Origin of the sequence: Polaribacter sp. IC066, assembly GCF_007997085.1 — a bacterium.
Lineage (GTDB): Bacteria > Bacteroidota > Bacteroidia > Flavobacteriales > Flavobacteriaceae > Polaribacter.
The window spans coordinates 1-47,659 of the sequence record NZ_VORR01000034.1 but is presented as its reverse complement, the minus strand read 5'-3'; the positions used below and the strand labels follow the sequence as shown (position 1 = coordinate 47,659).

Annotated in this window: 43 protein-coding genes, 1 tRNA gene and 2 pseudogenes; 20 read left to right on the top strand and 26 right to left on the bottom strand. The window is 31.2% G+C overall.

Annotation, left to right across the window (positions count from 1 at the left end; translation table 11 throughout):
- Window positions 1–156: 156 nt before the first annotated feature.
- Window positions 157–1,995 (top strand): tetratricopeptide repeat-containing sensor histidine kinase, encoded by a 1,839-nt coding sequence (locus ES044_RS12200; protein WP_147117750.1) that lies wholly within the window; start codon window positions 157–159, stop codon window positions 1,993–1,995.
- Here the strand turns inward: ES044_RS12200 and ES044_RS12195 are convergent.
- The gene (locus tag ES044_RS12195; protein ID WP_147117751.1) at window positions 1,970–2,467 is read right to left on the bottom strand and encodes a metallophosphoesterase family protein; all 498 of its coding nucleotides are present in this window, start codon (window positions 2,465–2,467) and stop codon (window positions 1,970–1,972) included. The two genes, ES044_RS12200 and ES044_RS12195, sit on opposite strands and share 26 nt — an antisense overlap.
- 97 nt (window positions 2,468–2,564) lie before the next feature.
- On the opposite strand from ES044_RS12195, the gene truA reads away from it, so the two are divergent.
- On the top strand, window positions 2,565–3,290 hold the full coding sequence (gene truA, locus ES044_RS12190; RefSeq protein WP_147117752.1) for a tRNA pseudouridine(38-40) synthase TruA: 726 nt from the start codon (window positions 2,565–2,567) through the stop codon (window positions 3,288–3,290).
- Window positions 3,291–3,293: 3 nt separating this feature from the next.
- Entirely contained in the window at window positions 3,294–5,060 is a 1,767-nt protein-coding gene (locus ES044_RS12185) for an ABC transporter ATP-binding protein (protein ID WP_147117753.1), read from the top strand.
- Window positions 5,061–5,070: 10 nt separating this feature from the next.
- On the opposite strand, the gene cdaA is transcribed toward ES044_RS12185, so the two are convergent.
- Window positions 5,071–5,847, bottom strand: coding sequence for a diadenylate cyclase CdaA (cdaA, locus tag ES044_RS12180; RefSeq protein ID WP_147117754.1), 777 nt, complete (start codon window positions 5,845–5,847; stop codon window positions 5,071–5,073).
- Between the two features lie 402 nt (window positions 5,848–6,249).
- Here cdaA and ES044_RS12175 point away from each other — a divergent pair, with 402 nt between their 5' ends.
- The 10 genes and pseudogenes from ES044_RS12175 (at window position 6,250) to ES044_RS12135 (ending at window position 17,982) form a co-directional block, all read left to right on the top strand.
- Window positions 6,250–8,172, top strand: coding sequence for a CocE/NonD family hydrolase (locus ES044_RS12175; protein WP_147117755.1), 1,923 nt, complete (start codon window positions 6,250–6,252; stop codon window positions 8,170–8,172).
- Window position 8,173: 1 nt separating this feature from the next.
- Window positions 8,174–8,596 (top strand): DUF4174 domain-containing protein, encoded by a 423-nt coding sequence (locus ES044_RS12170; RefSeq protein WP_147117756.1) that lies wholly within the window; start codon window positions 8,174–8,176, stop codon window positions 8,594–8,596.
- A 59-nt stretch (window positions 8,597–8,655) separates the two neighbouring features.
- Window positions 8,656–8,805: a DUF5522 domain-containing protein gene (locus ES044_RS18570; RefSeq protein WP_189663159.1), complete on the top strand. Its 150-nt coding sequence runs from the start codon at window positions 8,656–8,658 to the stop codon at window positions 8,803–8,805.
- 51 nt (window positions 8,806–8,856) lie between these two features.
- Window positions 8,857–9,561: a DUF4197 domain-containing protein gene (locus ES044_RS12165; protein ID WP_147117757.1), complete on the top strand. Its 705-nt coding sequence runs from the start codon at window positions 8,857–8,859 to the stop codon at window positions 9,559–9,561.
- A 628-nt stretch (window positions 9,562–10,189) separates the two neighbouring features.
- The gene (locus tag ES044_RS12160; RefSeq protein WP_147117758.1) at window positions 10,190–13,315 is read left to right on the top strand and encodes a SusC/RagA family TonB-linked outer membrane protein; all 3,126 of its coding nucleotides are present in this window, start codon (window positions 10,190–10,192) and stop codon (window positions 13,313–13,315) included.
- A gap of 30 nt (window positions 13,316–13,345) precedes the next feature.
- Window positions 13,346–14,995, top strand: coding sequence for a RagB/SusD family nutrient uptake outer membrane protein (locus tag ES044_RS12155; RefSeq protein WP_147117759.1), 1,650 nt, complete (start codon window positions 13,346–13,348; stop codon window positions 14,993–14,995).
- A gap of 359 nt (window positions 14,996–15,354) precedes the next feature.
- A pseudogene (locus tag ES044_RS12150) lies at window positions 15,355–15,498 on the top strand (DUF4197 family protein); the annotation flags it as partial.
- A gap of 101 nt (window positions 15,499–15,599) precedes the next feature.
- Entirely contained in the window at window positions 15,600–17,231 is a 1,632-nt protein-coding gene (locus ES044_RS12145; protein ID WP_147117760.1) for a family 16 glycosylhydrolase, read from the top strand.
- A gap of 107 nt (window positions 17,232–17,338) precedes the next feature.
- On the top strand, window positions 17,339–17,527 hold the full coding sequence (locus ES044_RS12140; protein WP_147117761.1) for a hypothetical protein: 189 nt from the start codon (window positions 17,339–17,341) through the stop codon (window positions 17,525–17,527).
- Window positions 17,528–17,559: 32 nt separating this feature from the next.
- Window positions 17,560–17,982, top strand: coding sequence for a hypothetical protein (locus ES044_RS12135; RefSeq protein WP_147117762.1), 423 nt, complete (start codon window positions 17,560–17,562; stop codon window positions 17,980–17,982).
- Window positions 17,983–18,107: 125 nt separating this feature from the next.
- Here the strand turns inward: ES044_RS12135 and ES044_RS12130 are convergent, their stop codons facing one another.
- Window positions 18,108–18,908 carry an ABC transporter substrate-binding protein gene (locus ES044_RS12130; protein WP_147117763.1) on the bottom strand — a complete coding sequence of 267 codons (801 nt, stop codon included), beginning with the start codon at window positions 18,906–18,908 and terminating at the stop codon, window positions 18,108–18,110.
- Entirely contained in the window at window positions 18,905–19,726 is an 822-nt protein-coding gene (gene pyrF / locus ES044_RS12125; protein ID WP_147117764.1) for an orotidine-5'-phosphate decarboxylase, read from the bottom strand. The genes ES044_RS12130 and pyrF overlap by 4 nt, the downstream gene beginning before the upstream one ends.
- Before the next feature lie 83 nt (window positions 19,727–19,809).
- Between pyrF and ES044_RS12120 the strand changes: the two genes are divergently transcribed.
- The 5 genes from ES044_RS12120 to ES044_RS12100 all read left to right on the top strand — a co-directional run bounded on the left by ES044_RS12120 (window position 19,810) and on the right by ES044_RS12100 (window position 22,623).
- Window positions 19,810–20,304 (top strand): TlpA family protein disulfide reductase, encoded by a 495-nt coding sequence (locus tag ES044_RS12120; protein ID WP_147117765.1) that lies wholly within the window; start codon window positions 19,810–19,812, stop codon window positions 20,302–20,304.
- Window positions 20,305–20,388: 84 nt separating this feature from the next.
- Entirely contained in the window at window positions 20,389–21,147 is a 759-nt protein-coding gene (gene tpiA / locus ES044_RS12115; RefSeq protein ID WP_147117766.1) for a triose-phosphate isomerase, read from the top strand.
- A gap of 77 nt (window positions 21,148–21,224) precedes the next feature.
- Window positions 21,225–22,061 (top strand): 50S ribosomal protein L11 methyltransferase, encoded by an 837-nt coding sequence (gene prmA / locus ES044_RS12110; protein ID WP_147117767.1) that lies wholly within the window; start codon window positions 21,225–21,227, stop codon window positions 22,059–22,061.
- Window positions 22,062–22,071: 10 nt separating this feature from the next.
- Entirely contained in the window at window positions 22,072–22,347 is a 276-nt protein-coding gene (locus tag ES044_RS12105; protein ID WP_147117768.1) for an ATP-dependent Clp protease adaptor ClpS, read from the top strand.
- A 3-nt stretch (window positions 22,348–22,350) separates the two neighbouring features.
- Entirely contained in the window at window positions 22,351–22,623 is a 273-nt protein-coding gene (locus ES044_RS12100) for a hypothetical protein (protein WP_147117769.1), read from the top strand.
- Between the two features lie 626 nt (window positions 22,624–23,249).
- Here the strand turns inward: ES044_RS12100 and ES044_RS12095 are convergent.
- The 19 genes from ES044_RS12095 to ES044_RS12010 all read right to left on the bottom strand — a co-directional run bounded on the left by ES044_RS12095 (window position 23,250) and on the right by ES044_RS12010 (window position 42,263).
- Window positions 23,250–24,449 carry a serine hydrolase domain-containing protein gene (locus ES044_RS12095; protein WP_189663160.1) on the bottom strand — a complete coding sequence of 400 codons (1,200 nt, stop codon included), beginning with the start codon at window positions 24,447–24,449 and terminating at the stop codon, window positions 23,250–23,252.
- Window positions 24,450–25,516: 1,067 nt separating this feature from the next.
- Window positions 25,517–26,134, bottom strand: coding sequence for a hypothetical protein (locus ES044_RS12090; RefSeq protein WP_147117770.1), 618 nt, complete (start codon window positions 26,132–26,134; stop codon window positions 25,517–25,519).
- Between the two features lie 912 nt (window positions 26,135–27,046).
- On the bottom strand, window positions 27,047–27,526 hold the full coding sequence (locus tag ES044_RS12085; RefSeq protein ID WP_147117771.1) for a Dps family protein: 480 nt from the start codon (window positions 27,524–27,526) through the stop codon (window positions 27,047–27,049).
- A gap of 137 nt (window positions 27,527–27,663) precedes the next feature.
- Complete coding sequence (locus tag ES044_RS12080; protein WP_189663161.1) at window positions 27,664–29,076, bottom strand: efflux transporter outer membrane subunit; 1,413 nt, start codon at window positions 29,074–29,076, stop codon at window positions 27,664–27,666.
- Between the two features lie 26 nt (window positions 29,077–29,102).
- Window positions 29,103–32,237 (bottom strand): efflux RND transporter permease subunit, encoded by a 3,135-nt coding sequence (locus ES044_RS12075; RefSeq protein WP_147117772.1) that lies wholly within the window; start codon window positions 32,235–32,237, stop codon window positions 29,103–29,105.
- A 164-nt stretch (window positions 32,238–32,401) separates the two neighbouring features.
- A complete protein-coding gene (locus ES044_RS12070; protein WP_147117773.1) occupies window positions 32,402–33,544 on the bottom strand; it encodes an efflux RND transporter periplasmic adaptor subunit in 1,143 nt (380 codons plus the stop codon).
- A 12-nt stretch (window positions 33,545–33,556) separates the two neighbouring features.
- Complete coding sequence (locus tag ES044_RS12065) at window positions 33,557–34,039, bottom strand: GbsR/MarR family transcriptional regulator (protein ID WP_147117774.1); 483 nt, start codon at window positions 34,037–34,039, stop codon at window positions 33,557–33,559.
- A 144-nt stretch (window positions 34,040–34,183) separates the two neighbouring features.
- The gene (gene nhaA, locus ES044_RS12060) at window positions 34,184–35,521 is read right to left on the bottom strand and encodes a Na+/H+ antiporter NhaA (RefSeq protein ID WP_147117775.1); all 1,338 of its coding nucleotides are present in this window, start codon (window positions 35,519–35,521) and stop codon (window positions 34,184–34,186) included.
- Between the two features lie 441 nt (window positions 35,522–35,962).
- The gene (locus ES044_RS12055; protein WP_223269091.1) at window positions 35,963–36,769 is read right to left on the bottom strand and encodes an META domain-containing protein; all 807 of its coding nucleotides are present in this window, start codon (window positions 36,767–36,769) and stop codon (window positions 35,963–35,965) included.
- A gap of 286 nt (window positions 36,770–37,055) precedes the next feature.
- A complete protein-coding gene (locus ES044_RS12050) occupies window positions 37,056–37,547 on the bottom strand; it encodes a GbsR/MarR family transcriptional regulator (protein ID WP_147117777.1) in 492 nt (163 codons plus the stop codon).
- A gap of 443 nt (window positions 37,548–37,990) precedes the next feature.
- Window positions 37,991–38,368 (bottom strand): DoxX family membrane protein, encoded by a 378-nt coding sequence (locus ES044_RS12045; RefSeq protein ID WP_147117778.1) that lies wholly within the window; start codon window positions 38,366–38,368, stop codon window positions 37,991–37,993.
- A 68-nt stretch (window positions 38,369–38,436) separates the two neighbouring features.
- Window positions 38,437–38,934: a GlcG/HbpS family heme-binding protein gene (locus tag ES044_RS12040; protein WP_147117779.1), complete on the bottom strand. Its 498-nt coding sequence runs from the start codon at window positions 38,932–38,934 to the stop codon at window positions 38,437–38,439.
- 65 nt (window positions 38,935–38,999) lie between these two features.
- Window positions 39,000–39,812, bottom strand: coding sequence for an MFS transporter (locus ES044_RS12035; protein ID WP_262712386.1), 813 nt, complete (start codon window positions 39,810–39,812; stop codon window positions 39,000–39,002).
- Window positions 39,797–40,165: a hypothetical protein gene (locus tag ES044_RS18940; RefSeq protein ID WP_223813555.1), complete on the bottom strand. Its 369-nt coding sequence runs from the start codon at window positions 40,163–40,165 to the stop codon at window positions 39,797–39,799. The genes ES044_RS12035 and ES044_RS18940 overlap by 16 nt, the downstream gene beginning before the upstream one ends.
- Before the next feature lie 2 nt (window positions 40,166–40,167).
- Window positions 40,168–40,575, bottom strand: a complete 408-nt coding sequence (gene uraH / locus ES044_RS12030; RefSeq protein ID WP_147117780.1) for a hydroxyisourate hydrolase — start codon at window positions 40,573–40,575, stop codon at window positions 40,168–40,170.
- A gap of 79 nt (window positions 40,576–40,654) precedes the next feature.
- On the bottom strand, window positions 40,655–41,224 hold the full coding sequence (locus tag ES044_RS12025) for a Crp/Fnr family transcriptional regulator (protein WP_147117781.1): 570 nt from the start codon (window positions 41,222–41,224) through the stop codon (window positions 40,655–40,657).
- Window positions 41,225–41,733: 509 nt separating this feature from the next.
- Window positions 41,734–41,810: transfer RNA gene (locus tag ES044_RS12020), tRNA-Arg, on the bottom strand.
- Between the two features lie 57 nt (window positions 41,811–41,867).
- Complete coding sequence (locus ES044_RS12015; protein ID WP_147117804.1) at window positions 41,868–42,098, bottom strand: putative signal transducing protein; 231 nt, start codon at window positions 42,096–42,098, stop codon at window positions 41,868–41,870.
- Window positions 42,099–42,110: 12 nt separating this feature from the next.
- A complete protein-coding gene (locus tag ES044_RS12010) occupies window positions 42,111–42,263 on the bottom strand; it encodes an SsrA-binding protein (RefSeq protein WP_147117805.1) in 153 nt (50 codons plus the stop codon).
- A 494-nt stretch (window positions 42,264–42,757) separates the two neighbouring features.
- On the opposite strand from ES044_RS12010, the gene ES044_RS12005 reads away from it, so the two are divergent.
- Window positions 42,758–43,693, top strand: a complete 936-nt coding sequence (locus tag ES044_RS12005) for a calcium/sodium antiporter (RefSeq protein WP_147117806.1) — start codon at window positions 42,758–42,760, stop codon at window positions 43,691–43,693.
- A 23-nt stretch (window positions 43,694–43,716) separates the two neighbouring features.
- Here ES044_RS12005 and ES044_RS12000 read toward each other — a convergent pair.
- Window positions 43,717–44,925, bottom strand: a pseudogene (locus ES044_RS12000) (MDR family MFS transporter).
- A gap of 273 nt (window positions 44,926–45,198) precedes the next feature.
- Here ES044_RS12000 and ES044_RS11995 point away from each other — a divergent pair.
- Window positions 45,199–45,813: a DUF1684 domain-containing protein gene (locus tag ES044_RS11995; RefSeq protein ID WP_147117807.1), complete on the top strand. Its 615-nt coding sequence runs from the start codon at window positions 45,199–45,201 to the stop codon at window positions 45,811–45,813.
- Between the two features lie 705 nt (window positions 45,814–46,518).
- Here the strand turns inward: ES044_RS11995 and ES044_RS11990 are convergent.
- Both ES044_RS11990 and ES044_RS11985 read right to left on the bottom strand, forming a co-directional pair.
- Window positions 46,519–47,220, bottom strand: coding sequence for a crotonase/enoyl-CoA hydratase family protein (locus ES044_RS11990; protein ID WP_147117808.1), 702 nt, complete (start codon window positions 47,218–47,220; stop codon window positions 46,519–46,521).
- A gap of 29 nt (window positions 47,221–47,249) precedes the next feature.
- A complete protein-coding gene (locus ES044_RS11985; RefSeq protein WP_147187195.1) occupies window positions 47,250–47,468 on the bottom strand; it encodes a hypothetical protein in 219 nt (72 codons plus the stop codon).
- Between the last annotated feature and the right edge of the window lie 191 nt (window positions 47,469–47,659).

The window sequence follows — 47,659 nt, the reverse complement described above, 5'->3', positions numbered from 1 at the left end:
AAACAGGATTAACCTTACTTGAAAGAGATAAGACAAATAAATTATCCATAAAAAGAAAAAAACTAAAAGCTAGCTACAACCTAAATTACAGAGAATCGCTAATGAAAGTTTAAAGGCGATTGCCCTGGTATTGACGCTTAATAATCCAAATATTTTTTGAAAAATATTATATCTATTTTTTTCTTCATTTGTTTAGGTTTATACCAGGTAAATGCTATTGAAAACAATTTAAGTACTGAAGAGGTCTTTTCTTTAAAGACCTCTTCAGTTTTTTCGGTTAAAAATGATTCATTGATTGAATTGAGGTACAATGAAATTTTTGAGATCTATAGCAAAGAGAAATACGTTGAAGCTTTAAAGCAATCTTTAGCGCTCCTTGATAAGGCTAAAAATATAAAAAATTATTACTGGATTTACAAGTGTAATTCACTAATAGCAGACATCTATGATAGAACAAACAAATTTGATGAATCCTTAAAATATTATAAACAATCTTTTAATCAACTAAATAGGTCTTTAGTTGAAGGTCAAAACACTAGTTTTAAGGATATTGATTTAGCAAGTACATTGTTGAGAATAGGAGGTACCTATCACAGGCTATCAGTATCACAGGAAGAGAAAAATAAAACGTACTATTTAGATAGTGCAAAAATATATTACGAAAAGTTAGAGAGATTACCTACGCTAAACGCAGATATTGAAAGCTTAATAGCAAAAGCTTACACTAATCTTTCTGCTATTTATGAAAAAGATTCCATGTATGTTAAGGCAGAATGGTATGTAAGAAAATCTATAATAATACATGAAAAGCATAACAATAATGTAAGTACAGCTGTAGCCTTAAATAATTTAGGAAACATTTTTTTATCCCAAAAAGAATATAAAAAGTCTAAAGAATTATATTTAGATGCCATAGAACTAATTAAAAATAACGAGGATTCAAAAGCAATTAGAATCAAATCAAGTTTGTATTTTAATTTGGCTTGGGCAATGCGTAACTTAAAAGATTACAAAGCATACGATATTCAAGAGTTGTCTTATGAAATTGAAGGCGATATTAGAGAAGAAGAATTTAGCGGAATTATAGAACAAGTTAAACAAAAATATGATTTTGACGCACAAAAAGAGCAATTTCAAGAACAAGAAGAAGTAAAGTGGTTAAGAGACCAAAGAATTTTCTGGAGTATTGGCATCTTGGCGGTGCTAATTATAGTTACGTTGGTTTATTGGTTGACGCTGTATAAATTAAAACAAAATAATTTAGCACTACAATTAAATCAAGTAGAATTAATTCAAAATCAAAATTTAGATAAATTAAAGTCTGAAACGCAAGTAAGAATCTTAAACGCTACCATAGACGGTAAAGAGTCAGAAAGAAAAGAGATAGCAGAAACGCTGCATGATAGCGTAAGTGCTTTATTGTCTTCTGCTAACTTGCATTTGCAAGCTACAAGAAAGCAGTTTAACGGAAATACACCCATTGAAATTGATAAAACGCAACAGATAATACAAGAGGCTTCTCATAAAATTAGAGATTTATCGCATACGTTGGTTTCTTCAGTTTTATTAAAATTTGGATTAACTTTTGCCATTAAAGACATCGCCGAAAAATATTCTAATTCTCAATTAAATATAGAAACTGATATTATTAATATTAGAAGATACCAGCAAAATTTTGAAATTAAACTATATAATATTACCCAAGAATTTATCAATAATATTTTAAAACATAGTAAAGCAGATAATGCTTTAATAGAGTTGAGAGAAGAAAATAACAGATTGTTTCTTACTATTTCTGATGACGGGATAGGTTTTGATAAGACAAAAATAAATACGAAATCTGGTGGTTTAGGGATCAATCAAATTGATGCTAGAATACAAATGATGAAGGGAGAGTTTCAAATAAAATCTTCATTAAATAATGGTACTACAATATTGGTAGAACTCCCTGTTATAGAAAAGGAAGATCCTAACCTCGTGTCGCTAACTCTATAATTTCTAAATTTTTAATGGCCGCTTTGTCTACTTCAAAGCGAAGCATGGTTCTAACCTTATGAAATCCATGATTTCCTGCAGCTCCAGGGTTTAAGTGCAATAAATTTAGTTTTTTGTCATATTGCACTTTTAAGATATGAGAATGACCCGAAATAAAAACTTTAGGAGAATTTACCGATAATTCTTCCCGAACTCTTTGATGGTATCGATTCGGATAGCCGCCAATATGAGTGATCCAAACTGAAACATCTTCAACCGTAAACTTATTATCTAACGGAAATTCTGCCCTAGCATCCTTATCATCAATATTGCCAAAAACAGCACGTAAAGGCTTTAACGCTTTAATAGCATCGGTAACTTCTAAATTCCCAATATCGCCAGCGTGCCAAACTTCATCCGCCTGTTTTACAAACTTTAAAATTTGAGCATCTATATAGCTGTGTGTATCTGATAATAACAATATTTTTTTCATGAAAAAATAGTAAGAAAAGTTTAACGCTTTAAAGAATCCAAAAATAAGGATTCCTAAATAAATTTCGTAATTTTGAGGACTTCAAAAAACAGATTTCTTGAGATACTTTATAGAGCTTTCTTATAACGGAAAAAAATACCACGGTTGGCAAATTCAGCCTGATGTTATTTCTGTACAAGAAAAATTAAACAAGGCTATTAGCACAATTCTTCAAGAGGATATTCAGGTGGTTGGCGCAGGTAGAACAGATACCGGCGTGCATGCGTCTCAAATGTTTGCGCATTTTGATACAAAAAAAGAGTTGAAAGATGAAATTGTGTTTAAGCTAAATTCAATTTTGCCAAATGATATTTCAGTATACAAAGTGTTTTTGGTTCATGATGACAAACACGTTCGCTTCGATGCAACTTCTAGAAGTTATCAATATAAAATATGGTTAGGAAGAAATCCTTTTTTATTAGATTTTTCTTGGCAAGTACATTCACAAAGACCCAATGTAACTTTAATGAATGCTGCTGCAGAGCTACTTTTAGAATATGAAGATTTTCAGTGTTTTTCTAAAGTTAAAACAGAAGTGTATACTTTTAATTGCACTATTACACAGGCTTTTTGGGAGCAAAAAGAAGATGAGTTAATTTTCTATATTTCGGCAAATCGTTTTTTACGAAATATGGTAAGAGCAATTGTTGGTACTTTAATCGATGTAGGATTGGGTAGAATAACCAAAGAAGATTTTAGAAAAATTATAGAGAGCAAGAATAGGAGTAACGCAGGATTGTCAGTCCCTGCAAAAGGTTTATTTTTAACAGCAATAAAATATTAAATTTTGGGAGTAAAATCAGGAAATGCTTTTGATATGCAAATTTTTTCGAGACTTATGTCTTTTGCAAAACGCTATCGATTGTATTTTTTCATCGCATCATCATCAACCATATTTCTGGCTTTATTTTCAGTAATATCACCCTATATTTTAATCAACACGGTAGATGATTATATTTTGTCTAAAGATAAAGTTGGGCTGCTAAATTACTCTTTGTTAATGCTGGGCATTTTAATCATAGAAGTACTTTTGCAGTTTGTTTTTATTTATTTTGCCAATTGGGTTGGGCAGCACATTATTAGAGATATTAGAGCAAAAATTTTTAGACATATTTTACAGTTTAAAATGTCTTATTTTGATACAAATTCTGTAGGAAGGTTGGTAACAAGAGTGGTTTCTGATATAGAAACTATTGCGGCTTTTTTTAGTAATGGTGTGTTTACTATTTTAAGTGATTTGCTTAAAATGTTTGCGGTTACCATTGTAATGCTTTTTTTAAATTGGAGGTTGGCATTGATTACACTAGCAATTTTACCAATTTTAGTATATGCAACAAAACTATTTCAGGTAGCTATTAAAGAAACTTTTCAGCAAGTGAGAAATCAAGTAGCTAATTTAAATGGGTTTGTACAAGAGCGTGTTACAGGAATGAAAATTGTACAACTATTTAATAGAGAGGGTATTGAATATGATAATTTTAAGGAAATTAACGACAAGCATAAAAAAGCACATGTAAAAACAATTTGGTATTATTCTCTATTTTTTCCGATTGCAGAAATTTTATCATCAATTGGCATTGGTTTAATTGTTTGGTTTGGTGGCGGACAAGTAGTTCAAAATTCGGGGATTTCGGTAGGTATGATTATGGGGTTTATTCAATATGCACAAATGTTGTTTAGACCTTTACGCCAAATTGCAGATAAATTTAATCAATTACAAATGGGCATTGTTGCTGGTGAGCGTGTTTTTAAAGTGATTGATACTGATAGCAGTATTGCTAAAAACGGAACCATTGTAGCAGAAAATTTAAAAGGCCATATTAATTTTAAAGATGTAAGGTTTAGCTACATAAAAAATGAAGAAGTTCTAAAAGGTATTTCTTTATATGTAAAAAGCGGACAAACAGTTGCCATTGTTGGTGCTACAGGTGCAGGTAAATCTACCATTATTAATTTGATAAATCGTTTTTACGAAATAGATAGCGGTACCATTTCTATTGATAACGTTTCTGTAGATGATTATACGCTAGAAAGCCTTCGAAATGAAGTAGCAATAGTTTTACAAGACGTGTTTTTATTTTCAGATTCAATTTTAAATAACATCACTTTAAAAGATGAAAATATTACGTTAAAAGAAGTTGAAAATGCGGCAAAACAAATTGGTATTCATGATTTTATTATGACCTTACCAGGTGGTTATAATTATAATGTAAAAGAAAGAGGTGCTATGTTGTCTTCTGGGCAAAGACAATTAATTGCTTTTTTACGTGCTTATGTGAGTAAACCGAGTATTTTAATTTTAGATGAAGCAACATCTTCTGTAGATAATAATGCAGAACAAATGATACAATACGCAACAGAAACGATTACAAAAGATAGAACTTCTATTATAATTGCGCACCGATTGGCAACAATAAAACAAGCGGATAAAATTATTGTGATGGATAACGGTATAATTGTAGAAGAAGGCTCTCATCAAGAATTATTAGAAAAAGAAAACGGATATTACAAAAATCTATATGACAAGCAGTTCAGTTTAGAGGTCGCATCTTAATAGATTTTTACTACATCAAATCACTTTTAAGCTTTTCGTTTAACTCATCTAAAGTTGTGTACAAAACAAATTCGCCATCTTTTATATAAGAAATTTCGCCAGTTTCTTCAGAAACTAATAAGCAAACAGCATCAGTCTTTTCACTTGCACCAATAGCAGCTCTGTGTCTTAAACCAAATCTTGCAGGTATTTTTGTGCTATCAGAAATAGGTAAAATAACACGAGTTGCAACAACATAATTATCTCGAATAATTGTTGCGCCATCGTGTAAAGGGCTGTTTTTAAAGAAGATGCTTTCTAGAATAACTTCGTTTACAAGCGCATTCATTATATCACCCGTATTTATTAAAAAGTCTAAACTGTTTGTGCGCTCAATTACAAGTAAAGCACCCGTTTTAGTTTTAGACATATTGCTACAAGCTTTTAAAATTTTATCGGTGTCTACTTCAGAGGTAATCTCTGATTGTAAAAATTTTAATTGTTTTAAAAAACTCTTTTTATTAGAAAAATTAGTAGTGCCGATCATCAATAAAAATTTTCTAATTTCTTGCTGAAAGACAATAATGAGCGCAATAACACCACCAGACAGTAAATAGCCTAAAATACCGCTTAACATTTCCATATTTAGCGCTTGTGTTATTTTCCAAATAAGGAATATTAGTGCAATTCCGATAAAAATATTGATGGCTACCGTCCCTTTTAATAATTTATAAATATAATAGAGAAGTAGGGCAACTAGCAAAATATCTAGCACATCTAAAAAAGAAAAAGGCACAAAATCTAACATATAAAAAGACTGGTTTTGGGTAAAAGTACTAATAAAATTGATCAGTACAATATCCGTTTTTTATTAGTGAAATTCAATTTTAATAAATAGTGAATTTATAAAATCAAAATTGTTAGTTGAGCCTTCTTTTGGTGCGGTAGGCTAAACTTATTTTACACGCAACATTCGTGCAAATATTTAGCGAAGTCTCGTTTTTTAATTGAAACTAATTTTCTAATATTTATTTTAGAGCTTCTGTTGGTTTTTATTTTGATGAAATAAAAAAAGCTGGAATGTTACGTTTTTAGAATAGCCATTTCTAGAACAAAAAAAAGATAAAAAAGACCAAAACCATTTTAACAGTTCATTTTCTACATAATTCTTTTTTGTTTTGTAGTTTTAGCAAAAAAAATTAATCTACCCATGAAAAAATATTTTATCCTATCGATTTTTAGTTTTTTTCTTTTTACAGCCTGTAATTCATCAGCAGAAAAAGAAGGAAAAGAAGAAAAAAAAGATACCTATGTTGTTGATAATTATAGCAAACAAGAAATAAATATTGTTATGAGAGATGGCGTTAAGTTGCACACAACAATATACGCACCAATAGATAAAAGCAAAGAATATCCTATTTTAATGCAAAGAACTCCTTATAGTTCTAGACCTTATGGAGAGGGCATGAAAACTAAAATTAGTCCGAATATTCATTTAATGAAAGAAGGTAATATTGTGGTGTATCAAGACGTTCGTGGTCGTTGGATGAGTGAAGGAGTTTATGATAATATGCGTGCTTACATTCCGAATAAAAAAGAAAATCAATCTGATGAAGTATCAGATACGTACGATACGATTGATTGGTTGGTGAAGAATGTAGAAAATAACAATGGTAATGTTGGTACTTGGGGTATTTCATATCCTGGGCATTATGCAACTATTTCTGCCATAGATGCACATCCTGCCTTAAAAGCAGCCTCTCCACAAGCGTGTATTGGTGATTTCTTTTTTGATGATTTTCATCATAATGGTGCTTTTTTATTAAGTTATTTTAGAGCAATTCCACTTTTCGGAACCTATAAAGACACCCCAACAGATTCTGCTTGGTATTCTTTGCCTAAAATGAATTCACAAGATCAATATCAGTTTTTCTTGGATAAAGGTCCTTTAAAAAATTTAAACGAATATTTTCAATATGATAAATTAGATGTAAATGCAACTGCTTCTAAAGATAAGATCAATGATTTTTTCTGGAAAGAAATTACCGAACACCCAAACTATGATTCTGTTTGGCAGAGCAAAGGTATTATTCAGCACTTGGATAAAGTACCAAGTTCTGTAGCTACCATGATTGTTGGTGGTTGGTTTGATGCAGAAGATTTATATGGCCCTCTAGAAACGTATAAAGGAATTGAAAAAAACGGAAAAGATAATAATAATACCATGGTTTTTGGTCCTTGGGATCACGGAAAATGGGCAAGTTCTGGCGTTACAAATTCGGTAGGTAATTATTATTTTGGCGATTCTATTTCCTTAAAGTTTCAAACAAATATTGAAACAAAGTTTTTTAATCATTTCTTAAAAGGAAAAGGTGATAAAAATTCTGGTTTGCCAGAGGCCTATGTCTATGATTCTGGCAGAAAAGAATGGAAAAGTTACGAGGCTTGGCCGCCAAAAAATACCGTAAAACAAGATTGGTTTTTATCAGAAAATCAAGAGTTAACTGCGGATAAAAAATCTATCCAACAAATACAATTTATTAGTGATATTAAAAGACCTGTTCCGTATTCAGAAGATATTAAAACAGTTTTTACGCCAAGAAAATACATGACAGATGATCAGCGTTTTGCGGCAAGAAGACCCGATGTGTTAGTTTTTGAAACCGATATTTTATCCGAAGATTTTACATTGGCTGGTGATATTTTGGCAAAATTAAAAGTTGCTACTACAGGAACTGCAGCAGATTGGATTGTAAAAGTGGTAGATGTACATCCTTCAGATACAGAAGAAAACAACGATAAATTACAAGATCATTTAAAAATGAGTAATTATCATTTAATGGTTAGAAGTGAAGTAATGCGAGGTCGTTTTAGAAATAGTTTTGAGTTTCCAGAACCTTTTATCGCCAATAAAAAAACCGACGTAAATATTAAGTTACAAGACGTTTTTCACACGTTTAAAAAAGGACATAAAGTACAAGTTCAAGTGCAAAGTACTTGGTTTCCTTTAATCGATTTAAATCCGCAGACCTATGTAGATAACATCTATAAGGCAGATGAAAAAGACTTTAAAACACAAACGCACACGGTTTTTACAGATTCTAGCATTGAGTTTTCTGTGTTAAAAGAATAACATGAAAGTACACCTTATTTTAGGCATTTTGTTACTGATACATTCAACGATTTTTGGTCAAGATTTAGAAAAGCATGCATGGAAAAATAGAGTGCTGCTTATTTTTTCAAAAGAAGAGAACGCAGAGGTCTTAAAAAAGCAGCTAAAAATTTTAGAAAAAGATAAAAAAGGTTTGTGCGAAAGAAAACTAGAAATTTACAGGTTTACGCCAAAATCATTCAGCCAAAATTTTGACGAAGTTTGGAGTGTATCAACGTATTTGTTTGATCGTTATGGAGATACGGCAAATGAGTATCAAGTAATTTTAATAGGTTTAGATGGTGGTGTTAAAATGAAACAAGCAGTTGTTTTAGATCTCGAAAAATTATTTGCAATTATAGACGGAATGCCAATGAGAAGAGTAGAAGTTAATACCAAAAATTAGATTGTTAGTTTTTGGGTTAAACTTTAAACCATTATTTTTGCTTTATATTTATACAAAGAATGGAATTAGAGAAAGACGATTTTTACTTAACGAAAGAAGGTTACAAGGTTTTTACTGAAAAATATCATTTAAAAAGAGGGTATTGTTGCAAAAACGGCTGTAAACATTGTGCTTACGGATATGATAAAAAGACAGATTCTTTTAAATAATATGACTTACATCTCTTTTTGGGTTCAAAGAAGAAATAGATTAGATATATCATGATAAAAAGATTTTTAATTTTAGCAGTAGCAATTCAGTTTGCAGGTTGTGCAGAATTACAAAGGGTAGTAAGCCAATTGCCTAGTAATACAGGCCTGTCTCAAGAGCAAATAGGCAATGGTTTAAGACAGGCTTTAGATAACGGAATCAAAAATCAGGTGGCCAAACTAACCTCTAAAGATGGTTTTTATAAAAATGAATTGGTTAAAATTTTAGTACCACAAGAATTGCAAGCGGTCGATAATGCCTTGCGAAAAATTGGTCTAGGTAATCTAGCCGATGAAGGAATTAAAGCCTTGAATAGAGCTGCTGAAGATGCGGTAAAAACTGCAACTCCGATTTTTGTAAATGCTGTAAAAGAAATTTCTTTTAACGATGCAAAAAACATTTTATTAGGTGATGAAAATGCGGCAACTACCTATTTAAAATCAAAAACAAACGAAAGTTTATACAACAGTTTTACGCCCGTTATTCGTAATTCGTTTTCAAAAGTTGGTGCAGATAAAGTTTGGAGTGTATTAATTACAAAGTATAACGCCATCCCTTTTGTGAAAAGTATAAATCCTGATTTAACAAAATACGTTACAGACCAAGCTTTACAAGGTGTGTTTACAATGATTGAAGTTGAAGAAAAAGGAATACGAGAAAAAGTGGGTTTAAGAAATACTTCTTTGCTAAAACAAGTTTTTGCACTGCAAGATTAAATGTAACAAATTACATATTCAAACTTAATAAGAGAGATAAAGCTGTTTTTTTAACGGTAAAACTCAATTCTAAAATTTTTAGTTAAAAACCATTGGAAAAATATATATCCCGCTTAATGTGTTGAAATTGTTTAGCATTTAGCGGGATTTAGATTCAATATTTTAATTCATAAATTTCTGAATATCAAAATGATTTCTTTTAGAGCTTTCGATAGTATTATATCAGAGTTATTTATACTTCTATCACATCTTATCAGTTAAAATATGCAGAGCAATTTACCTTAGCTTTATCTGGTGTTTTTTAAATGTTGGTTGCGTAAATAATTTGTTGATTGCTCTAAATTTGATATTGCTATTCTCAGAAAATAAGTTTTTTACAAATTATACGCTTGTTTTTAGCAAAGTTTTACACTTTAATTTTTTTACGAAATTCAAGAAATTTAAAAAAAACGTAACGAATTAACTGTTTTTTAACTCAAATTAGAGGTTTTTTTAACATTTTTTAAAGAAAAACAATAATTTAGTCTTATTTATTACCGTTAAAAATAGCAGAGTTTATGAGGGTAATGTTTTTTAGTTCAGGATTAATTGAGCATTTTTGATAAATATTAATTCAAAAAATTACACAATGAAAACAAAGTTTACTGGAATTTTAACGCTGTTACTAGCGTTTTTTGTACAAACTTCCTTCTCCCAGCAAAAAACTGTTACGGGAGTTGTTACAGACCAATCAGGGTCTTTACCTGGGGTAAGTATTGTAGTTAAAGGTACTAAAACTGGTACAGAGACTGATTTTAGCGGAAAATACGCTATCATAGCAAAAACAGGTGATATTATAGTTTTTAGATATCTTGGATATAAAATGCTAGAAAAAACTGTTGGAGATTCAAATACTATGAATGTCTCTATGAAAGAGGATGCTAATGTTTTAGATGAAGTGGTTGTGGTAGCTTTTGGTACCTCTACTCTAGAAGCATTTACTGGATCTGCAAGCGTTGTAGGTGCTAAAGATTTAGCGTTAAGAAATGTAACTTCACCAATTGCCGCAATAGAAGGTAAAGCTACTGGTGTTCAATTTACATCAGCTTCTGGGCAACCAGGTTCTTCTCCAGGTATTGTAATTCGTGGTGTAGGTACACTAAATGGTAATTCTACGCCACTTTATATTGTTGATGGTATGCAATATGAGGGTAATTTAAATACAATTAATCAAGAAGATATTGCTTCTTTCACAATTCTAAAAGATGCAGCTTCAACTTCGCTTTATGGTTCTAGAGCAGCAAATGGCGTTATTTTAATTACAACTAAAAGTGGTTCTAAAGGTGCTATAAAAGCATCATTTTCATATTCTGGCGGTGTCGTAAGTCAAGGAATTCCTTTTTATGATGAAGTTACTCCAGGTCAATATTACGAGACTATGTGGGAATCTTTAAGAAATTCAAGCGCTGGTGGTGGCGATCCTGCTTTTGCTTCAGCAAATATTTATAACAGTTTAGGGTACAATCCTTTTGATGTGCCAAACGACCAAATTGTAGGTGTAGACGGTAAATTAAATCCAAATGCAAATTTAATTTATAAAAGTTTAAGCTGGTATGACGAGTTAGATAAAGTTGGTATCAGAAATAATTATAATGTAAACGTGTCCGCCGGTGGCGACAAACATAAAGTGTTTTTCTCTGCTTCTTATTTAGAAGAAGAAGGGTATATTGTTACAACTGGTTTTGATCGTTTAACAACTCGTTTAAATGCAGATTTTGAATTAAACGATTGGGTAAGTATGGGAGGTAGTGCTAACATTACGATAGCAGAATCTACAGGACCTACATCGGCAGGTTCTGGTAGTATTGTGAATCCTTTTAGTTTTGCAAGAGGTATTGGTTCAATTTACCCTGTGTTTGTAAATGATTTACAAGGAAATTTAGTGCGAGATGCCTCTGGGAATCCTATTTTTGATAATGGAGAAGGGTATTCTGAATTCAATATTGGTTCAAGACCAATTAATCAAGGTCGTCATGCTTTACAAGAGCTTTTATTAAACGATGAGCGTACCAGAAATAATACCTACGGTTTTAGATATTATGCAGATTTTAAATTAGCAGAAGGTCTTAAGTTTAGAGTAAACTATGGTAGAGATATTAATGAACTACTTAGTAAAGAGTATGAAAATAATATTATTGGTGACGCACAACCAACTGGTAGATATAGTGAGACAAGATCTAGGAGAGAAGTAAGAAATTTTACGCAACTTTTAACATATTCTAAAAGTTTTAATGATGTACACAATCTAGATATTACCGCAGGGCATGATAGTTTTGAGAGAATTTTTTCTTCAATGAACGGCAGAGCCATTGAGCAAACCGCTGAAGGAATTTATGAATTTGACAACTTCGCAACTGTAAACGGTATTGGTGGTTCTACCACGAATAAAACAATTGAAGGTTATTTTTTAAGAGCAAATTATAACTTTGATAGTAAGTATTATATCAGTGCTTCGGTAAGAACTGATGCTTCTTCTGTTTTTAGTGCAGATGCTAGATGGGGTACTTTTTATTCTGTAGGTACATCTTGGCGTATAGATCAAGAAGATTTTATGAAAGATGTATCATTTGTCAATAAATTAAAATTAAGAGCATCTTATGGTGAAGTAGGTAACGATGATTTAGGCGATTTTTTCTTATCGCAGCCACGTTATGATTTAACTTCTAATGCAGGTAGCCCTGCAATTTTATGGACAGAAATTGGGAATGCTGGTTTGCAATGGGAAACAGTTGAAAGTTGGGATATAGCTTTAGAATTTGCTTTATTTAATAATTTTATAGATGGTTCTATTGAATACTATAAGAGAAATTCATCAGATCTTTTAAATGATTTGCCGATAGCATTGAGTAACGGATTAAATTCATTTCCTGCAAACATTGCAGATATGTATAATTCTGGATGGGAGCTTGGTTTAACTGCACATTTAATAAAAAACAATGATTTTAAATGGGATGTAACTTTACAAGCATCAACATTTAAAAATGAAATTACAAGCTTACCAGATCCTTTTATTAATGGATCTAAAAGATGGGAAGTTGGTAGATCTAGATTCGATTTCTTTTTATTACATACAGCAGGGGTAGACCCAGCAAATGGTGATCAATTATTTAAAATGTTCGAATTTGATGAGGATGGTAACAGTGTTCCTGTTTTTGATGTAAATGGTGTTCAAGAAACTACAAATGATTGGCAAGATACAGAAAGAGCGTACACAGGCGATAGTACGCTTCCAGATCTTTTAGGGTCTATTACGAACAGCTTTACCTACAAAGGTTTTGATTTAAACGTTTTGGTTACTTACGGTATTGGTGGTACTTTTTTAGACGGTGCATATTCTTCAATGATGCATAGTGGGGCTTTTGGTAGATCATATCATCCAGATATTGTAAATGCATGGCGTCAACCAGGAGACATTACAGGTGTACCAAGGTTAGAAAGTGGAAATGCAGATTTAGTAAGAGGGCAATCTACAAGGTTTTTAACAGATGCTTCTTTCTTGGCAATAAAAAATGCTAATTTAGGATACAATTTTGAGAGTTTAGTTACTGGTAAATTGGGTTTAGATAATTTAAGACTTTCTATAACTGGTGAAAACTTGTTCTTAAAGAGTAAGAGAGATGGTTTAGATCCTCAATACAATTTATCAGGAACTCCATCCGGAAACGATTTTAATCCTTCAAGAATTATTTCTGTTGGTTTAAATGTTGCATTTTAAATAATTATAACTTCATAAAACATAATAATTATGTTAAAAAAAATAAATTTATTGTTATTGGTAATAGGGTTTATTACAATAACATCCTGTTCAGATGAGTTTCTGAACCAATCGCCAACAGATGCTATTTCTTCGGCAGATGCTTTATCTACCGCAGATAATATGGCACTAATATTACAAGGCTTACATCGTATTTTGTATGCACAATCGCAGGCTATTCCTGGCGGAACTAGCACAAGAGCTGGTAATCATTATTGGATACCGTTAGGCGATAATATTGGGGGTCAAGTAATTCATTCAGCACCAGCAAACAATCTTAACTGGCAAGATGATACACGTTGGTTGGCACATACACAAGAAACTTCAACAACGGGAGAACAATTATGGTACCAACGTTACCACGTTATTGCGAGTGCAAACGCTATAATCAATAAAGCAACAGATGGGTCAATTCCTTTAGATGATAGATTAAAAGAAATTATAGGACAGGCTTATTCTTACAGAGCTTATGCTTATCTTTCGTTAGTGCAACATTACGGGAAAGGTTATTTAATAGGAAACCCTGCTACCGATGCTGGAGTGCCAATCTTATTTGCATCAGAATTTCCTTTTGAAAGTGGGCCAAGAGAAACAGTGCAAGCTGTTTATGACCAATGTATGGCAGATGTAGATGCAGCAATCGCTTCTTTTGATGGAGCTACGCAAAGACCAACAGGTCCTGCTTCTGGTAAAGCTGAATTAAACATAGATGTTGCTTACGGTCTTAAAGCTCGTATTGCCTTAAACAGTGGTCAGTGGAGAATGGCTGCGGATGCAGCAAAGGCTGCACGTGCAAACTACCCAATAATGGGCGAAGGTGATTATAAATTAGGATTTAATTCTAATACGCTTCCAGAAGTTATTTGGGGAAGTCATGTAATATCAGCTGAAACAACATTTTTCCGTTCTTATTTTTACTTAATATCAAATACTTTTAATGGTAGTCAAGTTAGAAATAATCCTAAAATTGCTGATAAAAGATTAATTGATGCTTTACCAGATACTGATTATAGAAAAGACCTCTTTTTAATAGATGCACCGAATGAAAATAATTCAGCGTCTAACGGTTTAGGTGGATGGGCTAATAATACCAATCCTCTTTACACTACAGAAGAAGAGTTTGATGCTGAAATAACAAGATTAGAAGGTGTTTATGGCTGGAGATCTAATTTTAACGCACACCCTTATATGCATGTAAAATTTAAACAAGTACAGCCAGGAGGTATCGAGCCAGATGATGTTATTATTATGCGTTCTTCTGAAATGTATCTAATTGAGGCAGAAGCAGAAGCTATGTTGAATAATATTTCTGCTGCTCAAGCTGCTTTAAAACCATTAGGTGAGGCAAGAGATAGTGCATACGATATTACTGTTTATAATTCTCAAACAGCATTAATGAACCATATTAAGTTTCAAAGAAATATCGAATTATGGGGAGAAGGATTTAGATACACAGATTTAATCCGTTGGGATGAAGGAATTGAGCATACTTCTAACGGTGGCTCTGGAGCTTCTGAAATTTTGTATCAAGATGGTTATAGTCAAGAAAAGCCTTCTATAAATAGTGAATGGGTTTTTAAAATTCCACAGAGAGAAATTGACGCAAATCCAAATATTGGACCTGGAGATCAAAATCAATAAATTTTTATTTATTTGAATTTAACCTCAAAAGAATATTCTATTCTTTTGAGGTTTTTTATGCATTTATACCAATTTGATGTTATGCTATTGAATTATTTTTTGACTACTGGACATTAATAATAAGGTGCATAACTTTGGTTATGGCAATTCTATTTGATAAAAAGTAAGCGCAAAAGCAACGATTTAGTACAACCCTAAATGGTTAAATTGGTTTTTATGGTTTCTTTTTTAATGCTATCAATTAAAAAGGAGTTCCTAAACTTTTAAAAACTAATATTTTTTTAAAGTACTTGCCGTTAAAATTGAGCGCAACTTAATGACAACGATAACGCCTTACTAATGCAAAGAGTGTAAACCAAGATTTAACAAAACACGCCACAGACCAAACTTTACAAGGTATGTTTACAATGATTGAAGTTAAAGAAAAAGGAATACGAGAAAAAGTGGGTTTAAGAAATACCTTTTTGCTAAAACAAGGTTTTGCGCTGCAAAATAAACGTTAAATAATATTTTTTTAAAGCTTTGTATAGTTTTTGTATTGGTAGATTCTCATAAATGATTGGACTTAATCATTAAATTTGAATTTTTAATTTAAAAATACACGATGCAAAAACTATACACTCTTTTTTTATGTATTGCCACTTTAACTGCGTTTTCTCAAACAACTGTTCAAGACGATTTTGAAGGAAATGGAACCATTACTTCTTGGCAACAAGATAACAGTGCTATAAACATTGCCTTTACAAATCCTGTTAAAGAGGGTATAAACACTTCTAATCGTGTTTTAAAGTATGTTGATAATGGTAGTCAATATGCAAACTTTTATTTTGATATTGCAGAAAATTACGATTTATCAGAAAATTATACTTTTTCTTTTAAAATTTATATTCCACAAAGCAGCCTAACAGGCAGTCAAACAAATCAAGTTTCATTAAAACTACAGAATAATACGATTGGTTCTCCTTGGACTTCGCAATCAGAAATTATTAAAGCAGTAAGTTTAAATCAGTGGCAAACAGTAACGTTTAATTTTAAGGATGATGATTTTTTAAATTACAATTCTAACGCCCAAAACCCTACTAATAGATCTGACTTTAATAGAGTTTTAATTCAAGTAAACGGCGAAAATAATACAGACAAAGTAACCGCTTATATAGATGATTTTTTATATGATGGCACCGTAACAGCAAATAATAATTCAAATACAGACCCAGTTTATGACAATTTAGTTTGGTCTGATGAATTTGATGGAGAAACAGGTGAGATAGTGCCAGTAGACAGTAATAAGTGGTTTCATCAAACTCAATTACCGGATGGAAACAGTTGGTTTAATAATGAATTGCAGCATTATACAGATAAAATAGAAAACACTTTTATCAATAATGGTGTTTTAAGTATTGTTGCAAAAAAAGAAAATTTTACAGATCAAAATCGTACAAAATCATATACATCGGCAAGATTAAACTCTAGATACGCGTTTACCTATGGTAAAGTAGAAGTTAGGGCAAAAATGCCTTTTGGTACTGGCACATGGCCTGCAATTTGGATGTTAAATAAGAATATTACAGAAGCTGGTGGTTTTTGGGCAAGTACTCACGGAACTACTGCTTGGCCAGCATGCGGTGAGATTGATATTATGGAACATTGGGGTAACAATCAAAATTATATCTCTAGTGCAATGCACACAACTTCAAGTCATGGCGGAACAGTTAATCATGGAGGTCAAATAATCCCTACAGCATCGACAGCATTTCATGTGTATGAATTAACTTGGACTCCCGAAAGAATGGTGTTTAGTGTGGATGGTAATGTTCATTATATCTACAATCCAGAGATTAAGAATAATGATACATGGCCTTTTTATGAAGATCAATATTTTTTATTGAATATTGCTATCGAGAAAGGCGGTACAGCTCAAAACTTTACTGAAAGTGCTATGGAAATTGATTATATTAGAGTGTTTCAAGAGTCTACAGCATCTGTTGCAGTTATTAATGCGTTAGAAAACTCAAAACTTACACCAAATCCTGTAAATGAGGAATTAACAATTCAGGTTGATGAAAATTTAAAATTTGAAAAAGCAACGCTTTACAGCATCACAGGAAAAAAAATACATACATTTTATCAGAATTCTTTTAAACAAACACATGACACATCTTTTTTAAAGTCAGGTTTGTATCTCTTAAGGATCGAAACTGCTACTGCTTCTAAAACTTTTAAGCTCTTAAAAAATTAGGTAGGTTAATGGTTGTATGAATAGTTTTTCTTGTACTTAATACTTGATTTTTTTTGATTATAATTTTTATGTATATTTACCAAGAACAACCTCCCCAAAATAGTATTATGTATTATAAGAATCAATTTATCATCTACAAAAAACACCTTCTAGACAGGTATGTATGTTTAGTAGAAAAGTCTAATAACTACAGGTTTGAAGATGAAGCAAAAAGTGATCTTGCTGCTTTTAAAGCAATGAAACTGCTTAAAAAAATAAATCAAGTTCAGTATTTAGATAGAGAATTCACTATTTAAGTATTCCTTATAAGCTGTTTCGAAAAATTAAAATGAAGTATTTAATCCCTATTTTATTTTTAATTTTTGGAATTTCTACCTTCGGACAAAATAGTAAGGTAGAAAATAAATATAAAGTAGCGTTTGAATTTATTGAAAAAGAGACTAAAGTAGTATTACCTGGCTCAATAATTGAAATATTTTCTGGAACGAAAAGAATTGATGTTGGAGTTTCAGATTTTTCAGGAACTCAATTTTTTTATCTGAAACAGAATGAAATAACAAATGATAAAATTGTTATTAAAGTTTTCGGAGTAAAATGTGAACCACACGAACAAACCCTTATTTTAAAAAATAATTTAACAAAAACTATGTATCTGAAATATGGGGAAACTGATTATGTTAATCACCGAGATGTTGGGGAATTTATTAAAAAATTGAATTTTCCTGAACCTGAACCCTTCTATGTGGAATAGTTGATAAATGAAAAGTTTTTTACAACACCGAATAAATTTAATTGCTTTTTTAACCTATTTACAGAGTTCTACGCGGACTTTCTATCGGTGATTTATTTATTAAATATAGTGTTTAAAGACTGCATCTAATCTGGTGTAATATTGTTCTGAAGCTTTTTAAAATAGTCAAAAGCAAAGAGCAACCTCGTTCCGTACCAAGAAAAGAACTCACCATTTACTAAAATTATTACTGTTTTATTGAACTTATTTTGCAGTTCTACAATATGTTTTTCTTTAAAAGGAAATGGTTCCGATGATAAAAAAATAAAGTCAAGATTATCAACTTTACTTAATTCGTCTAAATTAACTTCGGGGTAGCGTTCTTGATCTTTAAATACATTTTTTAAGTTATTTACTTCTAAAAGGTGGTTGATAAATGTTTTGTTTGCCGCAACCATCCAAGGTTTTTTCCAAATAAAATAAGCTACTTTTTTTTCTTTTTTACCTTTTATAAATTCTAAAAAATCATTGTTTTTATTTAAAATAGTGCTAATTATTTCTTTTGCTTTTTCTTCACAAGAAAATATTTGTCCGTATTGATGAATTAATTCCATTGTGTCGGCAATTGTATAAATATCAGAAACATGAGTGGTTGCAATTAGCCTACAATTTTCTACGATTTCTTTTGTGTTTTCTTCTTTATTACAAAGAATGATATCGGGCTGTAAATTTTTTATGACATCCGTTTTTATATTTTTTGTGCCACCAACAATCGTTTTGTTTTTTATCAATGAATCTGGATGAATACAAAATTTTGTGACGCCAACAATAGCGCTTTCCAAGCCTAAGTCTACCAATAATTCTGTAATACTTGGCACTAAACAAATAATCCTTTTTGGTGTATTATTGAACTTTAAAGTGGTGTTTATTTGGTCTTTTAACTTCATATAAATTCATTTAAAATTCTTTGCATTTGGCTTTGTAGTTCTTCAGCTTTTATGGCTGCAACGCTAGCAAAATCTTTTTCTTTAGATGCGTAAATAATTCCTCGAGAAGAGTTAATTAAAAGGCCAATATTTTCAGACAAACCGTATTTACATACATCTTGTAAATTTCCGCCTTGCGCCCCAACTCCCGGAACTAGCAAAAATGAACTAGGTACAATTTTTCTAATTTCTTTAAAATATTCAGCTTTTGTAGCACCCACAACATACATTAAATTTTCAGAATTTTTCCAAGATTTTGATACTTGCAAAACCTCTTTATATAGTTCTTGCTTAGGAGCGTTTAGCGTCTGAAAATCAAAAGCACCTTTGTTAGAAGTTAGCGCTAACATAATAGTGTGTTTGTCTTTAAAGGCTAAAAAAGGCTCTACAGAATCTTTCCCCATATAAGGAGCAACGGTTACAGAATCGAAGGCTAAATCATTAAAAAAGGCTTTTGCGTACATGGTAGATGTGTTGCCAATATCGCCTCGTTTGGCATCTGCAATGGTAAAAATTTCTGGATACTTTTTATTAAGATAGCCTATTGTTTTTTCAAGAGCTTGCCAGCCTTTAATTCCGTAGGCTTCATAAAAAGCAGTATTTGGTTTGTAAGCAACACACAAATGATGGGTAGCATCAATAATTGCCTTATTGAACTCGAAAATAGGATCTTCTACTGCTAATAAGTGTTTAGGAATTTTATCTAAATCTACATCTAAACCAATGCATAAAAAAGATTTTTTTTGTTTTATTTGTGATACAAGTTGCGCTGTTGTCATTACTTTTACTTAGAGTTTTTCAAAAGTACTATTTTTAACTTTTACGTTTTGCAAGTTATTTCTTTTTAATTGACCTATTTCATATGAAAAAAATAATTCTCCTATTTTTATTAACTTTTATTGGGTGCACTTCAAACGAGCCTAAAGAGTTTTCTGAAAAAGCTTTACAAGATATGCTAATTGGTTTAGACAGCTCTAAACTAACTTTTAGAGAAGTTTTAATGGATCATAAAGGCAAAAAAATACTCATAGATGTTTGGGCTTCTTGGTGTAAAGATTGCGTTACAGGAGTGTCAGAAATTAAGAAATTACAAAAAGAATTCCCAGAGGTTGCCTATGTTTTTTTATCTGTAGATTTTAGCAAACCTTCATGGAAAAGATTTATTACTAAACATAATTTGGTGGGCGATCATTATAATTTACCAAAAGGAATGAATTCTGGCGATTTTGTTGATTTCATAAATTTAGGATGGATTCCGAGATACATCGTAGTTGACGAAAAAGGAGGAATTCAACTTTTTAACGCTACAAAAGCGTCTGACAAAAGAATTGTTACAGCCTTAAAAAACAAAATATAAATCGTTATAGTAAGTATTCTTTTTTCTGAACGATATTTATAATTCATTTGTTAAATTTACAACATATAATAAAAGCATATAATTATGAGACAAAAAATAGTAGCTGGAAATTGGAAAATGAATAATGATAAGACGGAAACGAAAGCGCTTATTAAAGGAGTAATAAAATCAATTAAAGGTTTACCCTTAAAAAATACAAGAGTAATTATTGCGCCTTCTTATATTAGTTTATCCTCTGCGGTTAAGAAAACAAAAGATTCTAAAGTAGAAGTTGCTTCTCAAAATATGCACCAAGCTAAAAATGGCGCATATACAGGAGAAATTTCTGCAGACATGTTAAAGGCTGTGGGCATCAAAACTGTAATTATTGGGCATTCTGAAAGAAGAGAATACTTTAATGAAACAGATAAACTGCTTGCCGAAAAAATGGATGCTGTTTTAGCAAATGGTTTAGAAGCCATTTTTTGTTTTGGAGAAAAATTAGAGCAAAGAAAGAAAGAAGAGCACTTATCAGAAGTGGGTAGCCAATTAGAACATGCCTTGTTTCATTTAAAAGCAGCTGATTTTAAAAATATTATTTTAGCATACGAACCCGTTTGGGCAATTGGTACGGGAGAAACCGCAAGCCCTGAACAGGCGCAAGAAATGCACGCTTTTGTAAGAAGTAGCATAGCGAAAAAATTCGGAGTAGAAGTAGCTGAATCTGTTTCAATTTTATACGGAGGTAGTGTAAAACCTGCAAATGCAGAAGAGATTTTTTCTAAACCAGACGTAGATGGTGGTTTAATTGGAGGTGCTGCTTTAAAAGCCGAAGATTTTTCTGCAATTATTAAGGCGATATAATAGCTTTTAAAGTACAGATTTATAAATAAAACCAATAAATTTGCATCAAGATTTAAAATCTTGATGCATTTTTTATTATGGATAATATTTATATAGAATACAACTTTACAGTTGCGCCCAAAGAGCCAGCTACAGAAATTTTAATTGCAGAATTAGGAAACGTTGGTTTTGAAAGTTTTGTAGAAAGTGAAGAGGGTGTTACTGCGTATATTCAAAAACAAGATTGGCACGCCACTATATTAGAAGATATTTATGTTTTAAATTCTGATGAGTTTGCTATTGAATACAATCACAACGAGGTAGCGCAAACCAATTGGAATGCAGAATGGGAAAAGAACTTTGAAGCCATTCAAGTAGACAATGTAGTGAGTATAAGAGCTCCTTTTCACGAGAATCCTAACTTGAAATATGATATTGTAATTGAGCCGAAGATGAGTTTTGGCACAGGGCATCATGAAACTACACACATGATGGTGCAACATTTATTAACATTAGATTTAAAAGGTAAGAAAGTATTAGACATGGGCTGTGGTACAGGTATTTTAGCCATTTTTGCTGAAATGAAAGGTGCAAGTCCTATTGATGCTATTGATATTGATACCTGGTGCTATGAAAACTCTATAGAAAATATTCAAAGAAACAATAGCAAAAACATAAGCGTTTTTGAAGGAGATTCGGCTCTTTTAAGCGATAAAAAGTATGATGTAATTATTGCCAACATCAACAGAAATATATTGTTGATGGATATGGAAATTTACACAAACTGTTTGCATACAGATGGTATACTTTTGTTAAGTGGTTTTTATAAAGAAGATATTGCTATTATAGATGCAGAAGTTGTGAAATACAATTTAAAATTAGAAACTTTTATAGAAAGAAATAATTGGGTTGCTTTGAAATACAATAAATTGTAATTTTGCTAGTATGAGTACAAAAGAAAAAATTCAAGAAGAAGTAGATGTTCTAGAACAAGAAACGTTTCAGCATGAAATAGTTTTGCACAATGACGAAGTCAATACTTTCGATTTTGTAATTGAGTCTTTGATAAGTGTTTGTGAGCATACACTAGAGCAAGCAGAACAATGTACAATTCTAGTACATTATAAAGGAAAATGTACAGTAATGTCAGGGGAGTTTAAAGATTTAGAACCAAGATGTTCTAAATTATTACAATTAGGCTTATCTGCTGAATTAATATAACCTATGGAAAATGTCTTAAAATATTATGAGTTTTCAGCGTTTTTAAAAGATACCTCCAATTCTTTTTCAGGAAATGAAATTTCTTTTACAGCATTAAACGAGACTCATTTTTTGATTTTTGAAAAAGAAGAAGAAATTTTTAATTTGTATGTTTCAAAATATGCTGATAAAAAAGATATTGGGATAAAACCTCCTGAAATACTAGAGTTATTAGTACAAAATTACGACAAAAGTATTCCTGCACACAGAATCGCAATCAAACAATATTTAGATTAAAATAAGCGAATTTTTAGGCTTTTATTTTTAAGAAATTATTTTGAAAATATTTTTAGAGTTTGTTTTTAGTTCCTATTTGGGTAATTATACTATTAACCTCGAAGTAATTATACTTTAAAGTTGTCTTAAAATTTTATTCATTTTTCTTTTCCATTGACCTTTCGACTTCGCTCAAGATAAATTCCAAGAAACAAAAATCTAGACTCCTGATAATTTTATTGAATTCTACAAGATATTTCGCTATCGTGTCCAGACCGCAAAAGGGCTTTAGGACAGGTAACCATTTTATATCTTTTGAATTCTTACTAAAATTATCGTAGGTCGGGTTTAGATTGTGAATGCTATATTCCGAAACTTCGGGAGTAGAAATCTGTCATCTAACGCACGGAACTGATGATGTCCTTTAATAAAATAGGTTCTTTAAAAAGTAAACTTCTATTGATGCGAGTTTAATAGTTAAAATTAATTTTTGTGACCTTGGTATATTTATAGAGGTTTTTTCTTATTAGAGCGGATGCAAAATTTAGTAAGTTAAAATTTTTAATAGTGAAGATTTATTAGAGATAGATTGCTATCGTTTAGGAATCGAAATAAATAGTGTGGATGGTTTAGTTATTATTACAAATTTAAACCCCAAAATTTTCAGCAACAATTTTCTTTATTTTTTTGTTAAGTGATCTTATAGCATTATAACTCGTGTGTTCTAAAACAATAACGACCAAATCATCTTCTAAATATTCTGTAAGTCCAGTACTAAAACCATTCCATCTACCATGATGATAGATACTTTTTTGTCCTTTAGTATTAATTCTAAAACCAAAGCCATAGGGTATTTCTCTTCCATAAACTGTTTTTCCTTTGGAGTACATGAGGTCTAATGACTCTTTTTTAAGCAGTTTTCCTGAACTTAATCCAAGAGTCCATTTAAATAAATCTTCTGCAGTAGTATAAACATTTTTATCGCCAACAATTGCGTCATTTACAGTGCTGTTAATTTTTAAATGCCTCCAACCTCTATACAATCTATAGCCATCTAATTGATTTTCCTTAACACTGTCATTTTCAAAACTATATACGTATGAATTGTCCATTTGTAGCGGTTCAAAAATATTCGTTTTTAAAAAAGAACTAAAAGAAGTGCTAGAAACTTTTTCAACAATAGAGGCTAACACAAAATAGCCTGTGTTAGAATAATCAAAGTTACGGCCAGGTTTAAAGTAACGTTTCACGTCACTTGATTCTAGAAACTCCATCATTTCACTGTTCGTGGGTGCTTTTTCTTTCTGCCATTTATGCTCTGCGACCCAAAAATATTTTGGCAATCCTGCGGTATGATTTAATAGATTTTTAATAGTTACAGCTTTAAAAGGAAAGTCAGGGAAATAGGTATTTACAGTGTCTGTAAGCTTAATTTTATTCCTTTCATTCAAAAGCATAATAGCAGCTGCGGTAAACTGTTTACTTACCGAAGCTAATTGAAATACAGATTCTTTATTTAAAAGAGATTTATTTTTGAAATCTGCAATTCCTATCTGATTGCTATATAATATTTTTTTGTTTTTTGCTACTAATACTGCTCCGTTAAAATCGTGTCTTTTATTAATACGTTTTAATAGCGAGTCTAATTTGTGACGCACATTTTTTGTGTCATTTTCAGAATAATGCTCTATTAAAATAGAAGGCTCTTCTTTTATCTTAATTAGAATAGGTGTTTTAATCGGCACTACTTCATCTTTAGAGGCAGCAGTATTAGCAATGAATAAGAAAGCACACAAAAAAAGTATGAGTACAACGAATATTTCTTTACTATTTTTTTTTAAGTTCAATTATAAGATTTTAGAATGCAAGTTACCAATCATTTTTATATTAGCAAAACGCTCTTTTTAAATTATGTTCTATAAGTTCTAAAAACAGGTATGTATTCTCCTAAAAATCTGTTAAGATTCTTATTTAAGTAAGTTCTTCTTAATTAAAAATACTTTTGTAAAATTTAATAATGAGTGTTTTTGATGTGCAGTAATTATCTTTGGGCTAAAAGAATAAAAAGACTGTCAAAAATTTACTTGACTGTTTTGTAATAAAGATTGTTACTATGTTTTTTTATTAAAACTATTCTCCAAAAGTTTCAAGAGAATTAGAGTTTGCAGCTTATGTTTTTTGTGGGTTTAAAATCTTTTAAGTCTCGATAGGTACTCATCAGCTGTATTTTGCTATGTATTGCTCTATTTTAAAACCTTCTATAGAGGCTTATTGCTATTTTTTGCGTTAAAATGTCTAATCCCTATATAGCCATCTATGTGCCAAAATAGAAAGCATTTTTAAGATACAATACAAGCTTTTGATTTTTAGTAGCTCGAATAAATTAAGTGAGTTTTAAAGGAATTAGACATTGCGTGATAAAGCACTATATGGGTTAATAAGTATTAATTAAACTGAAAGTCTTAATTTGGAGTGGTAGTGTAATTTGTTTTAAAATTTTAATTTTTGTAAAACATATTACGGCAGTCAAACACTAAAAACGGCTGTTATTAACCTCGAAGGTATAGTTCGTTATTTTCTTAATTTTCAAAAACCCTTTGTTTACGACATTTTTTAGAGAGTTTTTAATCTATAAAGTAATGTTATATCGATACGATGTTAATATTTATCAATCGTAATTATCTAAAGGTTTTGCTGTGTTGCAGATTTGAAGTTTTATATTTATTTCAAAGATAGGCTGTATTCATAAGCTATTTTGCATCCAAAGTACATTAAAATATTCATCTTAAACGAATTGCAATTTTCATTAAAACTAGTTTGAAACAGAAGATTATTTGTTCCATCAATAAGAAGGAGAGGAAACTAACTTTAGATAGTTTCTTTTTTTGAAGACTCTTTTAAATAAAGCGAAATTTTATTCGTTTATTGCTGTTTTTTTTGTCTTTTTTACTCTATAAAATATAATGTATTGAAGTATTAAACCGATTAGCAGCAAAAAACCAATTTCTAAATTAGACATTAAAGTATTGGTGTCTAAAGATTTTTGTGCGATACTTGTTAAACGTCTACTTTCAGAAATCTGAATTTCAGACAGACTAATTAAGTCCTTTTTTATAATATTTAAATTTTTTATAAGTCCTTTTTCATTTAAATTATCTTTAGAAACTTTCTTCTCTGTTTCTATTAATTGCTCAAAATCATCTTTTAATCTGTTAAATAATTTAGATTCTTTAGTGGTTAGTTTCGTCTCGGAAAACTCTTCTATGAGTGTGAAAAAATTTTCGTTTAATTTTTCCTTTATGGTTTTAGGTCCAGCACTCATAATGTGCAGTTGCTTTTTATAAATGATTGTATTCATTTTATAAATAAAATCTTGGGCAACAACTCTGTCTGTGTGCAACGTAGTAACTGCATTTTGTACGGTATCAAAATGTCTTTTGTCAATTCTATTAGTTGCAAAAACTAATAAAAGAACTATGGTAAGTGCTAAACCGGTATTTATACGATTATGTAACGTAATGTTTTTTGCCATTTTAATAACTATTTTAAAAGTTTTTGAATTTACAAATAATGTGTCTAAATAAGACTAAAAATAAATATTTTAACAAGATATATTTATTTTGAATATTAAACTATAAAATTTATTAATGATACTCAATTTTGAAAAAGTGGGAAGCTATGAATTCAAAATTATAAGTTGAAACTCCTGTCCGGCAAGCAGGCTTGTTTCAGTATCTAGCGGGATTTTGGGTTTAATACCCATATGCGCTGCGTAGAAATATTAAAAGGTTATTTTTTTTGATATCCGGATAGCGCTGCTCCGAGGTTGTTTATTTTATAAAGTTCTTAATATCCTGTGGTGCAACCTAATATCTAACACATTGCCAGCACTGGTATCTGTTACCTTAATAACGTCGCCAATTTTAAAAGGTTAAAAGTAATTATAAAAAAACCATCGACTAAATTAGATTGGGTTAGTTGTGCGGCAACACTTGCAATTAAAACGATAACGCCGGGCCTAATTATAAAATTTGCGCAATTCCTTGTAAAGAAGAAAATGCTAATAAACGAAAGTGCAAGTCAATAAAACAAATAGTAAAAACGGCTACATATCTTAAAAATTAAGGATTAGTAAGGTCTTGGTTTTTTTTTAATCTTTTCAAGAACACTTTTTCGAACCAATTATTGTTTGCAACAATAGTAATAAAGGTAAGAAAATAGAGGAAACACACTAAATTAAAATAAGGGTTGCAACAGATACCTCTAGCGTTATAATACTAAATTAAGCATCAAACTACACGCTAGCATTAAATGGCTATAACAGGTGTGTTTTATAAGAAATATGATAAAGTTTTTAATCAATGCACACAATCTGGTCACAAAAAAGGGTTAAATTCAAATTGAATTTAACCCTTTAGTTATTTTTTTTTAATAAATTTTGTACTTATCCTTTCACAACAGTCGCTCTTAACATCCAAGCCATTTCTTCATGCTCTTGCATTAATCCTGTTAAGAAATCTTCTGAACCGACATCTTTATAATCTTCTCCAACTTTTGAGATGTTTGCTCGAATATATTGAATAATTGCATCATGATCTGCTAACAATGCTACGATATAATCGTTACTCGTGTTACTACCTTCGTATTTTTCTGATAGATGTGTTAAGTCTAAAAACTCTCTTAAAGTTCCTGGAGCATAATGTCCTATTTTCCGAATACGTTCTGCAACGCTATCTGTAAATGTTTTAATGGCATTGTAATGTTCTTCAAAAAATACGTGTTTTGTATGAAAATCATGCCCTTCTAAGTTCCAATGTGCTTTTAATGTTTTGGTATATAATACAAATTCATCTGCTAGTAATTTTGCCAATATTTCTGATACATTTGCTCTATTACTTTCTGAAATTCCGATATTCGTTTTCATGTGGATCTGTTTTTAATTAATAATTTACTTTTATGCTTTAGCCATTTTACTGTCAAAAGCTTTTGCAAGTTATTGTTTAAAAAGAATGTTTCTTTGTCGTATCGATTCATTTGTTAACGCTATTCAAAAACGTTTTCTTATTGCCAACCGCCGCCAAGTGCTTGGTATAAATCTACTACAGCTTGTAGTTGACTATTTTTTGCATTCACCAAATCTAAACTAGAGTTAAGAGCATTTTCTTCAGAGCGTAAAACCTCTAAATAATTTGCCAAACCGTTGTTTAATAATTCTTGAGAATATTGTGTAGCCAAATCATAGGCATGAAACTCTTTTTGTTTGATGTCTATTTTTTGCGATGCGGAATCGTAGGCAAACATGGCATCAGAAACCTCTTTAGAGGCATTTAAAACAGATTGCTGAAAACTTAATCTTGCTTGTTCTTGTTGTGCTTTTGAAACTTCTAATTGTGTTTTAATTTTTCTGCCGTTTAAAATAGGTTGGGTTAAACCACTTATAAAGTTAGCAAATATAGAGTTTGCGCTAAATAAGTTGTCAAAATCTAAACTTTGTAAACCTCCGCCAGCAGAAAGGGTAAGCGCAGGATAAAAATTACTGCTCGCAACATTGGTCATTTCAAAAGCATTTCTAAAACGTAATTCTGCAGCAATTACATCGGGTCTGTTGCTTAATAATTGCGCCGGAACTCCCAGTGTTAATTCAGTATTTATTTTTTGATTCTCTAAAGTAGAACGTTCAATATCTCTTGGCATATCACCCAAAAGAATGGCCATGGTGTTTTCTAAAATATGCGATTGATTTTTTAAATCGATCAAAATAGCCTGTGCAGTATATACTTGTGCTTCGGTTTGTTTTACACTTACTTCAGTTACATTTCCAGCCTTTTTTAGCGCCTTAGAAGTTTCTAAACTATTGCCTCTGGTGGTGATGGTTTTATTGGTGATAGCAATTTGTTGATCTACCGCCAATAATTGGTAATACACAGAGGCAATATTTGAAATCAATCTTGTTTTTACTGCTTGATGCGCTGCCACTGTTTGTAAATAACTTGCTTGAAAAGCACGTTTGTTACTTCTAATTTTCCCCCAAATATCTGCTTCCCAAGATACCGCTCCAGTTAATTCGTATTGATCTAAAGCACCATCAAAAAAAGAACCAAACTGACTGTTTCTTGCCAATTCTTGATGTGTATATTGCGCATTTACAGAAAAAGTAGGATAATTACCCGCTTTTCCTTGTTTAAAATAGGCTTCTGATGCGATAATTTGCTGCAAAGCAACGCGAATATCAATGTTACTTTGTAGGCCTTTTTCGATATACTGGGTTAAAACAGCATCTGTAAATAAGTCTCTCCAAGAAACATCTGCCATCGTAAGGCTGTCTTGAGAAATTTTATCGGATCTAAAATTACTTTCGTCGATATTTAATGCCGCGATTTCTGGTTTTACGTATTCTTTTGTTACAAAACACGATTGAAGCGTTAGCATACTAAAAATAACAATACTAAATTTTATAATTATTGAATTTTTCATTTCTTCTTTTTACGTTTCAAATTGAATTATTGTGCGTTTTCGTTTACAGGACTTGGTTTAGAACTCACTTTTTCTTGCAACCATTGAAAGAACATGAATAAAATAGGAATGATAAAAACTCCTAAAACGGTTCCTATCAACAAACCACCAACAGCACCAGTACCAATAGCTCTATTTCCTTCAGAGCCTACACCGGTTGCAATAACTAACGGCGTTAATCCGAAGATAAAAGCTAACGAAGTCATTAAAATAGGACGTAAACGTGCTTTTGCACCATTAATGGCGGCATCATAAATAGATTCCCCTTGTTTTCTTCTTTGTATGGCAAATTCAACAATTAAAATGGCGTTTTTTGCCAGCAAACCAATGAGCATTATCAGTGCAATTTGAAAATAGATGTTGTTTTCTAATCCGGCTAATTTTGTGGTGATAAAGGCACCAAAAACACCTAGTGGTAAGGATAATAATACGGCAAACGGAATTAAATAACTTTCATATTGTGCTGCTAATAAGAAATATACAAACAGAATTACCAAGACTAAAATATAGGTAGTTTGGTTTCCTGCAGCTAATTCTTCTCTTGTTAATCCTGAATAGGCAGTACTATAATTATTTGGTAATGTAGTTGCTACTTCTTCTAACGCAGCAATACCGTCACCAGTACTAAAACCAGGATTTAACGCACCTGTAATAGAGGTAGAGTTAAACAAATTAAATCGGTTTACAGATTGCGGCCCAAAAGAACGCTCTAAACTTACAAACTGTGTAATTGGTGCCATTTCACCAGAACCGGTTGGTACAAATAAATTACTTAAATCTTGTTTTTCTGCTCTATCACTTGGTAAAGCCTGAATGATTACTCTAAATTGTTTCCCGAATCGAGAAAAATCTGCGGCATAAATACTACCAATATATCCTTGTAATGTATTGAAAATAGTATTCACGTTCACACCGTATTCTTTTGCTAAAGGCATATTAATATCTAATTGATACTGCGGATATTTTGTACTAAAAGAAGATTGCGCATATTGAAATTCAGGTCTTTGACTTAATTTGTTGATAAAATCTTGATTTGTTTTATCTAAATCGGCAAAACTGCCTCCAGATTTATCAAGTAAATTTACCTCAATACCTGTCGAGTTCCCAAAACCCGGAATACTCGGTGGCGAAAAGAAAATAATATTGGCTTCGGGTATGGTTGCCGCAGCGCCAAATAATTGCCCAATAATAGCTTGAATGGAGGTAGCTGCTGTGGTACGTTCGCTCCAATTTTTCAGTTTGATAAATCCTAAACCGTAATTATTACCAGCCCCACTAATTAAACTTCTTCCGCTAATTAAAGTAACGCCTTCTACACCTTCAATTTTTAATATTTTTGCTCTTAGTGTTCTATTTACTTCGGCAGTTCTATCTACAGAAGCGCCAGGAGGTAATTCTGTATTTACAAATACCAAACCTCTATCTTCATCGGGTACAAAACCAGTTGGAGTAGTGGTAGAAGCGTAATAAATTCCGCCAACAGCCGCTATTAAAATTACCACGTTTATCCATTTATGTCTGTATAAAAAACCTAAAGATTGGCCGTATTTTCTAGTTAAAGCACTAAATCCGTTATTAAAAGCGTCGTAAAAACGTTGTAAATAGGTTTTCTTTTTTTCTTCATCAGAATGAGGTTTTAAAAGCAAGGCACACAGTGCAGGACTTAATGTTAACGCGTTTACTGCAGAAATAGCAATGGCTACAATTAAAGTAACCCCAAATTGCTCATAAAAAACACCGGTTGGGCCCGTTACAAAGGTTACAGGAATAAAAACGGCTGCCATAACCAAAGTAATCGAAACAATAGCACCAGAAATTTCGCTCATGGCAGTAATAGTTGCTTTTTGTACATCTTTTGCACCTTCATCAATCTTTGCATGTACGGCTTCTACCACAACAATGGCATCATCTACCACAATACCAATTGCTAAAATTAAAGCGAAAAGCGTTAGTAAGTTAATAGAATATCCGAATAAATTTAAAAAGAAAAATGTTCCAATAATCGAAACAGGAACCGCAATTGCAGGAATTAATGTAGATCTAAAATCTTGTAAGAATAAAAATACCACTAAAAAAACCAGTATAAATGCTTCAATTAAAGTGGTGGTCACTTTTTCTACGGATGCATTTAAAAATTCATTGGTATCATACGGAATTACATAATCTATCCCTTCCGGAAAATCTTTTTCTAAAGAAGCTAACGTTACTTTTATTTCTTCAATAATAGCTTGTGCATCAGAACCTTTCGTTTGAAAAATACCAAGAGCAACACTTGGGTTTCCGTTGGTATTTGCCGTTGATGAAAAGGATTGCGCATCTAATTCAATTTTGGCAACGTCTTTTAACTTTAAAAAATCACCGTTTCCTAAAGATTTTAGAATGATGTTTTCATATTGCTCTTGATTTTTATAACGACCCTCATAGGTAATCACATACGAGAAAGCTTCGCCGTTATTTTCGCCAATAGTTCCTGCTGCTGCTTCTTGACTTTGTTCGTTAATTGCCGCAGCAACATCTGCTGGTGTTAAACCATAAGCAGCCATTTTTTCTGGTTTTATCCAAATACGCATGGCATAATCTTTTGCACCAAAAACAGTTACATTACCTACGCCATTGACACGCTGAAATGCGGGAACTGCATTAATTTTTAAATAATTTTGTAAATAAGTGTCATTATAAGCAACATTTTCACTGTAAAAACTGATGTACATTAACGCACTCGTTTGTTGTTTTTCAGTTAAAACTCCAATTTGTCTTACCGCTTGAGGCAATAACGGATTTGCACGGGCAACTCTATTTTGAACGTTTACTGCCGCAATATCGGGATCTACTTCTTGATCAAAGAATACCGTAATACTTGCAGTACCATTATTTGTTGCTGTAGATTTTATATACGTCATTCCTTCTACACCATTAATTTGCTCTTCAATAGGAATGATGACACTTTCTAAAACAGTAGCAGCTGTTGCTCCAGGATAAGAGGCTGTTATTTGAATTGTTGGTGGCGCAATATCTGGGTATTGAGTTACAGAAAGCGATTGCAATCCTAAAATACCCAATATAACAATGATGATTGAGATGACTGTTGATAAAACAGGTCTCGTTATAAATACTTTTAACATGTTTGTTTTTTTAATTAATGCCAGCTTTTCTGCTGTTATTTTATGTTCGGAACTATATTTTGTACAACATCAAAAGAGATAGACACCGAAAAAATTCTCCAATTAATGTTGATATCTTTTTTAGTGTAATAGTACAATTCAGATGTTTATCGGCTAAAACGATATTATTGAAAGTCTTTTTTAATAGGAGCAGCAATACTATCAAAATCAGCTTTTTGAGGATTAATAGCCATGCCATCTCTTAATTTACCGAGACCTTTTGCAATAATGGTTTCACCTTCGGATAGTCCTTTTTCTACAAGATATAGATTGCCACTTTTCCCTTTAATTTCTATAGATTTAGAAATTGCTCGGTTTGTATTTGTAGAATCTTTTCTATAGGTGTAGATAAAACGTTTATTTTGATTTTCAAAAGTAGCGGCTTGAGGCACAACCAACACATTTTTAAAAACTGTTGGCACTTTTATAACTCCGCTATTTCCGTTGGTTAAAATTCCGTTTTCGTTATCAAATAAAGCTCTAAAAGAAATTGAGCCAGTCTGTTTGTTTACCTGTGAGTTGATGGTTTCAATAGTTCCTTTCTTTTCATACTCGCTTCCGTTTGCTAAAATTAAGATGACTTTTGGTAAATTATTAATTTTTTCTTCTTTGGATGCTCCTTCGGCATTCAAAATAAAGTCTAAATATTCTTTTTCATTCATAGAAAAATAAGCATATACTTTGCTAATGTCTGAAACTGTGGTTAAAGGCATTTGATCTGCAGCACTTACCAAAGAACCTTTTCTCAATCTAATTTCTCCAACATAACCATCTATAGGACTTGTAATAGTGCCATAGGCAATGCTTGCAACAATACTATTATAACTGCTTTTTGCTTGTTGTAATTTTGCATTTGCGCTTGCCAATTGAACTTTGCTGATGATATTTTTTTCTACCAAAGGCTTTAATTTATCAACCTCTACTTGTGCAGCATTGATGTTGGCTTTTGCCGCCGCTGCATCTTGCGTCATAGAAGCAGTTTCTAATTTAAATAAAATTTGACCTTTCTTTACTTTACGACCTTCATCAACCAATACATCTGTAATGTAACCCGTAATTTTAGCACGTACTTCACTGTTTATAATTCCCTGAATGCTTGTTGGGTATTCTGTATAAGTAGTAACTGTTTTAGTGGGTATTTGAATAACAGGTAAAGACATTGCGCTAGGTTTTGCAGATGCTGTATTTTGTGATTCCTGCTTATTTCCGCAAGAAATTAATATTGCGAATACTAAAAGTGAAAGTATATTTTGTGTTCTAATTTTCATGGAATTTTTTGCTTATAATTGTTTTTGAAATTGTTTAATTTCTTCTAATTTGCCGTTTATTTTATTTTTTAAATCTTCTAAATGTTCGTGAAATAGTAATCCCAAAGACTTTTCGTTTTTAAATTTTTCTGGATTGTGATTTTGGTTGAAATTGTTAATTTTTGAGACAACACTCAATTCTTTTTCTATCAAATAGATTTGTTGTTCCATGGTGTTCTTGATATAGAATTCAGATGTTCTAAAATATCTTTTTCTATTACCGGGTTTTGTATAATATTCTACATAATGTAATTGCAACAAAACATTTAGGTTGCTAGACACAGAACTTTTACTTGCTTGCATCTGATTTATAATATCATCGAAGCTTAAACCCTCATTAGAAGACAGTATTAATGTTGCGTAAATTCTGGCAGCTAATGCAGAAAGGTTTGCGCGTTCTTGCAATAAAGCGCCAACTTCTTCAATTAGTTTATTTTTTTCTTCTATGGATTCCAAACGGAGCTATTTTTAGTTTGATACAAAAGTATGGTTAGTTCGTTTTTTAACGAACTAATAAAGGTTAAGGATTTGTTAAGATTCAAAAAAAAATGATATTCTTTGTAGAATACCATTTTTTGATTGTTAATGTGAAGTGAGTTTTTAATCGTTCGCAATTATTGTTGATTCTTTCTCGTCAATTGCGGGCTCTTTATAACTTATTCTTAAAATAAAATAACCAATAATAGCCGCAATTAGTGAACCTAATAGAATGCCTATTTTTGCAGAACTTATATATTCTGGATTAGATGCGAATGCTAAACTAGCAATAAAAATTGCCATTGTAAAACCAATACCTGCAATAAAAGAAACACCAATAATTTGTGTAAAACTGACGTCTGACGGTATTTGAACTAAATTTAATTTATTTGCCACAAAAATAATTAACGGAATTCCTAAACCTTTACCCAAAACCAAACACAAAATAATATTAATAACAAGCGGAACTTCTATGGCAACAGAACTATCAATCAAAACACCTGCATTGGCAAGTGCAAAAATGGGGATGATAAAATAAGCAACCCAACCATGTAAACCATGCTCTAGATGTTGCAAAGGCGATTGAAACTTTTTACTCCAGCTTTCTAAATCGTCCATGGCTTCTATTTGTTCTTTGGATAAAATAGGTTTTCTAATAACACTTGCATTTTTAATGTCTTTAAAAATGCTATCTAATTGTTCTATAAAAGGTGTTGTGTCTAATTTTTGGCGTATTGGCACAGAAAATGCTAATAAAATTCCGGCAACTGTTGGATGAACGCCCGATTTTAAGAACAGTAACCAAACAATAATTCCCACAAAAAACAAAACAAATTTTGAGTAATAACCTCTGTAAGACAAGAAGTATAAAACACCTAATAACCCCAAAGCAACTAATAATAATGTTGTTTTAATGGCGCCACTATAAAAAACGGCAATCACTAAAACTGCCTCAATATCATCTACAATTGCAAATGCAATTAGAAATATTTTTAAACTTAAGGGTACTCGTTTTCCTAATGAATTTAACACAGCTAATGAAAAGGCAATATCTGTTGCCATAGGAATTCCCCAACCCTTAAAAGTAGCTGGATTCTGATTTAAAAGCATAAATAAAGCAACAGGAGCAATCACACCGCCTAAAGCACCAAATAATGGAAAGGCTAGTTTTTTCATGGAGTTTAACTCGCCAATTAATACTTCTCTCTTTATTTCTAAACCAATTAGAAAAAAGAAAATAGCCATTAAACCATCATTAATCCATAGTATTAGTGGTTTTTTAAGTTCAAAATTTTCGCTAGAAATTCCTATTTTGTACTCCCAAAGGGCCGCGTAAGAATCACCAAAAGCAGAATTTGCCCAGATTAAAGCAATGATTGTACTTAATAATAATAGAATTCCACTAAAACCTTCAATTTTGATGAATTTTTGAAAAGGGGTAAGCAATATTTTTTGAATCATACGTTTTAGGTAATTTGATAACTTGTAAATATAAGAATTGAAGTTTTATAAAATTAGAATATAAAATTATATTAAGAAATTTATAACACTTTTGGTTCTGTTTAATTGAGATTAATAGTCTTAATTAAACTTAAAAACACAAAATATTCATTTTAGAAACAAAAGTACAGCACACATTTTATCTTTTAGTTTTCAGAATTTAATTTAGTAAACCATCAATACTTTTTTTATTGATTTTTTGTCGATTGGGTTGCAAGACTTGGCTCTATAGCAACTGTTTTTTTGTTTTTCAATTTTTACCATCAACTTTTAAAAAAAAGAATTAGAAAATTTATTGAGCCTAGTGCAGCAATAAAAAAGTATTCTGAATGAAATTATGTTTATTTTCGGAGTAAATAAGTTCAATAAGAACTTTAATTTTGGGCTATTTTATTTTCAATATTATTTCATATAAATAGCTTCGAAAATACCCAAAGGTACTCTTTTACCATTGTTTAAAGAAAGCATATTATTTGTAACTGTATAGTTGTCTGCTAATTCAAAAACTTTTAGTAAATTAGATTCGTGTACAGCAAGATCAGGACATAGCATTAAGGTTGTTGCCATATTTTTAAAACGAATGCTATTTCCTTTTTCTAAAAGATATTTGCCAGAAATTGAATTACAACCCGTAAAACCAGTCACACGTTTCTCTCCTGTTTTTAGCATAAAATAGATTTCACGCTCCTGGTTTGCCATTGTTATCTCTGTACCTTTTAAAGTTTTTAGTTTCCAATGTTTTTCTACGATAGAAATTTGATTGTTCATGGTTGCCTTTTTAAAAGTTGTTAAAGGCGTTAACTTTGCATTATTTAAAGCTAATTCCCCATTGATAACAGCAAAGCTGTTCGCGGTATTAAAAATTTCTACAATTTTAGATTCATTAATTTTAGTAGTAGAACACATTATTTTTGTAGACGTTATTTGAGAAAAAGAAATGCTGTTTCCTTTCTCTAATATATACGTTCCCGTAAATGTATTGCAACCAGAATTTCCATGAATTCTATTCGTTTTTGAATTTAAAGTAAAATAAATTTCTTGGCTATTTACTTTGTGAACTGCTATGGCATCGCCCTCTAATTTGGTGAGAATCCATTTACTGTTCTCAATCATTGTCTCTGCAGTTGTATTGTTGGTTTCAGTTGTGCTTGTTGCGTTGTTCTTTGCTTTTTTTTCAGTGGTACAACCCAAGACTGATAAAATGATCATTGAGAATAAAAATATTTTAGTTTTCATAAATTTTTTGTTGCCCGTTCTTCGAAAACAAATATAGTGTTAGTTCGTATTTAGGCGAACTTAAATCAATAAAAGTATTGTTAAAGTTGAACTAATCTTGCTTTATGAGCAGAATCTGTTTCAGTATTTAGCAGAATCTCGGGGTTAATTCATCGATGCTATGCGTTGTAATCTGAAAAGGATATTTTTGTAATTCTCCGATAATGCTGTGCTGATGTTGTTCATTTTATGAAACTTAATGGGTTTTAAGAGTATTCTCTTAAATATCAGTATCCTGAAAATCAGACATCTTTTGAATCGTTTCTGCTACTAATTTTTCTTTTTTTAGAAGATATTCTTCATAAATAACTCCTAAATATTTTTCGTTGATAAATTTTTCTGGATGGTATTTTTTATTGAAGGCATTAATTTTTTCTAACATTAATCTTTCACTATCAATCTCATGAAGGTATATTTCTAATGCGATAATTGTTGAGTATTTGGCAATTTTAAAATATCGTTTTCTATCGCCAGATTTTGTTAAAAAAGAAATATAACCTAGTTGAAGCAATACATTAATATTTACCGAAATAGAACTTTTACTCGCTTTTACGGCTTCTCTAATGTCATCAAAAGTGATGCCTTCATAAGAAGATAAAATTAATAACGCATAAATTCTTGATGCTAGCGGAGATAAACGAAGTCTTTCTTCTAAACTTACACCAATATATTCTATCAGTATTTTTTGTTCTTTATCCTTCAATACATTCATGCCTTAAATTTAAAGTACAATAATACGTTTTAGTTCGCCTATAACCGAACTTCGAGTATTAAAATTCTCATAATTTAGAATTATTTGTGTTTTGTTTCTGACTTAAAATAGGATTTACCGTTAGATTTCGCAATAAAATTAGGCTTTAGCGTAACTTAAGATAAGAATTCTGCAAATACAACCAACAAGTGTGCTTCTGTTTTTTAAACTTCATTTGGTTGGAGATTATAAAAACCTAATTCTTAAATGTCGTTTATAAATTGAATTCAATACGTGTAATTGTCGATTTAATTTTATAATATAAAGTATCTTAACGTTTGTCTATTTTGAGCTTGTTTGGGTTTTTAAATAGGATGATCGTATTTTTCGATAAGCTCAAAAAAGACATTTTGGTTTAATTTTTTTACGCCTTTAGAAAGTTAAGGTGGTATTCTAAAAGAGTTTTATACAGCTGTGAGTAAAGTATTATATTTTTTTCTGTAAGCATATAGAAAAATGATATTTAAAACTAATAAGACCAATGCACCATAAATTTTTGCTGGGTCAAGAGACAAATGAAATAATACTGCATTTATAGAAACACTCATTAAAATTAAAGCCATTAATGCGCCGAATTTATTAAAAATAAATGCCAAGCCAGCAGTAACTTCTACAACACCAACTAATTGCATTGCATAGGTAGATAAAAGATTCTGAAAATAGGCGTTTGCTTCTGGAGCCATTTCAGGAAACGGAATGTAATTAAGGAAATGATCTAGACCAAAAAAGACTAAAAAAATGCCAAAAAAGATACGAAGAAATAAAAATAGTTTAGCGTTCATTTTAAGTTTTGTTATACGTTGTAATGATATATTATTTTTTACCAGGATTGGTTTAAAAGAGTGTAACTTTATTTGGTAATCGAATCGCTTAAACCTAGAATGGCTTGGAGTGCAATATTGTGGTCGTTTTTACTACCGTCACATCCAGAAACTCCGATGCTATCAATAAGTTGTCCGTTTTTATAGATAGGAACACCACCACCTAATAATAAAAGTTCAGGAAGTATGTTTAAGCTTTTTGCATCATTGCTATTTGCTGCTTTTTTAAATAGCTCAAAATATGCGGTTTTAGTCGATAGCGATGTATATGCTTTTTTGTGAGAAGCCTTTGTATTGTGCAAACCTACGTGATTTGCTTTTATCAATAAAAGAGCAATTTCTGAAGAATTTAGCACAGCTACAGAAATGTTTTTGTCTATTATTTGAGCTTTTAAATCGGCTTTATGTGTTAAGTTTAAAGCTTCTTTCTGATGTAAACTATACAAGTTGCTTCTATCTTGTGCATATAAGGTAAGCATGCTAATCAGACCGAATAAAAGATTTACAGGATAATTAAATATTTTCATGAATTTGATAATTATATTTAGCGATTTTACTTTTGAAATAGAACCTGCGAAAGTCCTTTCATACTTTAAGAAAAATTCTTTCTATTAAAAATAAGTTGAATACCAATAATTAAAATTGAAAACAATATTCCTAAAGAAGCAACACCAGTCCATTTAAAATGTTCCCATAGAATCGCTCCTAAACTAGTACCGAGTGCACCACCAATAAAAAAGCCAACCATATAAATGGTATTTACTCTATTTCTGGCATCTTCATTTTTAGAAAAAATAATATTTTGATTGGTGATGTGCAAAGCCTGCAAACCTAAATCGACCAGAATAACACCAATAGCAATACCTACTAAAGAGTTTGCTGAAATCAGAAATACAAACCAAGAAAATAACAACAAAAGGGCAGAAAAAATAATGATTTTGTTCTTATTCATTTTGTTGTTTAGCTTGCCAACAACCGTTGCGCCCAACGCACCAATAATTCCGAATAAACCGAAAGCGCCCGTAACACTGCTGCCGTAATTAAAGTTTTCTTCCATTAAAAAAACCAAAGTAGTCCAGAATGCACACAAACCGGCAAAAGCTAAAGCACTCTTTACAGTTGCCAATCTTAAGGAGGGTTCTTTTTTAAAATAATACCACAAAGAGCGCATTAAACTGCCATAACTTCCCTTATACTCTGGGGTTAGTTTAGGTAATTTAAACATTAATACCACAAATAAAAGAAGCATTAAACCAGTGGCTACAAAATACATGGTTCGCCAACCATAAATTTCTCCTACAAAACCACTTATAATTCTGCTTCCTAAAATTCCGATTAATAAACCACTCATAACAATACCAATAGACCGACCTCTATTTTCAGAATTACTTAATTGTGCAGCCATTGGTACAAATAATTGCGGAATTGCCGACGTAAAGCCACAAAAAAACTACTTATAATTAATAATAGTAGCGAGTTTGAGAACGCCGTTGCAAGCAAAGCCATCAGCATTAAAACAAAATCGTATTGTAAAATATTATGATTTGATATTTTATCACCCAAGGGAATAATAAATAATAAGCCGAATGCATAGCCTAATTGTGTAAAAAGGGCAACGTTGCTAACAGCAGATTCAGAAACGTTAAACTCTACCGAAATAAGGTGCAAAAGTGGCTGGCTATAGTATAAATTTGCGACAACCAAGCCAGCAGTAATGCTCATTAAATACAAGAGCGGGTTAGATAGTGTTGGTTTCATAATTAACTTCCTCTATAGGTTGAATATCCGAAGGCCGATAGTGTAATAGGAACGTGAAAATGATTTTTACCTTCTAATTTAAAAACGACTTCTATAAAAGGATAAAAAGTTTTTATCTTCTTACTTTTAAAATAATCTTCGGTATAAAATGTAAAACGATACATACCTTCATTGTTCTTTTTTGATGATAGAAAATCACCAATTCGGCCATCTTCGTTTGTTCTTTTTTCTGCAACAAAGTGCCAAACATTCTTTTTGCTATCTAATTTTTCTAACTTAATTTTCACATCTTTAGCCGGTAATCCTTCAGATACATCTAAAATATGTGTTGATAATTGATACTCTTTAAGTTGCGAAAACCCGAAACTTGTAATTAATATAAGGAGCATTGTAAAGATTCTTTTTTTCATTTTTTTTATAGGATTGTTTCTATGGATGACAAAATTAATGCTGAAAAGGAAATTGAATGTTGTTCTATGTCAACGTTTTTTATAATTTCTTTTTTACACGACTTAAGGTAGAAGGAGAGATGCCTAAATAAGAAGCCGCCATTTTATTAGAAACTCTTAAAAGGAGATTAGGTTGATTTTGAATAAGCCATTGCACTTTTTCTAAAGCATCAAAACCTTGAAAGCCATAAATCCTTTTTTGAGCTGTTATAAAACCTAATTCTAGAATTTCTCTATATATTTTATCGAATTCTGAATAGGTATTTACTAATGTATAAAAGTCATTTCTTGAAATGATAAGCAAGTCAGAGGCCTCAATAGTTTGTAAATATTCTAAAGCAGGCTGCTGATCAATAAAACTAGGAAGCGCGGTGCAAAACATATTCTCAAAAGCAAAATAACGAGAGGTTTCAAGACCTTCTTTGTTCACTGTAAATAAACGGATAGCGCCTTTGTTGATAAAATAGTAGTCTTCGCAAATATCGTAATAGTTGATTAAAATTTGATTTCGTTTGGTTTTTTGAGTTGTGAAATGACCGCAAATAAAATCGATATCTGATGCCTGTAAATTTGTTTTTTGTGTGATGTAGGTCTTTAAATCTCTAAACATTGTATAGAAAGTGAATGCGTTTTATGCAGGGGTAAAGATACCATACAATAGGACTTATTAATTTGTTAAAATAAATTTAAAGTAGCTATTTTTTGAGCTGCTAAAAATTGATTTTTAGATAGGTGTTTAGTTGATGAAAGAGCTTGGTAAAACGCTGTGTTGTCTTATAATTTTTGTTTTTAAGACGTAAGGATTTTACAACAGAAAATAAAAGTATGTGGTTAAGTGATTAAGTTTGAAGGAATATCAAAATAGCAATTTTTAGAACTTTAAAAAATTAAATAAGTAAGAACTATTATGTGTAGCACAAAATAGAAATACCATAAAAGAGGTTTTTTTATGGTTGGATGCTTTTTCTTGCGGATGTTTCTTTGATTTTTTGACCTTGATCTATAGAAAAACGTCTTGTTTTTAGCCTATAAAAGAAGTTTAAAATAAAATAATTAGGCAAATTTTAAGCAAATTAAAAAACCAGTATTTACAAAAACGTTGTAAAGTACTGGTTTTATTGGTGACCATGGCTGGATTCAAACCAGCAACCTCTTGAGCCGTAATCAAGTGCGCTATTCAGTTGCGCCACATGGCCTTTAAGCGGGTGCAAATATAGTAGCATTTTTTTAAACTAGAAAGGCTTATGTTCTTTTTATGCGTTTATTTTTTCTTTGTAGGCAATCAAAATATTTTCTGCAACTGTTGCGTCTGTTTTTAAGACATGAATTTCTACCGAAGTAGATTGCTCTCCGTAACCGCCTAACCGAGCAGATTCGAACTTGTCTTTAATAATGTAATGCACATTTTCTGCCTCAAGCATATTTTTTAAACCTGTAATAATAATATTAGATTCTGTAAATAATTTCACGTATTCATTGATCATAGTTTTCTGTTTTTAATTTAGTGAGTGCATGGTTACAAAAGCGCGCCAACCAATAATGGCTAATTGAAGTTTAGATGCTTTAGAAATATCTAATTCCTTTTTGGTAAAAGAAGGCAAAACCAACTTATTAATTTTGGCTAGTATTTTAAAAATCTGTTTCTTCATTTTAAAATGATTGATATTCAAATTTAAGAAAAAATAAACAATTTCGTCTTTTTCGGGGCTATTGTTTTTACGATACATCAAAAAACAAAAGCACACAGCATTTCTGAAATGGTTTGAATACATTTTAATGCAACAAGCATTATCATAATAGTTTTAAAGAGATTGTAACTAAAATTAATTTTGGTTTTGTTTTAAAGAGGGTATGTTTGAACTTTACGAACCAAATGCTATAGAAACTTTTTTTGAATTGATTAAATATAGAGAACCATAAAAGTAGATTCAGTTTTAAAATGTAATAAATAGAAGGGTATATCGGCTATAAATTACAACTTTAACCGATGTAATGTGCTCTAATTATTAACAGCTAAAGAGTTTGTTTTTTGATTTTAACAACAGAAATAAAAACACGTGATGGAACAAACTATATCAGTGCTTTTCATTTATAATTTTCTTCATAAAGTGATAAAAATGTATCTTTACAGAAAATAAATGGAATGAATTTTATACTGATTATAGGTGGTTTAATTTTATTGGTTTTCGGCGGAAATTGGCTGCTAAAATCGGCGGTTGCGTTATCGTTAAAATTAAATATTTCTAAAGTTGTTATCGGTATGACGGTAGTGTCTTTTGCAACGTCAGCCCCTGAACTTATTGTAAGTATAAATGCAGCTTTAAATGGCTCGTCAGATTTGGCACTTGGTAATGTAATTGGTTCTAATATTGCAAATATAGGATTGGTTTTAGGAATTACGTTACTTTTAGGCAGCATGACTGTAGAAAAATCATTCTATAAAATTGATTGGCCAGTAATGATGATTGCCTCTGTATTGGTCTTTTTCTTTTTATCAAACGATAAAATAATAGTGAGATATGAAGGGATTATTTTACTCTCTTTTTTAGTGATTTTCTTAATTTATCTTTTACGGTTTCAGAAAAACACAGATATAGAAGAACCGTTAGAAGGCGGCGAAGTACCACTAACCGTTTCTAAAACTATTTTCTTTTTTATTTTAGGCGGCGCAGGGCTTTACGGTGGTTCAGAATTATTGATAAGAGGCGCAACTTCTTTAGCAACAGAATTTGGTGTTACAGAGCGTGTTATTGGTGTTACAGTAGTTTCTATTGGTACTAGTGTGCCAGAATTGGCAGCTTCTATCATTGCAATTATTAAAAAAGAAAAAGCAATTTCGTTAGGAAATTTAATAGGCTCTAACATTTTTAATATTTTAGCAGTCATTGGTATTACTTCTATAATTACGCCAATTTCCCTTTCGGATGAAAGATTACTAACTAGCGATATTTTTTGGATGTTAGGAATTTCATTTATAATTTTACCACTCGTTTTAATGCCAAAAAAATATGTTCTTAACTGGAAAGCAGGTGGCTTCCTGTTGCTTGCATATTGCGCTTTTATATATATGACACTTTAAAGTTTTCTGAATGCTACTTTAATTTATGCAACTTTTTCTTGTTTAAGCATTCGTGTCAATAAAAATAAAATGACCACGCCAAGCAGCGCAAAAAGTGTGATGACATTCCAGGTAAATTCAAAACCAAAGGCAGCAATCATTTGCATGCCTATAGTATGACTAAAAATATGGGACAATGAAAATGCAATCGAATACAAAGCCATATATTCTCCTTGATTTCCTTTTTTTGCGCGATCTACAGCAAAGGCATTAGAAAACGGAAAAGCAATCATTTCACCAACCGTCATTAAGAAAATGCCAATCATTAAAATACCAATCTAAGAAGACATATTTAAAACAACAAAACTTATGGCCACTAAAAATAAGCCAATAGCCACTAGTTTTATTTTCGAATTCTTCGGATTTTCTAACCATTTTATCAACGGCATTTCAAAAACAAAAATAAAAAATCCGTTAAAGCCCATCAGCAAACCAATTTCTAATTCAGACAAAAACCAAACGTCTTTATAATACAAAGGCATGGTAGAAAAATATTGTAAAAACACAAAACCAAAGATAAACATTGCTATAAAAAAGATCCAAAAAGGTTTGTCTTTATAAGCAGAAATAGGGTTTGTAACTTTTACTTCATCTTGTATTTTTGCTTTCTTCGGATGTAAAACTTGCAATAATAAAACAGCCGCTAAAGCACAAGTTACGCCATCTACCCAGAATAAAGCTTGGTAGTCAATGCCCGTAATAATGAGACCACCAACTGCCGGCCCAGCAGAAAAACCTAAATTAATTGCCAAGCGAATTAAAGTTACAGATCTTGTTTTGTTTTCTGGTTTGCTATACGCACTTAAAGCTACAAACATGGCGGGTCTAAAGGCATCGGCAACGAACATTACTAAAAAAATACCTGCGCAAAATCCTTTAAAAGTGCTTACATATTGCAGCAGAACAAAGAAAATTCCTGTTAAAATTAAACTCACAAACATCACTTTGTAGTAGCCAATTTTATCAGTTAATTTTCCTCCAATCCAAGTTCCTACCACAGATCCTAATCCGAAAAAAGACATAATCCAACCAATATCCGGAATCGAAAAATCTAGGTTTTTATTTAAATATAAAGACAAAAACGGAATTACCATTGTACCTGCTCTATTGACAAGTGTAATAAGTGCTAGCCACCAAACTTCTGCAGAAAGACCTTTAAACGTGTTGATATAATTTTTAACTATTTTTTTCATTTTTGTTGATTTTAAGAAATACGAAAGCCATTTTAGTGTCACAATAGCTAGTCAATAGTTTTTAAAATTGTGTTATTTTAAAGCAAAAGTCCGACTATGAAGTCGGACTTTTTACATGATTTTAATAATATTTAGAGCGTATTAATTGATATAAGCAAATGTGACTTTGCTGAAATATGTTGAAATTATGCTCATTTTTATTTTTTCTTATGGAGGATATAAAGCTACATAAAATAGTTGAATGTTGTATTTTTGCAATATTAAATTTACGGCATGAAATTTTTAACGATACTTTCTTTTTTATTTTTATTGAGTTCTTGTAACTCCCAGTATAAAAGAGCTTTAGTGGGCGATACCGAGTATCAACGGCATTTAAATGCAAGTTTTAAAGACGCATCAAAATCACCCTTAAAAAAGAAAGATTTAAAGAATTTTAAAGGGTTAGATTTTTTCCCTGTAGATTCTACTTTTATCGCAATAGCAAAATTAATAAAAACAGAAAATGCAATTACTTTTTCAATGGCAACTAATACCGAAAGAAAAGCGTTGTACAAAGAATACGGAGTTTTAAAATTCAGTTTAAAAGAAAAAGATTTTGAGCTAACTATTTATCAAAGTCAAGAAGAGTTAGAAGACGAGAAATATAAAGATGATTTATATTTGGCTTTTACAGATAATACTTCTGGAAAGGAGTCTTATGGTGCAGGGCGTTATTTAGATATTAAGACAACTGATGAACAACCGAACGGAACAATATTGTTGAACTTTAACAATACCTTTAATCCTTATTGTGCTTATAATGAATTGTTTTCATGTCCGTTAACTCCTAGAAAAAATCATTTAGATACTAAAATTACTGCGGGAATTAAGGATTTTTTGAAGGAGTAGTTTTATAAACTATTTCGAGATTTCTAAATTGGAATTTTATAATTCATAGTAAGGTTATCACTTTGAAATTTCAAACTTTACTATTCTTAACGAACAAACTTTAGTATGGATACTTGCTATTTACTTAATTTTAATTCATTCTTGAACGATAAAAGACTCAATGCTGCTCTGCTTTTAGAACCAAGACTTAATCCTAACTATCTGACAAACAAATATAACTTGAAATAAAATTGTCTACTTTATCTTCATTGAATTATTCTCAAAAAAGCAAGGGGTCATTTAAAAAATTTGTAGAATCCTTTATTTTAGTAGGGTTTATCAAATTAAAAATATTTTTAATCGGACACTAATGTTTTCAATTAATTAATAGCTATTTTTAAATATCAAAAACGAGTTATTCAGCCAGTTCTACTTTAGGAGAAATGACAGAATGTGAACTCCAAAATTATACAACTTTATGTGATTTCTACTTCTAGTCGAAAAGACAAAACCGTTTGGAAAACAAAATCGGTGTTATAACCAAAAACTGTATGCTTAATAAAATTGCAAAAAGATATATTGAATTTTAAAAAAGTAAAACCATAAAAACCTGTCGCTTAAATCCAAAAATAATCACATAAGGATGAATACATTAAGTACTACAACTTTATGTGATTTTTCGTTTTGTATGAAAATAATAAAGGGTATTTAAAACAACATAATTGATTAAGAATCGATAGAAATTTCTCCAGCTAAATCTAACTCAATCGCTTCTGTTAATGCATCTAAATGAGGTTTTCTAACCTTTAATTTTGTTGCCGCGTGTGCTTTTTTATTCAGTTTTGTAAACATCTCTGCAACTTTAATGGCAGTTGGTAGTAAATGATCTTCAGGCACAATCATATCTAAAAAACCAGCTTTTAGCGCATCTTTAGAACTAAAAATTTCTGCATTGTTTACACTTCTGTTGAGGTATACTTCAGATAAACGAGATTTTGCAATCGCAATTCCTGCATTGTGCATGGTCATGCCAATCATTACTTCATTTAAACCGATTTTAAAATCGCCTTCTACACCAATTCTATAATCAGCAGATAGCAGTAAAAACGCTCCTTTTGCAATTGCGTGACCATTACAAGCAATAATAATTGGTTTTGAAAAAGACAACATTCTATGTGATAATTTAGAACCTTTTGTTACCAGTTCTTTAGCAGATTCTGGCGACTTTGTCATTACTTTTAAATCAAACCCTCCAGAAAAAATACCAGAAGTTCCTGTTAAAATCACAATTTTATCCTCTTGTTCTGCTTTGTCTAAACTTTCGTTTAAACCCGCAACAACTTCATGAGAAATAGCATTGGCTTTCCCATTGTTGATGGTAATAATTGCGTAATTTTCTTCTGATTGATAGCTTACAAATTCGTTCATATTGTTATTTTTTTGACTAAAATTTAAGTTTAATTAATTTCTTGTATGTTGCTACTGATTCTTTTTCTTAAAAGCACATAAGGTAAAAATAGTAATGGCATTATTATAAATATACTTACAGAAATGTCGTCAAGTTGCTTTGCAGCTATTAATGCCCCAATAATAACGCCATTTAAAAAGAGACAAAAAGTTACTGCTAGAATTGCCTTTTTGTGAAAGATTAATTTACCGATTTGTATCGATTTCATAGGTTTTATTTTTATTATAACCTTAACTCCGCAGGTCTCAATTCAAAAGAAACGGAAAGTCCTTTAAAAATAGTAGTTACAAGACTTTTCCATCTCAATAATTTTCACCAACTTGGGTGAAAACCCTGACAGGTGAAAATTACAACAACTACAGAAAATATTAGTGCTTACGGCGGATTAAATTTTATATC

Coding starts and splice junctions, on each gene's coding strand:
- ES044_RS12195 (WP_147117751.1), bottom strand. CDS start 2,467: ATGAAAAAAATATTGTTATTATCAGATACACACAGCTATATAGATGCT.
- cdaA (WP_147117754.1), bottom strand. CDS start 5,847: ATGTTAGATTTTGTGCCTTTTTCTTTTTTAGATGTGCTAGATATTTTG.
- ES044_RS12175 (WP_147117755.1), top strand. CDS start 6,250: ATGAAAAAATATTTTATCCTATCGATTTTTAGTTTTTTTCTTTTTACA.
- ES044_RS12170 (WP_147117756.1), top strand. CDS start 8,174: ATGAAAGTACACCTTATTTTAGGCATTTTGTTACTGATACATTCAACG.
- ES044_RS18570 (WP_189663159.1), top strand. CDS start 8,656: ATGGAATTAGAGAAAGACGATTTTTACTTAACGAAAGAAGGTTACAAG.
- ES044_RS12165 (WP_147117757.1), top strand. CDS start 8,857: ATGATAAAAAGATTTTTAATTTTAGCAGTAGCAATTCAGTTTGCAGGT.
- ES044_RS12160 (WP_147117758.1), top strand. CDS start 10,190: ATGAAAACAAAGTTTACTGGAATTTTAACGCTGTTACTAGCGTTTTTT.
- ES044_RS12155 (WP_147117759.1), top strand. CDS start 13,346: ATGTTAAAAAAAATAAATTTATTGTTATTGGTAATAGGGTTTATTACA.
- ES044_RS12145 (WP_147117760.1), top strand. CDS start 15,600: ATGCAAAAACTATACACTCTTTTTTTATGTATTGCCACTTTAACTGCG.
- ES044_RS12140 (WP_147117761.1), top strand. CDS start 17,339: ATGTATTATAAGAATCAATTTATCATCTACAAAAAACACCTTCTAGAC.
- ES044_RS12135 (WP_147117762.1), top strand. CDS start 17,560: ATGAAGTATTTAATCCCTATTTTATTTTTAATTTTTGGAATTTCTACC.
- ES044_RS12130 (WP_147117763.1), bottom strand. CDS start 18,908: ATGAAGTTAAAAGACCAAATAAACACCACTTTAAAGTTCAATAATACA.
- pyrF (WP_147117764.1), bottom strand. CDS start 19,726: ATGACAACAGCGCAACTTGTATCACAAATAAAACAAAAAAAATCTTTT.
- ES044_RS12120 (WP_147117765.1), top strand. CDS start 19,810: ATGAAAAAAATAATTCTCCTATTTTTATTAACTTTTATTGGGTGCACT.
- tpiA (WP_147117766.1), top strand. CDS start 20,389: ATGAGACAAAAAATAGTAGCTGGAAATTGGAAAATGAATAATGATAAG.
- prmA (WP_147117767.1), top strand. CDS start 21,225: ATGGATAATATTTATATAGAATACAACTTTACAGTTGCGCCCAAAGAG.
- ES044_RS12105 (WP_147117768.1), top strand. CDS start 22,072: ATGAGTACAAAAGAAAAAATTCAAGAAGAAGTAGATGTTCTAGAACAA.
- ES044_RS12100 (WP_147117769.1), top strand. CDS start 22,351: ATGGAAAATGTCTTAAAATATTATGAGTTTTCAGCGTTTTTAAAAGAT.
- ES044_RS12090 (WP_147117770.1), bottom strand. CDS start 26,134: ATGGCAAAAAACATTACGTTACATAATCGTATAAATACCGGTTTAGCA.
- ES044_RS12085 (WP_147117771.1), bottom strand. CDS start 27,526: ATGAAAACGAATATCGGAATTTCAGAAAGTAATAGAGCAAATGTATCA.
- ES044_RS12080 (WP_189663161.1), bottom strand. CDS start 29,076: ATGAAAAATTCAATAATTATAAAATTTAGTATTGTTATTTTTAGTATG.
- ES044_RS12075 (WP_147117772.1), bottom strand. CDS start 32,237: ATGTTAAAAGTATTTATAACGAGACCTGTTTTATCAACAGTCATCTCA.
- ES044_RS12070 (WP_147117773.1), bottom strand. CDS start 33,544: ATGAAAATTAGAACACAAAATATACTTTCACTTTTAGTATTCGCAATA.
- nhaA (WP_147117775.1), bottom strand. CDS start 35,521: ATGATTCAAAAAATATTGCTTACCCCTTTTCAAAAATTCATCAAAATT.
- ES044_RS12055 (WP_223269091.1), bottom strand. CDS start 36,769: ATGATCATTTTATCAGTCTTGGGTTGTACCACTGAAAAAAAAGCAAAG.
- ES044_RS12050 (WP_147117777.1), bottom strand. CDS start 37,547: ATGAATGTATTGAAGGATAAAGAACAAAAAATACTGATAGAATATATT.
- ES044_RS12045 (WP_147117778.1), bottom strand. CDS start 38,368: ATGAACGCTAAACTATTTTTATTTCTTCGTATCTTTTTTGGCATTTTT.
- ES044_RS12040 (WP_147117779.1), bottom strand. CDS start 38,934: ATGAAAATATTTAATTATCCTGTAAATCTTTTATTCGGTCTGATTAGC.
- ES044_RS12035 (WP_262712386.1), bottom strand. CDS start 39,812: ATGGCTGCACAATTAAGTAATTCTGAAAATAGAGGTCGGTCTATTGGT.
- ES044_RS18940 (WP_223813555.1), bottom strand. CDS start 40,165: ATGAAACCAACACTATCTAACCCGCTCTTGTATTTAATGAGCATTACT.
- uraH (WP_147117780.1), bottom strand. CDS start 40,575: ATGAAAAAAAGAATCTTTACAATGCTCCTTATATTAATTACAAGTTTC.
- ES044_RS12025 (WP_147117781.1), bottom strand. CDS start 41,224: ATGTTTAGAGATTTAAAGACCTACATCACACAAAAAACAAATTTACAG.
- ES044_RS12015 (WP_147117804.1), bottom strand. CDS start 42,098: ATGATCAATGAATACGTGAAATTATTTACAGAATCTAATATTATTATT.
- ES044_RS12010 (WP_147117805.1), bottom strand. CDS start 42,263: ATGAAGAAACAGATTTTTAAAATACTAGCCAAAATTAATAAGTTGGTT.
- ES044_RS12005 (WP_147117806.1), top strand. CDS start 42,758: ATGAATTTTATACTGATTATAGGTGGTTTAATTTTATTGGTTTTCGGC.
- ES044_RS11995 (WP_147117807.1), top strand. CDS start 45,199: ATGAAATTTTTAACGATACTTTCTTTTTTATTTTTATTGAGTTCTTGT.
- ES044_RS11990 (WP_147117808.1), bottom strand. CDS start 47,220: ATGAACGAATTTGTAAGCTATCAATCAGAAGAAAATTACGCAATTATT.
- ES044_RS11985 (WP_147187195.1), bottom strand. CDS start 47,468: ATGAAATCGATACAAATCGGTAAATTAATCTTTCACAAAAAGGCAATT.